51 protein-coding genes (2 of these 51 cut by a window edge) are annotated in these 56186 nt (G+C 72.4%); 26 read left to right on the forward strand and 25 right to left on the reverse strand.

Annotated elements, in window-relative coordinates; translation table 11 throughout:
* From ACIQ6R_RS02055 to ACIQ6R_RS02065, 3 genes are all read left to right on the forward strand, one after another.
* Positions 1 to 535 carry the 3' portion of a hypothetical protein gene (locus tag ACIQ6R_RS02055; RefSeq protein WP_404218114.1) on the forward strand. Its footprint begins 287 nt before the window's first position, so only the last 535 of its 822 coding nucleotides appear in the window; the start codon falls outside the window, past its left edge; the stop codon is at positions 533 to 535.
* 364 nt (positions 536 to 899) lie between these two features.
* The gene (locus tag ACIQ6R_RS02060; protein ID WP_404169384.1) at positions 900 to 1562 is read left to right on the forward strand and encodes an RNA polymerase sigma factor; all 663 of its coding nucleotides are present in this window, start codon (positions 900 to 902) and stop codon (positions 1560 to 1562) included.
* Positions 1562 to 2773 carry a hypothetical protein gene (locus ACIQ6R_RS02065; RefSeq protein WP_404218116.1) on the forward strand — a complete coding sequence of 404 codons (1212 nt, stop codon included), beginning with the start codon at positions 1562 to 1564 and terminating at the stop codon, positions 2771 to 2773. Before ACIQ6R_RS02060 ends, ACIQ6R_RS02065 begins: the two co-directional genes overlap by 1 nt.
* A 160-nt stretch (positions 2774 to 2933) precedes the next feature.
* Here the strand turns inward: ACIQ6R_RS02065 and ACIQ6R_RS02070 are convergent, their stop codons facing one another.
* Positions 2934 to 3815 (reverse strand): L,D-transpeptidase family protein, encoded by an 882-nt coding sequence (locus ACIQ6R_RS02070; protein WP_404218118.1) that lies wholly within the window; start codon positions 3813 to 3815, stop codon positions 2934 to 2936.
* 252 nt (positions 3816 to 4067) lie between these two features.
* Between ACIQ6R_RS02070 and ACIQ6R_RS02075 the strand changes: the two genes are divergently transcribed.
* Positions 4068 to 5648 carry a methylmalonyl-CoA mutase gene (locus tag ACIQ6R_RS02075; protein ID WP_404169393.1) on the forward strand — a complete coding sequence of 527 codons (1581 nt, stop codon included), beginning with the start codon at positions 4068 to 4070 and terminating at the stop codon, positions 5646 to 5648.
* 111 nt (positions 5649 to 5759) lie between these two features.
* Here the strand turns inward: ACIQ6R_RS02075 and ACIQ6R_RS02080 are convergent, their stop codons facing one another.
* Positions 5760 to 6749, reverse strand: a complete 990-nt coding sequence (locus ACIQ6R_RS02080; protein ID WP_404218120.1) for a class I SAM-dependent methyltransferase — start codon at positions 6747 to 6749, stop codon at positions 5760 to 5762.
* Positions 6750 to 7348: 599 nt separating this feature from the next.
* On the opposite strand from ACIQ6R_RS02080, the gene ACIQ6R_RS02085 reads away from it, so the two are divergent.
* Positions 7349 to 8440: an acyltransferase gene (locus tag ACIQ6R_RS02085; protein WP_404218122.1), complete on the forward strand. Its 1092-nt coding sequence runs from the start codon at positions 7349 to 7351 to the stop codon at positions 8438 to 8440.
* A 79-nt stretch (positions 8441 to 8519) separates the two neighbouring features.
* Here the strand turns inward: ACIQ6R_RS02085 and ACIQ6R_RS02090 are convergent, their stop codons facing one another.
* The 6 genes from ACIQ6R_RS02090 to ACIQ6R_RS02115 all read right to left on the reverse strand — a co-directional run bounded on the left by ACIQ6R_RS02090 (position 8520) and on the right by ACIQ6R_RS02115 (position 17003).
* On the reverse strand, positions 8520 to 9875 hold the full coding sequence (locus ACIQ6R_RS02090) for a polysialyltransferase family glycosyltransferase (RefSeq protein WP_404218124.1): 1356 nt from the start codon (positions 9873 to 9875) through the stop codon (positions 8520 to 8522).
* Positions 9876 to 9878: 3 nt separating this feature from the next.
* On the reverse strand, positions 9879 to 10844 hold the full coding sequence (locus ACIQ6R_RS02095; RefSeq protein ID WP_404169405.1) for a glycosyltransferase family 2 protein: 966 nt from the start codon (positions 10842 to 10844) through the stop codon (positions 9879 to 9881).
* Positions 10845 to 11058: 214 nt separating this feature from the next.
* Complete coding sequence (locus tag ACIQ6R_RS02100; protein WP_404218126.1) at positions 11059 to 13290, reverse strand: polysaccharide pyruvyl transferase family protein; 2232 nt, start codon at positions 13288 to 13290, stop codon at positions 11059 to 11061.
* Positions 13287 to 14549 (reverse strand): glycosyltransferase family 29 protein, encoded by a 1263-nt coding sequence (locus tag ACIQ6R_RS02105; protein ID WP_404218128.1) that lies wholly within the window; start codon positions 14547 to 14549, stop codon positions 13287 to 13289. Before ACIQ6R_RS02105 ends, ACIQ6R_RS02100 begins: the two co-directional genes overlap by 4 nt.
* A gap of 124 nt (positions 14550 to 14673) precedes the next feature.
* Positions 14674 to 16008, reverse strand: a complete 1335-nt coding sequence (locus tag ACIQ6R_RS02110; protein WP_404218130.1) for a polysialyltransferase family glycosyltransferase — start codon at positions 16006 to 16008, stop codon at positions 14674 to 14676.
* The gene (locus tag ACIQ6R_RS02115) at positions 16005 to 17003 is read right to left on the reverse strand and encodes a glycosyltransferase family 2 protein (protein WP_404218132.1); all 999 of its coding nucleotides are present in this window, start codon (positions 17001 to 17003) and stop codon (positions 16005 to 16007) included. Before ACIQ6R_RS02115 ends, ACIQ6R_RS02110 begins: the two co-directional genes overlap by 4 nt.
* Positions 17004 to 17201: 198 nt before the next feature.
* Here ACIQ6R_RS02115 and ACIQ6R_RS02120 point away from each other — a divergent pair, with 198 nt between their 5' ends.
* From ACIQ6R_RS02120 to ACIQ6R_RS02180, 13 genes are all read left to right on the forward strand, one after another.
* Positions 17202 to 18548, forward strand: a complete 1347-nt coding sequence (locus ACIQ6R_RS02120) for a DUF6716 putative glycosyltransferase (protein ID WP_404218134.1) — start codon at positions 17202 to 17204, stop codon at positions 18546 to 18548.
* 113 nt (positions 18549 to 18661) lie between these two features.
* A complete protein-coding gene (locus ACIQ6R_RS02125) occupies positions 18662 to 19948 on the forward strand; it encodes a cytidylyltransferase domain-containing protein (RefSeq protein WP_404218136.1) in 1287 nt (428 codons plus the stop codon).
* A 13-nt stretch (positions 19949 to 19961) separates the two neighbouring features.
* Positions 19962 to 20900 (forward strand): N-acetylneuraminate synthase family protein, encoded by a 939-nt coding sequence (locus ACIQ6R_RS02130; protein ID WP_404218138.1) that lies wholly within the window; start codon positions 19962 to 19964, stop codon positions 20898 to 20900.
* Between the two features lie 38 nt (positions 20901 to 20938).
* Positions 20939 to 22000, forward strand: a complete 1062-nt coding sequence (locus ACIQ6R_RS02135) for a hypothetical protein (protein WP_404169429.1) — start codon at positions 20939 to 20941, stop codon at positions 21998 to 22000.
* A gap of 239 nt (positions 22001 to 22239) precedes the next feature.
* Complete coding sequence (locus tag ACIQ6R_RS02140) at positions 22240 to 23475, forward strand: M20 family metallopeptidase (RefSeq protein ID WP_404218655.1); 1236 nt, start codon at positions 22240 to 22242, stop codon at positions 23473 to 23475.
* A 214-nt stretch (positions 23476 to 23689) separates the two neighbouring features.
* Entirely contained in the window at positions 23690 to 24739 is a 1050-nt protein-coding gene (locus ACIQ6R_RS02145) for a BMP family protein (protein WP_404169432.1), read from the forward strand.
* Between the two features lie 275 nt (positions 24740 to 25014).
* A complete protein-coding gene (locus tag ACIQ6R_RS02150) occupies positions 25015 to 26064 on the forward strand; it encodes a BMP family protein (protein ID WP_404169435.1) in 1050 nt (349 codons plus the stop codon).
* A 222-nt stretch (positions 26065 to 26286) separates the two neighbouring features.
* Positions 26287 to 27846, forward strand: a complete 1560-nt coding sequence (locus tag ACIQ6R_RS02155; RefSeq protein ID WP_404169438.1) for an ABC transporter ATP-binding protein — start codon at positions 26287 to 26289, stop codon at positions 27844 to 27846.
* The gene (locus tag ACIQ6R_RS02160; RefSeq protein ID WP_404218140.1) at positions 27846 to 28970 is read left to right on the forward strand and encodes an ABC transporter permease; all 1125 of its coding nucleotides are present in this window, start codon (positions 27846 to 27848) and stop codon (positions 28968 to 28970) included. Before ACIQ6R_RS02155 ends, ACIQ6R_RS02160 begins: the two co-directional genes overlap by 1 nt.
* Entirely contained in the window at positions 28967 to 30241 is a 1275-nt protein-coding gene (locus ACIQ6R_RS02165) for an ABC transporter permease (RefSeq protein ID WP_404169444.1), read from the forward strand. Before ACIQ6R_RS02160 ends, ACIQ6R_RS02165 begins: the two co-directional genes overlap by 4 nt.
* The gene (locus tag ACIQ6R_RS02170; protein ID WP_404169447.1) at positions 30238 to 30630 is read left to right on the forward strand and encodes a cytidine deaminase; all 393 of its coding nucleotides are present in this window, start codon (positions 30238 to 30240) and stop codon (positions 30628 to 30630) included. Before ACIQ6R_RS02165 ends, ACIQ6R_RS02170 begins: the two co-directional genes overlap by 4 nt.
* Before the next feature lie 14 nt (positions 30631 to 30644).
* A complete protein-coding gene (locus tag ACIQ6R_RS02175) occupies positions 30645 to 31928 on the forward strand; it encodes a thymidine phosphorylase (RefSeq protein WP_404169450.1) in 1284 nt (427 codons plus the stop codon).
* A 97-nt stretch (positions 31929 to 32025) separates the two neighbouring features.
* Positions 32026 to 32610, forward strand: a complete 585-nt coding sequence (locus ACIQ6R_RS02180) for a Uma2 family endonuclease (RefSeq protein WP_404169453.1) — start codon at positions 32026 to 32028, stop codon at positions 32608 to 32610.
* A gap of 1 nt (position 32611) precedes the next feature.
* On the opposite strand, the gene ACIQ6R_RS02185 is transcribed toward ACIQ6R_RS02180, so the two are convergent.
* Entirely contained in the window at positions 32612 to 33532 is a 921-nt protein-coding gene (locus ACIQ6R_RS02185) for an AEC family transporter (protein ID WP_404218143.1), read from the reverse strand.
* A 129-nt stretch (positions 33533 to 33661) separates the two neighbouring features.
* Here ACIQ6R_RS02185 and ACIQ6R_RS02190 point away from each other — a divergent pair, with 129 nt between their 5' ends.
* On the forward strand, positions 33662 to 34048 hold the full coding sequence (locus tag ACIQ6R_RS02190; protein ID WP_404218146.1) for an STAS domain-containing protein: 387 nt from the start codon (positions 33662 to 33664) through the stop codon (positions 34046 to 34048).
* Here the strand turns inward: ACIQ6R_RS02190 and ACIQ6R_RS02195 are convergent.
* Both ACIQ6R_RS02195 and ACIQ6R_RS02200 read right to left on the reverse strand, forming a co-directional pair.
* Positions 33941 to 34945 (reverse strand): sigma-70 family RNA polymerase sigma factor, encoded by a 1005-nt coding sequence (locus tag ACIQ6R_RS02195; protein WP_404169462.1) that lies wholly within the window; start codon positions 34943 to 34945, stop codon positions 33941 to 33943. The two genes, ACIQ6R_RS02190 and ACIQ6R_RS02195, sit on opposite strands and share 108 nt — an antisense overlap.
* A 106-nt stretch (positions 34946 to 35051) precedes the next feature.
* Complete coding sequence (locus ACIQ6R_RS02200; RefSeq protein ID WP_404218148.1) at positions 35052 to 36404, reverse strand: MFS transporter; 1353 nt, start codon at positions 36402 to 36404, stop codon at positions 35052 to 35054.
* 63 nt (positions 36405 to 36467) lie between these two features.
* Between ACIQ6R_RS02200 and ACIQ6R_RS02205 the strand changes: the two genes are divergently transcribed.
* A complete protein-coding gene (locus tag ACIQ6R_RS02205; protein ID WP_404169468.1) occupies positions 36468 to 37421 on the forward strand; it encodes a LysR family transcriptional regulator in 954 nt (317 codons plus the stop codon).
* Between the two features lie 25 nt (positions 37422 to 37446).
* Here the strand turns inward: ACIQ6R_RS02205 and ACIQ6R_RS02210 are convergent, their stop codons facing one another.
* A complete protein-coding gene (locus ACIQ6R_RS02210) occupies positions 37447 to 38208 on the reverse strand; it encodes an alpha/beta hydrolase (RefSeq protein ID WP_404218150.1) in 762 nt (253 codons plus the stop codon).
* Between the two features lie 156 nt (positions 38209 to 38364).
* Here ACIQ6R_RS02210 and ACIQ6R_RS02215 point away from each other — a divergent pair, with 156 nt between their 5' ends.
* Positions 38365 to 39534, forward strand: a complete 1170-nt coding sequence (locus ACIQ6R_RS02215) for an adenosine deaminase (RefSeq protein WP_404218152.1) — start codon at positions 38365 to 38367, stop codon at positions 39532 to 39534.
* Between the two features lie 138 nt (positions 39535 to 39672).
* Positions 39673 to 40041, forward strand: a complete 369-nt coding sequence (locus tag ACIQ6R_RS02220) for an ATP-binding protein (RefSeq protein ID WP_310871579.1) — start codon at positions 39673 to 39675, stop codon at positions 40039 to 40041.
* A gap of 147 nt (positions 40042 to 40188) precedes the next feature.
* Here the strand turns inward: ACIQ6R_RS02220 and ACIQ6R_RS02225 are convergent, their stop codons facing one another.
* From ACIQ6R_RS02225 to afsQ1, 5 genes are all read right to left on the reverse strand, one after another.
* Positions 40189 to 40392 (reverse strand): PspC domain-containing protein, encoded by a 204-nt coding sequence (locus ACIQ6R_RS02225; protein ID WP_310871578.1) that lies wholly within the window; start codon positions 40390 to 40392, stop codon positions 40189 to 40191.
* Between the two features lie 94 nt (positions 40393 to 40486).
* Positions 40487 to 41038, reverse strand: coding sequence for a VanZ family protein (locus tag ACIQ6R_RS02230; protein WP_404169479.1), 552 nt, complete (start codon positions 41036 to 41038; stop codon positions 40487 to 40489).
* A gap of 125 nt (positions 41039 to 41163) precedes the next feature.
* Positions 41164 to 41772, reverse strand: a complete 609-nt coding sequence (locus tag ACIQ6R_RS02235) for a hypothetical protein (RefSeq protein WP_404169481.1) — start codon at positions 41770 to 41772, stop codon at positions 41164 to 41166.
* Positions 41772 to 43364: an ATP-binding protein gene (locus tag ACIQ6R_RS02240; protein WP_404169484.1), complete on the reverse strand. Its 1593-nt coding sequence runs from the start codon at positions 43362 to 43364 to the stop codon at positions 41772 to 41774. Before ACIQ6R_RS02240 ends, ACIQ6R_RS02235 begins: the two co-directional genes overlap by 1 nt.
* Positions 43361 to 44038, reverse strand: coding sequence for a two-component system response regulator AfsQ1 (gene afsQ1, locus ACIQ6R_RS02245; RefSeq protein WP_055418182.1), 678 nt, complete (start codon positions 44036 to 44038; stop codon positions 43361 to 43363). Before afsQ1 ends, ACIQ6R_RS02240 begins: the two co-directional genes overlap by 4 nt.
* Positions 44039 to 44301: 263 nt before the next feature.
* On the opposite strand from afsQ1, the gene ACIQ6R_RS02250 reads away from it, so the two are divergent.
* On the forward strand, positions 44302 to 45096 hold the full coding sequence (locus ACIQ6R_RS02250; RefSeq protein WP_404169487.1) for a SigE family RNA polymerase sigma factor: 795 nt from the start codon (positions 44302 to 44304) through the stop codon (positions 45094 to 45096).
* A gap of 279 nt (positions 45097 to 45375) precedes the next feature.
* Here the strand turns inward: ACIQ6R_RS02250 and ACIQ6R_RS02255 are convergent, their stop codons facing one another.
* Positions 45376 to 45978: a uridine kinase gene (locus ACIQ6R_RS02255; RefSeq protein WP_404218657.1), complete on the reverse strand. Its 603-nt coding sequence runs from the start codon at positions 45976 to 45978 to the stop codon at positions 45376 to 45378.
* Between the two features lie 192 nt (positions 45979 to 46170).
* Between ACIQ6R_RS02255 and ACIQ6R_RS02260 the strand changes: the two genes are divergently transcribed.
* On the forward strand, positions 46171 to 46575 hold the full coding sequence (locus ACIQ6R_RS02260; RefSeq protein WP_404218154.1) for a hypothetical protein: 405 nt from the start codon (positions 46171 to 46173) through the stop codon (positions 46573 to 46575).
* 102 nt (positions 46576 to 46677) lie between these two features.
* On the opposite strand, the gene ACIQ6R_RS02265 is transcribed toward ACIQ6R_RS02260, so the two are convergent.
* From ACIQ6R_RS02265 to deoC, 3 genes are read right to left on the reverse strand one after another with little or no spacing between them, the layout of a single operon-like run.
* Entirely contained in the window at positions 46678 to 47571 is an 894-nt protein-coding gene (locus ACIQ6R_RS02265; protein WP_404218156.1) for an aldehyde dehydrogenase family protein, read from the reverse strand.
* Complete coding sequence (locus ACIQ6R_RS02270; protein WP_404218158.1) at positions 47564 to 49030, reverse strand: aldehyde dehydrogenase family protein; 1467 nt, start codon at positions 49028 to 49030, stop codon at positions 47564 to 47566. The genes ACIQ6R_RS02265 and ACIQ6R_RS02270 overlap by 8 nt, the downstream gene beginning before the upstream one ends.
* 5 nt (positions 49031 to 49035) lie before the next feature.
* Entirely contained in the window at positions 49036 to 50001 is a 966-nt protein-coding gene (gene deoC, locus ACIQ6R_RS02275) for a deoxyribose-phosphate aldolase (protein ID WP_404169499.1), read from the reverse strand.
* A 113-nt stretch (positions 50002 to 50114) separates the two neighbouring features.
* Between deoC and ACIQ6R_RS02280 the strand changes: the two genes are divergently transcribed.
* The gene (locus ACIQ6R_RS02280; protein WP_404218160.1) at positions 50115 to 50813 is read left to right on the forward strand and encodes a PH domain-containing protein; all 699 of its coding nucleotides are present in this window, start codon (positions 50115 to 50117) and stop codon (positions 50811 to 50813) included.
* 159 nt (positions 50814 to 50972) lie between these two features.
* Here the strand turns inward: ACIQ6R_RS02280 and ACIQ6R_RS02285 are convergent, their stop codons facing one another.
* From ACIQ6R_RS02285 to ACIQ6R_RS02300, 4 genes are all read right to left on the reverse strand, one after another.
* The gene (locus ACIQ6R_RS02285) at positions 50973 to 52214 is read right to left on the reverse strand and encodes a hypothetical protein (protein ID WP_404169505.1); all 1242 of its coding nucleotides are present in this window, start codon (positions 52212 to 52214) and stop codon (positions 50973 to 50975) included.
* A gap of 253 nt (positions 52215 to 52467) precedes the next feature.
* Positions 52468 to 54111 carry a phospho-sugar mutase gene (locus ACIQ6R_RS02290; protein WP_404218659.1) on the reverse strand — a complete coding sequence of 548 codons (1644 nt, stop codon included), beginning with the start codon at positions 54109 to 54111 and terminating at the stop codon, positions 52468 to 52470.
* 322 nt (positions 54112 to 54433) lie between these two features.
* On the reverse strand, positions 54434 to 55258 hold the full coding sequence (locus ACIQ6R_RS02295) for a purine-nucleoside phosphorylase (protein WP_391969808.1): 825 nt from the start codon (positions 55256 to 55258) through the stop codon (positions 54434 to 54436).
* A 94-nt stretch (positions 55259 to 55352) separates the two neighbouring features.
* Positions 55353 to 55790, reverse strand: coding sequence for a gamma-glutamylcyclotransferase (locus ACIQ6R_RS02300; RefSeq protein WP_121748863.1), 438 nt, complete (start codon positions 55788 to 55790; stop codon positions 55353 to 55355).
* 85 nt (positions 55791 to 55875) lie between these two features.
* Between ACIQ6R_RS02300 and ACIQ6R_RS02305 the strand changes: the two genes are divergently transcribed.
* On the forward strand, positions 55876 to 56186 hold the 5' end (the start) of the coding sequence (locus tag ACIQ6R_RS02305) for an NAD(P)H-quinone dehydrogenase (protein ID WP_404218163.1). The gene runs 1138 nt beyond the window's last position; only the first 311 of its 1449 coding nucleotides appear in the window; its start codon is at positions 55876 to 55878; its stop codon lies beyond the right edge, outside the window.

A 56186-nucleotide genomic window follows, 5' to 3' on the forward strand; every position in this document is an offset into this window, starting at 1 on the left:
CGCGGGGCGCACGCTGAAGACGGCGCTCTCCGTGCTGCTGGCGAGCCTCACCCTGGGCGGCGTCGCCTACGCGACGATCGGCGCGGGCGGTTCCGCCACGGACGCCGCCCGGCCGGAACGTACGCGCCCGCCCGCCGCCACGGACGGCACCGCGGTCCGTCCGCTCCCCGCCCCGGGCCCCACCACCACGTCCCCCGGCGCCTCGGCGCGGCCGGACCGTCCGCCCACCGCCCGGGACACCGAGGCCCACTGCCGCGACTACGAGCGACTGGAGGGCCGCGGCAAGGCGCTGAGCGCCACGGCCTGGCAGCGGCTGGTCGCGGCGGCGGGCGGTGCGGAGAACGTCACGGCCCACTGCGCCGAGCGGCACTCCCGACCGGCCCGGCCGAGCGCCGCGACCGACGCGAACAAGCCGAGCGGGGCGGCCGAGCCGACCCAGCGGAAACGGCCGGACGGCAACGCGAACAGCGGCGGCGGGAGCGGCGAGGGCGGGAACGCGGAGCGCGCGGGCCGGGCTCCCGGCAAGGCCAAGTAGCCTCGCGCCAGGGGAGATCGCGGCGGCCAAGGCAACGGCCGGGGCCGCCACCCCCCACAGGAGAGGCCCCGGCCGTCGCGCGGACGGGCCGCGCGGCGGCCCGTACTCCCTACAGCGCCACGACTGCGTTTTCTGTCACACCTCACCGCGTCACGGCTTAGTTGCATCTTGTACGGCAATGGGACGGGGACATGGACGAGCGGCGGTTTCAAGACGTAACGTGCCATTCGCGCCGACCAGCGGGGGTCTTCCCTCCCGCGACACGTGAGCGGTAGACCACCGTGACCATCGATCGACAGACCACGACGGCGAGTACCGGTCCGCGAGAGCGGCGCCGGCTCAGGCGCAAAGAGAGGCGCGTTCGGTGCTGGGGGACGACGCGGAGCTGACCGCCGCGGTACGTGCGGCACAGGGCGGGGACGAGACCGCGTTCCGGACTGTGTACCGCGCCGTGCATCCGCGGCTGCTCGGATACGTGCGGACACTGGTCGGCGAGCCGGACGCCGAGGACGTGGCGTCCGAGGCCTGGCTGCAGATCGCCCGCGACCTGGAACGGTTCGACGGCGACGCCGACCGGTTCCGCGGCTGGGCCGCCCGCATCGCCCGCAACCGCGCCCTGGACCACATCCGCATGCGCGGTCGCCGGCCCGCGATCGGCGGCGACGAGACGGAGCTGACCGGCAAGCCCGCCGAGTCCGACACCGCGGGCGAGGCCATGGAGTCCCTGGCCACCGACAGCACCCTCTCCCTCATCGCCCGGCTGCCCCAGGACCAGGCCGAGGCCGTCGTCCTGCGCGTGGTGGTGGGCCTGGACGCCAAGAGCGCGGCCGAGACGCTGGGCAAGCGGCCCGGTGCCGTCCGCACGGCGGCGCACCGCGGCCTGAAGCGCCTGGCCGAACTGCTCGGCGGCGATCCGGAATCGGGCGGCGGGCTCGACGCCCTGCCGCCCCAGCGAGAACCGCGCGCCCGCGCGGTGACGTCCGCGAGTGTGACGCATACGCGTGCGCGGACGCAGAAGGACATGTGATGGCCGACGAGCAGGACAGGTGGCTGGACCGCGAAACGGCGGAACTCTTGCTGCGCGGAGAGTCACCGCAGGCTGTCGACCCCGCGGCCCGCGAACGGGCCGAACGACTGGCCGGGGCCCTGGCCGCCCTCTCCGCCCCACCCGTGCCGACCAGCGAGGAACTCCCCGGCGAGGCGGCCGCGCTGGCCGCCTTCCGCAAGGTGCGCGCCGAGCGGGCCGACGCGCCGGAGGGGGCGTCGGCCGCCCTCGGGCAGGGCGCGGCGACGCCGCCCTCCGATGCCGGACTGGTCCGTATCGGCCCGCGCGGCGACGACGCCCGGCGCTTCCGCCGGCGCCGCCCCCTGCGCCTCGGGCTGGCCGCCGCGCTGACCGTCGGCATGATCGGCGGGGCGGCGGTGGCCGCGGGAACCGGAGTCCTGCCGACGCCGTTCGACGGCACCCGGCCGGACCCCGCCGCCACCGTCTCGGCCGCCGCGTCCCCCGACCGGCCGCCCGCCCCGCCCTCGCCGCTGGACGGCGTGCGGGGCGGGTCGGTGCCGGGCGGCCCGACGCCCGGCGCGCCGGACCGGGGCAGCGCGGGGGACGACGCGGACGGCGGTACGGCAGAGGACGGCGACACCGACGCCGACGGCCGGGCATCCGGCGGCGGACGGCCGGGCCTCGTCGCGGCCTGCCGCGACGTACGCGCCGGCAAGGGGCTCGACGGCTCCCGTCGGCGCGCCCTGAAGGAGGCGGCCGGGGGTTCGTCGCGGGTCGGGAAGTACTGCGGGAAGCTCCTCGCCGGGACGGACGGTGGCGCCCAGGACCGCAGCGGTGGCAGGGAAGGCGGCAGGGACTCCGCCGAGTCCGCGGAGGGGAACCCGGAACGGGGGACCGGGAAGGACTCCGGCGCCAAGAACGACAGGAACGACAGGAACGGCAAGAGCGGCAAGAGCGGCAACGGTGGCGAAGGCGGCGGAGGGGGCCAGGACGGCAAGGGCGGTGAAGACGGGAAGAAGAGTGGCGGGGACAAGGGCGGCAAGGGCGACGACGACGGCGACCACATAGCCCCGCCCGCCGGGCAGCACCACGATCCGCACGCCCCCTCGGCCTTCGAGCCCCTGCCGCGGCAGCGGCCGACGTACTCGCCGCACACGTCGGCAACCGCCGGTCACCTCCCCCTTGACCCGCACTTTTCCGCGGTGACGGAAATTTCCTCACCGGGGGTGTGACACTTTCGGCCGCCGTGGCGCAGTAATGAGTGAGCCGACTGGTCATCGGCTTTCGCACCGAGCCGGGGTTCCCCCCGTACCTACGGCTCGTGCACCTCGGCGCGGGCGGGACACGTTCCCCCGGTCCCGCCCGCGCCCCATTCACCGCCCCCGGCGGGCCTCACCGGTACACGACGACCTTGTCGCCGTTCCTCACCTGCGCGTACAGATCCGCGATCGCCGCCTCGTCCCGTACGTTGACGCAGCCGTGCGAGGCGCCCGCGTAGCCGCGGACGGCGAAGTCGTCCGAGTAGTGCACGGCCTGGCCGCCGCTGAAGAACATCGCGTACGGCATGGCCGAGTCGTAGAGCGTCGAGACGTGGTGGCGGGACTTCCAGTAGACCTGGAAGACGCCCTCCCGGGTCGGCGTGTACTGCGAGCCGAAGCGCACCGGCATCGTCGACACGGTCCGTCCGTCGATCATCCAGCGCAGTGTCCGGCTCGACTTGCTGACGCACAGCACCCGGCCGGTCGTGCAGCGCGGGTCGGGCGCGGCGGCCGGCTGCCCGCCCATCAGGTACAGGTCCCACTTGCCCGGTTCCCGCGTCATCCCCAGCAGCCGCTGCCAGGTGACGGTGTCGGTCCGGCCCGTCCTGGGCAGCCCGCGCTTGCCCTGGAAGCCGCTCACCGCACGCTCGGTCAGGTCGTCGTACGTCCCGGTCGGCCCGTCGACGAGCCACTCGACCTGGCGCAGCCGGGCCTGGAGCTCGCGGACGTCCCGGCCGGTGTCGCCCCGCCGCCACAGCACCGGGGGTTCGGTACGGGCGGCCGGCGCACCCGTCGGCCGGTCGTCGGCCGGCGTGTTCCTCGGCTTCCCCGGTCGTGCCGGCTGTCCCGGCTTCGTCGGCTTCGTCGGCGGGGCGCCGGTGACGTCTATGTGCACCGGCGCGCGCCCCGCGCCGTCGGCGCTCGTGCCCTGCACGGTGCAGCCGCCCGCCGCCAGCGCGGCCCCCAGGGCGACGGCGACCGCCCTCCCCATGCTCCCCATGCTCGTCATACGCATCACGGCCCCCCGCCGTCTCACCGTCCCGCACGGACGTCCCCTGAGATGTTCCCCGCGGATGACGCGGCGTGAACGGCGCGGCATCGTTGTGACCGGGACCGCACCGAGGTTGTGAGCAAGGTCCCAGCGTGCGCCCCTGCACCGGGTGGCGCGTGCGCCGATACAGTCCGTCGAAGGGTCGGTCTGTACTGGCGAGTATCTGACGGGTAGTTCGAGCAGTTCGAACATATGCTCAGCGGGAGGCATCACACCATGGCGCGCGAGTCTGAGTCCGGACTGCCCATCGAACCGGTCTACGGGCCCGACGCCCAGGAGGGCTGGGACCCGGCCGAGAAGCTGGGCGAGCCCGGGAAGTACCCCTTCACCCGGGGCGTGTACCCGTCCATGTACACCGGCCGGCCGTGGACGATGCGCCAGTACGCCGGTTTCGGCACGGCGACGGAGTCCAACGCCCGCTACAAACAGCTGATCGCCAACGGCACGATGGGTCTGTCGGTCGCCTTCGACCTGCCCACCCAGATGGGCCACGACTCCGACGCGCCGATCGCGAGCGGTGAGGTCGGCAAGGTCGGCGTGGCGATCGACTCGATCGACGACATGCGGGTGCTGTTCGGCGGGATCCCGCTGGACAAGGTCTCGACGTCGATGACCATCAACGCCCCCGCCTCCCTGCTGCTCCTGCTCTACCAACTCGTCGCCGAGGAGCAGGGCGTCGGCGCCGACCAGCTCACCGGCACGATCCAGAACGACGTGCTGAAGGAGTACATCGCGCGCGGGACGTACATCTTCCCGCCCAAGCCGTCGCTGCGGCTGATCGCGGACATCTTCAAGTACTGCAAGGCCGAGATCCCGAAGTGGAACACCATCTCGATCTCCGGCTACCACATGGCCGAGGCCGGTGCCTCGCCCGCGCAGGAGATCGCGTTCACCCTCGCGGACGGCATCGAGTACGTGCGCACGGCGGTCGCGGCCGGCATGGACGTCGACGACTTCGCGCCCCGTCTCTCCTTCTTCTTCGTGGCCCGTACGACGATCCTGGAGGAGGTCGCCAAGTTCCGCGCGGCCCGCCGGATCTGGGCGCGGGTGATGCGGGAGGAGTTCGGCGCCAAGAACCCCAAGTCACTGATGCTGCGCTTCCACACCCAGACCGCCGGGGTGCAGCTGACCGCGCAGCAGCCCGAGGTCAACCTCGTCCGCGTCGCCGTGCAGGGCCTCGGCGCCGTCCTCGGCGGCACGCAGTCGCTGCACACCAACTCCTTCGACGAGGCCATCGCGCTGCCCACCGACAAGTCCGCCCGCCTCGCCCTGCGCACCCAGCAGGTCCTCGCCTACGAGACGGACGTGACGGCGACCGTCGACCCCTTCGCCGGCTCCTACGTCGTCGAGAAGATGACCGACGACGTCGAGGCGGCGGCGCTGGAGCTGATGCGGAAGGTCGAGGACCTCGGCGGCGCGGTCAACGCCATCGAGCACGGCTTCCAGAAGAGCGAGATCGAGCGCAGCGCCTACCGCATCGCCCAGGAGACCGACTCCGGCGAGCGGGTCGTGGTCGGCGTCAACCGCTTCCAGCTCGACGCGGAGGAGCCCTACGAGCCCCTCCGGGTCGACCCGGCCATCGAGGCCCAGCAGGCCGAGCGCCTCGCCAGGCTCCGCGCGGAGCGCGACCAGCAGGCGGTGGACACCGCCCTCGCCGCCCTGAAGAAGGCCGCCGAGGGCGAGGACAACGTCCTCTACCCGATGAAGGACGCCCTGCGGGCGCGGGCGACGGTGGGCGAGGTGTGCAACGCGCTGCGGGAGGTCTGGGGGACGTATGTGCCCTCGGATGCCTTCTGAGCTGGTCGACTGCCTCCGCTGAGTGATCAAGGGCGGATTCCGCCGTGCCCCCGTCACCACGCCCAACGACCACCGAAGGGCCGGCGCCGTGGTCGCGGGGACCGGGGCGGCCTACCGCCTCGGCTGAGCCGCGCCGCCCGCCTTCGCCCGCCGCGCCGCCCGGTACCGGCGCACCGCACGGGTGACGACCGGCGGCAGCAGGTCCAGCGCGAGCCGGCGGGTGCGGCCGCGCGGGATCGGCTGCCGTGCCGTACGCGCCGCGCGGTCCGCCGCACCCGTCGGGTGGGGTTGCCCCGGCACCGTCCCGGCATCCGGACGCGGCACCGCCGCGGGCGCCGGGTGCCGCGAGGACGGCAGGGACGGCGGCCGCATCCGCTTGCCCTTGGCGCGGGCCCGGACCAGCCGGTGCCCGGCCGCCTGCTCCACGGTCACGGCGACGTCGTCGCGCCCGCGCAGGGCGGCGAGCAGTTCCTCCTGGACCGGCTCGGGATCGCCCCAGGTGCCGTACAGCTTCTGGCTGCTCAGGCAGACGGGGCGCAGCCCGCGGTTGAGCACGGCCTCCCAGGCGGCGACGGCCACCCCGGGGGTGTGCTCGCTGCGGAAGTCGTCGAGGACGACGATGCCGTCCGGCAGCAGCAGGTCCCGGGCCGCGCCGATGTCACCCTGGACGTGCTCGTACAGGTGCGAGGCGTCGATGTGGGCGAAGCGGCAGGTGCCCGGCGCGACCTCGTCGGTGATCGTGGAGCTGACGGCCTGGACGATCTTCGGCAGGGTGTCGTGGAAGGAGAGGTAGTTCCGCTCGAAGGCCTGCTGGGTGAGCGAGGAGTACGACTTCGCCGCCTCCGCCCGGTTGGCCGCGTCCGGCGGCTCGGTCTCGAACAGGTCGCAGACGGTGAGCGTCTCGCCGTCCCGCAGATGGTGCCCCAGCAGGATCGCGCTCTTGCCCAGGTAGGCGCCCAGTTCGAGCAGGTCGCCAGGGGTGCCCCGCCGCTCCTGCCGCTCCAGGAACCAGGAGAACAGCACCTGGTCGAGCGGCCAGAACCAGCCGGGGACGTCGTTCAGCTCACCGGGGTACTTGTGCGTCTCTTGCGCAGTGGCCATGAGGGGAGGATGCCCCCTCGACGCACGAAAAGGAGCCAGCGCGCGCGATACGGTGGCCGGAAAATAGCACGAATCGCTCAACGCGTCCGGGTCGGCACCATCCGCGACCACGGAGACGGCGGCTGTTCGACGTACCGGTGCAGCACCCACCATCAGGGCGGCCGTGCCCGTCGAGGGCGCGCAGCCGACCGGGAGCGCCCTTCACGCGCGGCGCGTGCGCCGGTGCGGCGGTGGTGTCCGTGCCGGCACGCGCCGCTCGCGCGCTCAGGCTGCCCGCAGGACGCCGAGTGGGCCGCCTTGCCCGGGCAGGTGAGGCGGGTGCCGTCCTTCAGGTGGTCGTCCAGGGCTTCCTCGATGCCGGGCCAGCCGGGGTCGCCGTACTCGTCCAGGGCGACGATCGCGCCGGGAACGCCGGATGGCGGAAGGACGGCCGCCCTCTTCGTTCACCGGAAGGTCACGCACACGTGGCCGATGTTCATTCGGGACGGGTTCCCGCCGCTCGTGGCGCTCTCGTAGCCTGCATCGATCCCCGAGCCCTGCCGGACACCGGCGGGCCCGCGCGTCCTACCCGGGAGTGACCACCCATCGCCGCCGAGCCCTTGACCGCCGCCGAGCCCGTGCGCACCCCTGCCCCCGCCGACGCGGGGGCGCCGGCCCCGCGTCCCCGGGGTGAGCACCGGTACGACATCGACCTCGTCCGGGTCCTGGCCTCGATCGGGGTCATCGTCTGCCACGCGGCGGGCGAACTCATGAAGGCCGTGGACCGGGATCCCTCGGGGGGCGGACCCGTGTACTGGGTCGCGCTCGCCGGGGACGCGCTGAGCCGGTGCGCCGTGCCGCTGTTCTTCGCGATCGCCGGCTGGGTCGTGCTGAGCGGGGCGCCGCCCCGGGACGACGGGCAGATCCGCAGGCGGCTGACCCGCATCGTCGTGCCGATGGCCGTGTGGACCGCCGCCTACCTGGTGTGGGACCGGGTACGGGACGCTCACACCGGCCCCACCCGACAGCTCGCGTGGGACGCCGTGTTCGGCTCCGTACGGCCCGCCTTCCACCTCTGGTACCTGTACGCCTACGTCCCGGTGATCCTGCTGCTGTCGGTGGCCGTCCTGGTCCGGGCGGGCAGGCGGCCCTGGGGTGCGGGCGCGGCCCTCCTCGGCCTGGCGCTCGCCCCGACCCTCCTGGGCGACCTCGGGCGGCTGCTCGACGTCCGCGTACCCCCCTTCGCCTGGCAGTTCGGCGTCTACCAGATCGTGTACGCGGTCGCCGGCGCCGTACTGCTGTCGCTGCCGGGCTCCGCGGTCGCGGGCCGGGGGCGGCGCCTGCTCTGGCTGGCCGGCGGGCTGTGCGCGTGGGGGGCGGTGGCCGTCTACGAGCACCGGGTGCACTTCCCGAGCCCCTACGCGTCGGTCGTGGTCGCGCTGCTGGCGGGGGCCCTGCTGATGGCCCTGAACCGGATCAGGGTGCCCGAGAGGATCCGCCCGCTGCTGGGCAGGCTCGCCGGGGCCTCCTTCGGCGCCTACCTGGTCCACCTGCTGTTCCTGGAGGCCGTCGCCCCGCACGTGGTGTCGGCGGACGCGGGCTGGCCGGCCGCCGTGGGCGGGCTCGTGGGCCTGACGGTGGCCACCGTCGTGCTGTCCTTCGCCGCCGCCCTGCTGTGGACGCGGCTGCGGCTGGGCCGCTGGCTGGGCTGAGCCCGGCGGCGCGTGACACGCCGGAGCCCCCTTCAGCCACTCGGCGGAAGGGGGCTCCGGCCCGGTCGAGGCGGCCCGGTCACTTCTTCCCGGCGCCGCGCCGCACCGCCCTGCGCACCACGCGCCGGGCCCGCCGCACCTGGAGCTTGGCGCGCAGCTGCGGGCGGCTGCCGGGCAGGCCCAGCTCGGTCAGCCGCAGCTCGGGGAAGTAGTAGCCGGGGCCGGTGGCCAGGTGGGCGCGCAGCCAGCTCTCCGTCGGCTCGCGCAGCTCCGCGTACGTCTTGGGCTGCATGCAGAAACCGATCGCCCGGACCAGCGGTGACAGCGTCTCGGGGACCGTGTCGACGAGTGCGGGGGCCTGACCGCGCTCCAGGTCGGGCACCAGGTGGTCGACGACGGCCAGGGGCACGCGGTTGCTGTTCGGGTACGGCTTGAGCCGCTCCATCACCAGGGCCGTCCCCACCCGGGCGATGGGCACGTCGTAGTAGGCGGAGGCGGTCACCATCGCCGTGGAGAAGCAGCCGACGACCAGCTCGGGCGCGCAGTGGTGGTACAGCGTCTCGGCCAGCAGGGGCGCGTCCAGCACGGTGAGCCGTACGCCCGCGTCCGCCGCCGCCTTGCTCAGCGCGGCCGTGTAGCCGGCGGGCGCGGTCGGGTGGGGCTTGAAGACGACGGACCGGTGCCCGGCGCGCGCGGCCCCGGTGAGCATGCGGACGTGGAGGTCCTCTTCCTCCTCCGCGCTCAGGATGTTGATCGCCGCGAGGTACTGGCCGAGCAGTACGGCCGTCGGCTTCTCCCGCAGCACGGGCGCCAGCCGGGGGTCGTCCGCCGCGTCCTGGGAGATCTCGTCGAGCACCGCGCGGAACGCCCCGTCCGGGACGACCTCGGGAGGGACGCCGAACTCGGACAGCAGCATCGGCCGCAGACCCGGTATCAGGTCGAGGTGGAGCAGCCGCTGGATGCGGCGCGCGATGGTCAGCGGCAGCTTCTCGCGGGTCGGGCCGTAGCTCATCAGGCCGTCGGCGTACACGTGGACGGCGCTCTCGGAGAAGATCGCGGCCAGCGCGCGGGCCGGGTTGACCTGGATCGACTCGACGGCGAGCTCGATCAGGTCCCGCTCACCGATGCCCCAGGCGAGACGGAACGCCTTCTGCCACAGCGACACGTCGTTCCCGCGCGGGCCCCACGCGCTGGGGTGGTGCGGGCGGATCGCCTCGTTCCAGCCGACCACGGAGTCGAACCGGCCGGTTATTCGCTCGTAGCCGTGCATCTCGTCGAGGCGCAGCGCGGTCTCGGGTATGGCGGCGTTGTTGGAGACCAGCAGGATGCGCCGGGCCCCGTCGCGCGGCCCGAACAGGCCCGCGTCGAGCGCCGCGGCCAGGGTGGCCGCTCCGTACAGGGTGGAGACCTGGAAGATCTGGGTCTTGTGGGGCATGGATCAGGCAGCCTTCCGCCCGTCGCGCAGGCGGCTGAGCAACCTGCTCCGAGTGCTGTCGATGGTCCTGAGGGTCTCCTCCAGCACGTGCTGGGGCATCCGGTGGAGGGCGTCCCTCGCTTCGCGGCGCAGCCGCTGGGCCGCCGAGGCCTCGTACTCGTTCACCTTGCCGATGTGGAAGGCGATCATGGCGCAGTACGTCCGTACGGCCTTGGGGAGGAAGCGCTCGGCCTCCGGGTCCGCCAGCAGGTCCTTCAGGAGCATGTCGTAGGCCGGGATGAAGTCCAGCTGGCGGGAGTCCTTGATCTGGGTGAGCGAGGTGGCGACGCCCCGCCGGTAGAACACCCCGTGCAGGCCGACGGACGCGTACGACGCGGCCTTCAGGTGCAGGCGCCAGATCCACAGCCGGTCCTCGGCGGTGCGGAGTTCGGTCGCGAAGCGCATGCCGCCGTCGTCGAAGAGGTGCCGGCGGTAGATCCCCGCCCAGACGAAGGGGTAGTCGACCATCGTCTCCATGTGGGGCGGCGCTATGCCGTCGCGCGGGTCCATCACGGTGTTGCGCACCGGGGCCGGGGGCCGCCGGATCACCCGCTCGGTGCCGGTGGCCTGGACATGGTCGGTGCGGGCGAAGTCGCAGCCCAACTCCTCGACGTAGGAGACCAGTTCGGCGAGGTAGCCCGGCCCGTACCAGTCGTCGCCGTCGAGGAAGGTGATGAACTCGCCCCGGGCCGCGTCGATCCCGCTGTTGCGGGCCTGGGCGATGCCCATGTTCGTCTCGTGCCGGATCACCCTGGTGTCGGAACGTCCCTCCGCCCAGCGGTCGACCGCCCATGAGGTGGAATCCGTGGAGCAGTCGTCGACGAGCAGGAACTCGAAGTCGGGGTTCGCGTTGCCCGCGAGACTTCTCAGAGTGCTCTCTGCGAAGACTTCCACATTGTGCATGGGGACGACGACGGACAGTTTCGGCACACGGGCCTCTCACGCTCGAAGGTAGGAGATTGGAACAGGCTAGCTACGCTCCCGGATCCGGCGGTGTCGAAGAAGGCACGGAGAAGCGAACTCCATTCGCAGGGGAGGTGAACTCTTGGTGTCTCGGGCCGTCCCGGGCCGTCCCGGTTCTTCTCGGGTCTTCTTGGGCCTTCTTGGGCCTTCTTGGGCCTTCTTGGGTCTTCCTCAGGTTTTCTCAGGCCGATTGGAAGGTATTTCGCAGTTCCTCGATGTTCGCCCGAGTGGTCTTCCACAGGAATTCCTGCGCGGTGTGCACGTCCGCCACCGCCGCCGCGTGGTCGTCGAGGATCGCCGAGGCCCGTTCCACGAGCCGGGGGCCCAGCTCCCGGTCGTGCACGGACAGCCCCCACTCCTCGCGCCCGATGTCGGACAGGAAGTAGGCGAGCTTCGGGTGGGAGACCAGGCTGAGGATCGGCGTCCCGCAGCCGAAGGGGATCATCCCGGCGTGCCCGCGCATCCCGACCACCAGCCGCGCACGGCGGTACAGGTCACGGATCCCGTCGTTCGACAGGTCGTAGAGCTGCTCGACGGGCAGCGTGATGCCGTGCTCCCGGCGCAGGTCGTGCACGAACTTCTCGTCGGCCGGCATGTGGGCCGCGTACCGCACGTCCGCCCGCTCCCGCAGCGTGCGCAGCGCGGTGGCCAGCTGGGCGAGGAAGTGGCCGTAGTCGTGCCCGAACCGCAGGCCCGCGCGGTCGTACGCGCAGTTGACCAGGACGGTGTCGGACCGCTCCGGCGAGGCGGACAGGCCGGGGTCGAGGTGCCGGGCCACCGTGGTCGGGCAGGGCTGGTAGCGCACCCGGTCGCGCAGCCCGGCGGGGAGCAGCTCGCGGACCCGGTCGATCGAGCCGTGGTTGCGCAGCCCGAAGAACGCCGACCGTTCCACCAGGACCCGCAGGCTCTCGGCGAACCGGCCCCGGCGGTAGAGCTGCCCGTCGAACACGTTGTAGCCGACCGCGAACACCGCCAGCGGCGCGGTGATCCGGGCCAGGAGGTCGTCCGGGACGTTCCACTGCCAGTGGCTGTTGCCGTTGGGGGAGGTGTCCGGGAGGAAGAGCCCGCCGCCGCCCACGATCACCCCGCGCCGCGCGTTCAGCTGCTCCAGCGCGGCCTCGTCGACCAGCCGGTGCACGGGTTGCCGGTACCAGCGGCGCGGGCCGGTGTCCGTGTCGAAGCACCTGCGTACGGCCTCGGGCAGGACCTTGTCCCCGGCGTTCTCGTTGCCCTCGGCGAACAGGGCCACGTGCGCCAGCTGGTCCGCGGCGGCGTCGCCCGGCCGCCGCGGCTCCGGGACGTCCGGACGGGTGCGCGCGTACCAGCTGTGGCACCCGGCGTCGGTGGGGTCGGCGTCCAGGCCCTCGCGGGCGTAGGCGTGCGCGTCCTCCTCCCGCCCGCACAGCCAGGACAGGCGGGCGAGCTGTGCGAAGGCGCGCGGGGCGACGTCGGGGGAGGCCGCCGCGAGCAGCAGATGCCCCTCGGCCTCGTCGTAGCGCGAGAGCGCCATCAGGCACAGGCCGAGCGTCTCGTGGCAGCGCGGCGCGTCCAGCCGGTCCGCGACGACCGGGGCGAGGACCTCCACGGCCTCGTCGTAGCGCCCCTGCCCGCGGTACACGTCGGCGACCGTACGGGCGAGGTCCAGCGAGGGACGGGCCGCGAGCAGGGGCGGCGCGCAGTGCGCCAGCAGGTCGGGGTGCTTGCGTCCGGGCAGGGCGCAGTAGGCGGCCCGGAACTCCTCGTCGCTCATCTCGAAGCGGCGGCGCGCCTCGACGGCCGGGCCGTACCCGGGCGCGTCGAACGGGCCGGTGAAGCGCAGGACGGCGACGTCCGGGGGCACCGGCAGGTCGTCGTGGAGGCGGCGGGCGAGGAAGTCGTACCGCGCGTCGAGCGGGGCCAGCACGCCGTCGAGCACCGGACCGAGGTCCTCGGTGACGCGGGAGAGCCGGGCCGCGAGGGCGTCGTCCACGTCGGCGCGCTGGACGACGAGGAGGCCGTCCGGCGGCACCACGCGCCGCTCCCCGCTCTCCCCGGCGCACACCGACCGGGCCACGGCGCCCACCCCGTGGCGCATCCGCAGCAGGGCACCGATGTCGCCCAGGACGACCATGGCCGGATCGAGGGCGACGACGGTGTCGTAGCCCGCCAGCCGGAAGACGTCCCCGCGGTCCTCGGCCCGGCGCGTGACGACGCGCGGGTGCAGTCGGCGCAGTGCGTCGAACGAGGCGTCGGCCAGACCGGGGTGGAGGACCACGAAGTCCTCGCACACGCCCGGGTTGGTCAGCGCCAGGCTGCGTATCAGGGCGGGGAGGCCGGGCAGGGCGTCCTCGTCGGTGTGGACGGCGAAGGCGATCCGGCGTCTGCCGGTGACGGTGCTCCGGTCGTCCGCGCGGGAGGCGGAGGAGTGGGTCATCGCAGGGCGATCCTCATCTTGCTGTCGTCGACGTGCGTCGCGCGGTCCATGATCCACTCGGCCTCCCTGGGCCGCAGCCGGCCGGGCAGGGTGAAGCCGATGAGGTCCAGGCGGGGGTTCGCGTCCAGGAAGTCCAGGAGCCTGAGAACGGTGAAGGCCGTGGTCGCCGCGCCCCAGCCGCCCTCGCCCAGCAGCGCCGGGTCGCCCAGGGGACGGCGCAGCGAGGCGTCCCCGACGTGGTCCTGCGCTCCGGGGACGAGCCGTTCCCGGGTGGCGCGGCGCCAGGCGGCGGCCGGGTCGCCGAACACGAGCCGGACACCGGCCGGCCGCGTCCAGGCGGGCCCCTCCCACGGGGCGTCGCCCCGCAGCGAGACGGCGTGCAGATCGGTGCGCTCGCCGGTGCCCTCGGCCCGGACGCGGAACGCGTCGCAGCGCACCACCAGGTCGTAGCGGTCGATCTCGGCGCCCAGCGTGCTCCCGGCGACGTCACCGGCGTTCGCCACCAGGCACACCGACCGCCCCGCGACCAGGCCCCGCAGTCCGCCCACGCCGATCGGGGTGCTGCCGCCGAGCAACGGGTCGGGCAACCCGGCCCGTTCGACGAGCCGGCGGTAGGTGCCGTACAGCTCCAGCAGGCGCCGTACGCCGGGATCGCCCAGGCCGTGCTCGGCGACCCGCGCCCGTACGTACGCGGCGAATCGCGGCGACACGGCCGCGGTGGTCGCATGCGGCTGTCCGAGCAGGTCGCGCAGTGCGGAACCGGCCTCGGGGAAGAGCGCGACGGCCGCGTCGAGGCAGGCCCGCCGGCGCCGCAGGGTGTCCATCCGGCGGGCGACCTCGGGCGCCGCGTCGCCGTTCGGCAGCAGCGTGACGTACCGCTCGTAGCACTCCAGCGCCTCGTCGGCGCGGCCGAGACCGTCCAGGGCCAGGCCGCGCAGCCGCCACGCCCCCTTGGACCGCTGCCGGATCCGGGCCGACGTCTCGGCGACGCCCAGCGCGAGGCCGAGCCCGTCGTCCCCGCCGGCCTCCAGGGCACGCTCGCCGACCCGGAGCAGGGCGTCGAAGTGGTCGGCCGCGGGGTTGTCGAGGGAGGCCGCCAAGGCGCCGATGGCCTGGGTGAGCCTGGCCTGCGGGGGAGTGGTCCCGGGGCCCCGCGCCGCGAGGTGCTCACCGCACAGGCGCATGCCCCGGGCGTACAGCGCCGGCCTGGCGGCCTCTTTCCGCCGTGCCGTGAAGAATCCCGCCAGGGACTTCGTCATGCGTTCCACCGTTCTCCGATCGGAGGCCGAATGTGCCCCAGCGCGACGGGTCGCGGGTGGCTTCGCGGCGGACGGTGGGTGAACACTCTCCCTCCGGCGGGCGGCCGGCGCCCGCCGCCCGGCCTCACCGCCGCATCGTGCGCCGGATGGCCCGCGCCCGGCGTACCACCTTCCGTGCCGTGGAGTTGTGCGGCAGGAACCCCAGCCGCGCCGGAATGCCGCCCGGCAGCCCCAGGGAGGTGAGCCGGCGCTTCTTGAAGTACCGCCAGGTGCGCGCGTCCAGGTGCTCGCGCAGGTACTTCTCGGCCGCCGGCCGCAGCTCCGGCAGTACCTTCGGCTGCATCGCGAACCCCACGGTCCGCACCAGCGCGGCGAGCGCGTCGGTGTCCGTGACCTGTCGCCCCTCGGCGACGGCGGCGGCGTCGGCCAGGTCCGGAAGGAGCGCGTCCACGATGGTGGCCGGGACGCGGTTGCTGTTCTCGTACGGCGTCAGCCGGTCCAGCAGGGTCTCGGTACCGACGCGGGCGACCGGCAGGCCGTACAGCGCGGACGCGGTGAGCAGGGCCGTGGAGAAGCAGCCGACGACCAGCGCCGGACGCGTCCGCTGGAACAGCACCTCGGCGAGGACCGGTGTCTCCACCACGGTGAGGTCGACGCCGAGCTTCTCGGCCTCCTGCTCCAGGGTGCGGGTGTAGCGGGCCGGAGCCGTGGGGTGCGCCTTGAACACCGCGCTCGTGTGCCCGAGTCCGGCGGCGCCGGTCAGCATCCGCACGTGCAGGTCCTCCTCCTCCTCGGCGGAGAGGATGCCCAGCGCCGACAGGTACTGGCCGAGCAGCACCGCGGGCCGCTCCACGTCCGGCAGACCCGCGCCGGTGTCCGCCAGTTCGGCCAGCACCTTGGTGAACGCCGGGGTCGGCACGATCTCCGGCTCGACGCCGAACTCCGTCAGCAGCAGCGGCGCGAGCCCCGGCACCAGGTCCAGGTGGAGCAGCCGCTCCACGCGCGTGCCGACCAGCGGGGCGAGCTTCGTGCGGGTGGGCCCGTAGCTCATCAGGCCGTCCGCGTAGACGGTCAGCGGCGCGTCGGTGAAGATCTGCGCCACACCGAGCGCCGGATGCACCTGGACCGACTCCACGGCCAGCGCCACGTCGTCGTCGCCGAGCCCCCAGGCCAGCCGCAGATGCCGCTCCCACAGGGGCACGTCCTCCAGCCGCGGCGACCAGCCGCCGGGATGGAAGGGGAAGATCGCCTCGTTCCACGACACCACGTCGTCGAACCGGCCGCGCAACTGCTCGAAACCGGGCATCGCGTCCACGGACGGGGTCGTCTCGGGCGTCGCCGCGTTGTTGGAGACCAGCAGGATCCGCCGGTCGGCCGCGTCGAAGCAGCCGCTGTCCAGGGCCGCGGCCAGCGTGGCCGTGCCGTACAACGTCGACGCCAGGAAGATCTGTGTGGTCACGCCGCCGCCCCCTCTTCCAGCTGACCCGCGGCCGCGCGTCGGCGCAGCCGGCGCAGCCGGCGCAGCCGCGTGGCGCGCTCGGCGTCCATCGAGCCGAGCACCTCGTCGAGCGCGTCCTGCGGCATCCGCCGCAGCGCCGCCGCGCTCCTCGCCTTCAGTATCCGGGCCACGGCGGGCTCGAACCGCTCGATGGAACCGAGATGGTGGGAGATGATCGCGCAGTACGTGCGCACCGCCTTCGGCACCAGCCGCGCGGCGTCCGCGTCCCCGGCCGCCCCGGCGAGCACCTCGTCGAACGCGCGGATGAAGTCGAGCTGGCGGACGTCACCGATCTGGGTGAGCGAGGACGCCACCCCGCGCCGGTAGAAGACACCGAGCAGCCCGGTCACCGCGAAGGACTCCGCCTCCCGGTGCAGCTTCCAGATCCACGGCCGGTCCTCGGCCGTGCGCAGTCCGTCGGTGAAGCGCAGCAGCCCGCGCTCGGCCAGCCGGCGGTGGTAGACGCCCGCCCACGCGTAGGCGTAGTCGACGGAGGTGGTCCGGTGGGCGGGCAGGATCGCGTCGCGCGGACGCAGCGCCACGTTGCGGCGGCCGTGCGGCACCCGGTGCAGCGTGCGGTTCCGTCCCGTGCACTGCACGTGGTCGGTGCGCACGAAGTCCACGCCCAGCCGCTCGATCACATCCACCAGCCGGGCGCAGTGGCCGGGCGCCAGCCAGTCGTCGCCGTCCAGGAAGGTGACGTACTCGCCGCGCGCCCGGTCGATGCCGGTGTTGCGGGCGGTCGCCAGGCCACCGTTCCGCTCGTGTATGACCAGCACCGCCCCCGGCAGCTCGCGCTCGGCGCGGGCGAGCAGGTCCACGGTCCCGTCGGTCGAGCAGTCGTCGACGAGAATGAACTCGAAGTCGTCCCGCGCGTTGGCGCGGAGACTCCGCAGGGTGTCTGGTGTGTATTGCCGCACGTTGTAGAACGGCACGATGACGGAGAGCTTGGGCACGAGAACGACGTTATGCGGCGGCCCGGCATTCGGCTTTACCTGCACCTTGATACTGGGTGAACGCGGCGTGGCGAAGCAGTGAAGCGAACATTTTCACGGACGCCGGACGGCCCGATTCCCCATTCGGCGATGTGCTGTTCACCGTTTGTTGGATTCCGGTTGGGCCGTTCCTAGAAATGGCTTCCTAGCGTCTACGACGTGCCAGCAAGTGCGACGAAGGCCCTGCGAGTAGCCGTCCTGGCGGACTCCGACACCCGGTGGAAATGGGGCGCGCTCACCGCGACCCGCGTCTCCCCCGGAACCCCGGAGAACACCGACATCCACCTGGACGGCTACCTCCTGCGCGGCCGAGCCACCCCCACCGCCCGCCAGCTGCGGGAAGTCGGCGTCACCGCGGACTCGCTCCGCGAGGTGACCGCCGTCGAGTTCCTGCGCGCCATGGGCGACGCGACGGGCGAGGAGTCCTACGATGTCCTCGTCCTCGCCCTGGTCGGCGGCGGCGTCCAGGCGATGCTGCACGGCCTGGGGCGGGTCTGGGAGGACCGCGCCGACCGGCCCGTGGTCGTCACCGGCTACGTCGGCGTCGTCTACGAGAAGCTCGCCGACGGCCTGCTGCTGCGCCACGGCGCCGACCTCGTCCTCGCCAACTCCCGCCAGGACGCGGACCGTTTCCGTGCCGTCTACGAGGGGGTCGGCGCCGACGCCGCCGCGGTGACCGAGGTCGCCCTGCCCTTCCTGGGCGGAGCCGCCTACGCGGGCGAGCCCGACGGGCGGGAGCGCCCCTACACGGTCGTCTTCGCCGCCCAGCCCTCCGTGCCGGACAACCGCGGGGACCGTGCGTACCTCCTCGAACGGCTGATCCGGCACGCCCGCCGGCACCCCGAGCGCGAGGTGCTGCTCAAGCTGCGCTCCAAGCCCGGCGAGCACACCACGCACATCGAGGAGCTGCCCTACCAGAAGCTGGTGCAGCGGGCCGACCCGCCGCCCAACTTCCGCCTGGTCTACGGGCACATGGGCGAGGTACTCGACCGCACCGACCTGCTGGTCACCATCAGCTCCACGGCGGCCCTGGAATCCCTGCACCGCCGCATCCCCACGGTCGTCCTGTCCGACCTGGGCGTGCGTGAGGCGCTCGGCAACCACCACTTCGTCGGCTCCGGCTGCCTGGCCTCCTGGGACCAGCTCGACGAGGGCCACCGCCCGGCACCCGACCCCGAGTGGATCGCCCGGCAGGGCGTGGTGGCGGACGGCGGTTACGAGACCGCCTTCGACGAGGCCCGGAAGCGCATCACGGAGCTGCTCGGCCGGCCCGGCGGCCTGCCCCCGCTCGCCCCGTACTACACACCGGTCACCGCCCCCGGCTACCTGCCCGGCATCCTCGCCCGCCACCACCTCGGCCCCGACGGCACACCGCTGCCCGGCGCGCCGGCCGCGGACAAGGCACCCGGCCCGGTCCGGCAGGTCGTACGCCGGGCCGCCCGCGGCGCCTACCGGCACGGCGTCCAGCGGGTCGCTCCGGTCATCCGGCGGATGGGGGAGCTGTGAGCGCACCGGCACCCGACACCCGCGCACCGGCACCCGACACCCGCGCACCGGCACCCGACACCCGCGCACCGATACCCGAGACCCCCGCCTCCCCGGCGCAAGGAGCAGAACCCATGTCCAACCCGCAAGCGGGCCAGGGCGCTTCGGTGCGCCGGGTGCTCGCGGTGATCCCCGCGCGCGGCGGCTCCAAGGGAGTGCCCGCGAAGAACCTCGCCCCCGTCGGCGGCGTGCCCCTGGTGGCCCGCGCGGTGCGCGAGTGCCGGGCCACCCGGCTGGTGACGGACGTCGTGGTCTCCACCGACGACCAGACCATCGCCACCGCGGCCCGCGAGGCCGGCGCCGAGGTAGTCCTGCGGCCCGCCGCCATCGCCGGGGACACGGCCACCTCCGAGGCCGCCGTACTGCACGCGATGGACGCCCACGAGGCCCTGCACGGCGCGGCCGTCGACGTGGTGCTGCTCGTGCAGTGCACCAGCCCCTTCATCGTCCGCGAGGACATCGACGGGGTGGCCGGCGCGGTCGCCGAGGGCGGCGCCGACACCGCCGTGACCGTGGCACCGTTCCACGGCTTCGTGTGGCGGGACGGCACCGACGAGGGCCACGGAGAGGAGGGCGGCCGCGGCGTCAACCACGACAAGTCCTACCGCCCCCGCCGCCAGGACCGGCCCCAGGACCTCCTGGAGACCGGCGCCGCCTACGCCATGGCCGCGCCCGGCTTCCGCAAGCACCAGCACCGCTTCTTCGGCCGCACCGAACTGGTCCGCACCGACCCGGCCCGCGTCCTGGAGATCGACGACCCGCACGACCTGGCGCGGGCCCGCGCCCTGGCGCCCTTCTTCGACGCCGCCCGGCCCGGCGCCCTCCCGACCGCGGCCGACATCGACGCGGTCGTCCTCGACTTCGACGGCACCCAGACCGACGACCGGGTGCTGATCGACTCCGACGGACGGGAATTCGTCTCCGTCCACCGCGGCGACGGACTCGGCATCGCCGCCCTGCGCCGCAGCGGCCTGACGATGCTGATCCTGTCCACGGAGGTGAACCCGGTCGTCGCCGCCCGCGCCCGGAAGCTCAAGCTCCCGGTGCTGCACGGCATCGACCGCAAGGACCTCGCGCTCAAGCAGTGGTGCGAGGAGCAGGGCATCGCGCCCGAGCGCGTGCTCTACGTCGGCAACGACGTCAACGACCTCCCGTGCTTCGCCCTCGTCGGCTGGCCCGTGGCGGTCGCGAGCGCCCACGACGCCGTACGCGGCGCGGCCCGCGCGGTCACCACCGTCCCCGGCGGTGACGGCGCCATCCGGGAGATCGCGAGCTGGATCCTCGGCCCCTCACTCGACGTGCCCGACGCCCTCGGCGTACCCGACTCCCTCGAATCCCCCACGATCACCCAGCCCAAGTAAGGAACCCCCTGCCATGAGCACCAACTCCCGCATCCGCGCCTTCGGTTCCCGCGAGGCCGGCTCCGGCCGCCCCGTCTACATCACCGGCGAGATCGGCATCAACCACAACGGTGAGCTGGAGAACGCGTTCAAGCTGATCGACGCCGCCGCCGAGGCCGGCTGCGACGCGGTCAAGTTCCAGAAGCGCACCCCCGAGATCTGCACCCCGCGCGACCAGTGGGACATCGAGCGCGACACCCCCTGGGGCCGGATGACGTACATCGACTACCGCCACCGCGTGGAGTTCGGCGAGGACGAGTACCGCCAGATCGACGAGTACTGCAAGACCAGGAACATCGACTGGTTCGCCTCCCCGTGGGACACCGAGGCCGTCGCCTTCCTGGAGAAGTTCGACGTCCCCGCCCACAAGGTCGCCTCCGCCTCCCTGACCGACGACGAGCTGCTGCGCGCCCTGCGCGCGACGGGCCGCACGGTCATCCTCTCCACCGGCATGTCGACCCCGAAGCAGATCCGCCACGCGGTCGAGGTCCTGGGCAGCGACAACATCCTCATGTGCCACGCCACGTCGACGTACCCGGCGCAGGCCGAGGAGCTGAACCTCCGCGTCATCAACACCCTCCAGCAGGAGTTCCCGAACGTCCCGATCGGCTACTCCGGCCACGAGACCGGCCTGCAGACCACGCTCGCCGCCGTCGCCCTCGGCGCCACCTTCGTCGAGCGCCACATCACCCTCGACCGCGCCATGTGGGGCTCCGACCAGGCCGCCTCCGTCGAGCCGCAGGGCCTGACCCGCCTGGTGCGCGACATCCGCACCATCGAGGCCTCCCTCGGCGACGGCGTCAAGAAGGTCTACGACTCGGAGCTCGGCCCGATGAAGAAGCTGCGCCGCGTCCCCGGTGTCGTCGCCGAGGCGGAGATCGCCACCGCCGCGGGCGAGCCCGTCACCGTCTGACACCCCACCACGCCCTCACCACGGGACGGTCGTAGCCGATGAGCCCCCGCGCCGGGAATGCCGGCCCCCACACCCTCGCCTTCGTCGAGAGCCCGGTACAACTGCTGAACGTGCTGGAGTGGGCACACACGTGCGCACCCGGCGCGGAGCTCACCCTCGTGGTCCTCTCACCCGTGGACCCGATGACCCGCGGCCAGCTGCGCCGCATGGCGGAACTGGCCCGCAAGGAGGGCCACGAGATCCGCTGGGAGGAGGCGCGCGGCGGCGCCACGGCCCCCTTCCGCACGGTGGGCGGACTGACGACCGCCCTGCGCCACGCGGACCGGGTCGTCATGGGCGACCCCTTCTCCCGCTACGTACAACTGCTCCTCACCATCACCCGCGCCCACGACCTGGTCGTCGTCGACGACGGCACGGCCACGATGGAGTTCGTCACCCAACTGGCCCACGGCGAACGCCTGGTGCGCTGGCACCGCAAGGGCAGCCGCCCCGGCCCCCGCGACCTGCTCTTCGCCCCCGTCTCCAGATCCGCCCGGCACCGACTGACGCCGACCCCGGACCGCCAGGTCTCGGTCTTCTCCTCCATGCCCATCGAGGACACCCCGGACGGCGTGACCGTCACCGCGAACGACTTCGCCTGGACCCGCTCCCGCTTCGGCCCGCCCCGCATCACCAAGGGAGCCGACATGGTCGGTACGTCCCTGGTGGAGACCGGCGTCGTGGACGCCGACCGCTACGTGGACGCCGTACGCGGCCTGGCGAGGACCCACGGCGCGGCCCGCTACTTCGCGCACCGCCGCGAGAGCGCCGAGAAGCTCCACCGGCTGGCCGTGGAGACGGGCCTGGAGATCGTCCGCCCCGACCTCCCCCTGGAGCTGATCGCCCGGCGGGGCCCGATCGGCCGCACCGTCCTCAGCTTCCCGTCCACCGTCGTCCACACCCTCCCGCTGGCCCTGGCCGGCACCGAGGTCCGCGTCTCCGTCTGCGACATCGACCCCGCCTGGCTCACCCAGCACGCCTCGCCCCGCGCCCGGGGTTTCCTGAGCGGCGTGACCGGCTCGGCACGGGACGTGCACCGGCTGTCGGCGGTCGCCGGGTAGGTGCTCCCGGGCGCGTCCGGGGGACGCCCCCGGCGTGGCTCGGCCGTACCGTGGTATCCGTGAGGGGAGCAAGGAAAACGGAGTCGGGTGCCGAGGCCAAAAAGGGGTGAGTGTACCCATCCCCGTTGAGAGCCATGCGCCGTGCGGCCAACTTTTCTTCCCCTAAGGGGCTGAACTTTTGTTGATCGTGGGACAGTTGACCGCCCCGGCGTCCTACCCTTCAGAGGGTGAAGCAACTGATGTCCCGAGAGACCGAGGCCGATCCGTCAGGGGAAGCGCTGCTCCCCGGTAGCTTGCCGGAGGCGCTCCGCGCGGAGCTCGTAGCCTTCCGCCGCGACCTGCACATGCACCCCGAGCTGGGCAACCAGGAGTTCCGCACCACCGCCGCGATCAAGGAACGGCTGGAGCGGGCCGGCCTCAAGCCGCGGGTGCTTCCCGTCGGAACCGGGCTCGTCTGCGACATCGGGACCGACACGGACTCGGGACAGTGGGCGGGCGGGCCGCGCATGCTCGCCCTGCGGGCCGACATCGACGCGCTGCCCATCCCGGACACCAAGAGCGACTGCCCGTACCACTCCCGCGTGCCCGACCGCGCGCACGCCTGCGGGCACGACGTGCACACCACCGTCGTCCTCGGCACCGGGCTCGTGCTCGCCGCCCTGCACGGGCAGGGCCTGCTGCCCCGGCCCGTGCGGCTGGTCTTCCAGCCGGCGGAGGAGGTGCTGCCCGGCGGCGCCGCCGACGCCATCGAGGGCGGCGCGCTCGACGGGGTGCGCCGCATTCTCGCCGTGCACTGCGATCCCCGGGTGGACGCCGGGCGGATCGGACTGCGGGTGGGGCCCATCACCTCCGCCTGCGACCGGCTGGAGATCGCCCTGAACGGCCCCGGCGGGCACACCGCCCGCCCGCACCTGACCACCGACCTGGTCACCGCTGCCGCCCGCGTGGTCACCGACGTGCCCTCGCTCGTCGCCCGGCGCGTGGACAGCCGCAGCGGGCTCGCCCTGACCTGGGGGCGGATCGAGTCCGGGCACGCCCCGAACGTCATCCCGCAGCACGCCGAACTCGCGGGGACCGTGCGCTGCCTCGACCTCGACGCCTGGCGGCAGGCCCCCGACCTCGTGGTCGGCGCCATCGACGAGATCGCCAACCTGTACCGCGCCAAGTCCGAGATCACCTACGTCCGCGGGGTGCCCCCGGTCGTCAACGAGGTCACCAGCACCGAGCTGCTCCAGGCCGCCATGGTCGCCCGGCGCGGCACGGACTCCGTCGAGACCACCGAGCAGAGCCTCGGCGGCGAGGACTTCTCCTGGTACCTGGAGCACGTGCCCGGCGCCATGGCCCGCCTCGGCGTCCGCCCGCCCGGCGAGCGCACGGTCCGCGACCTGCACCAGGGCGACTTCGACGTGGACGAGCACGCCATCACCGTCGGCGTGGAGATGTTCACCGCGGCGGCGCTGATCGACGCGGTGTAGCGCGGGGCGGGCCCGGCCCCGCCGCGGTTGCGGCCGCGGCGGGCCGGGGGCAGCCTGGTGCACAAGCGCACGAGGCCGCGCGGCATGCCCCGGACACCCCGCGGCACGAATGGGTAACGGCCCCCCGGAACCCCGTTCCCAGGAGTTTCTACGCGCGTTACTGTGCGCCGAACCGAGCGCCCGCTGAGGGGCTTTGGAGAATGGGGAACTTCAGATGCGTCGGATATCCAGACTGACCCGTGCCGCGGTGGGGGTCGCGTCGCTCGCACTCGCCGCCACGGCCTGCGGCGGCACCAGCGGCGAGAGCGACAGCGGCGACGAGGGCAAGGACGACAAGGGCCTCGCCATCGCCTACGACATCGGTGGCAAGGGCGACCAGTCCTTCAACGACGCCGCGTACGCCGGGCTGGAGCGGGCCCAGAAGGAGTTCGGCTACAAGACGGCCGACATCGAGCCCACCGAGGGCGAGACCGACGCCGACAAGGAACAGCGCCTCGCCTCGCTGGCCAAGCAGGGCTACAACCCGGTCATCGGTGTCGGCTTCGCCTACGGCCCGGCGATGAAGGCCATCGCCTCGAAGTACCCGGACACCACCTTCGGCATCGTGGACTCCGTGGTCGAGGGCGAGAACGTCGCGTCCCTCGTCTTCGCCGAGAACGAGGCCTCCTACCTCGCCGGCGTCGCCGCGGCCAAGGCCACCAAGACCGGCACGGTCGGCTTCGTGGGCGGCGTGGACGTACCGCTGATCCACAAGTTCGAGGCCGGCTACGAGCAGGGCGTCAAGGACACCGACCCCAAGGTCAAGGTCATCTCGCAGTACCTGACGCAGACCGCGGAGGAGGGCGGCTTCTCCAGCCCGGACAAGGGCCGCGCCGCCGCCGAGGGCCAGATCGAGAAGAAGGCCGACGTCGTCTACCAGGCGGCCGGTCTCTCCGGCCAGGGCGTGATCGAGGCCGCCGCGAAGGCGAAGGTCTGGGCGATCGGCGTCGACTCCGACCAGTACAAGCAGGAAGCGCTCGCGGCGTACAAGGACTACATCCTGACCTCCGCCCTCAAGGACATCGACGGCGCGGTGTTCGCCCTGGCCAAGTCGGTCGAGGACGGCAAGCCGCTGACCGGCACCCAGACCTTCGACCTCGAGTCCGACGGCGTGGGCCTGTCCGACGCCAACCCGAAGTACGCCGAGGTCCCGGGCCTGACGGACGCGGTGGCCAAGGCCAAGGAGGGCATCATCTCCGGCGCCATCGAGGTCAGGACGGAGTAGTCCGGCGGCACCGCACAGAACCGGATGAAGCGGGCGGGCGCCCGGAGGTGCCCGCCCGCTTCGGCGTGTCCGCGACCGGCCGCCACGGCGTCACCCTCCGCCACCCTCCGTTCGCGTCCGGCAAGCCTCGGGCACTCGCGCACCGCGCCTTGTTCACGGGCGGATAACAAGAAGGACAGAAGGGGTTTTCAGGCAGGTCTACGCGCGTTAATCTGCGGCGAAGCCAGCGCCGTACTCGAACCGTCCCCGGCGCTTGTACGACAGGAGCACCAGACATGCGCCGGATTTCCCGGATCACGGTCGCAGGCGCAGCGACCGCCTCCCTGGCCCTCGCCCTCTCCGCCTGCGGTGGTACCTCGACCTCCTCCGGGTCGTCGGAGTCCAAGGGGGACAAGGGCCTCGCCATCGCGTACGACGTCGGCGGCAAGGGCGACCAGTCCTTCAACGACGCCGCGTACGCGGGCCTGGAGCAGGCGAAGAAGGAGTTCGGCTACGAGACGGCCGACATCGAGCCCACCGACGGCGAGACCAACGCCGACAAGGAGCAGCGCCTGGTCTCGCTGGCCAAGCAGGGCTACAACCCGGTCGTCGGCGTCGGCTACGCGTACGCCGCCGCGCTGAAGAGCGCCGCCGAGAAGTACCCGGACACCACCTTCGGCATCGTGGACGACGCCACGATCGAGGCGAAGAACGTGGCCGACCTGGTCTTCAACGAGGAGCAGGCGTCCTACCTCGCCGGTGTCGCCGCCGCCAAGAGCACCAAGACCAACACGGTCGGCTTCGTGGGCGGCGTGGACATCCCGCTGATCCACAAGTTCCAGGCCGGCTACGAGCAGGGCGTCAAGGACACCGACCCGAAGATCAAGGTCATCTCGCAGTACCTGACGCAGACCGCGGAGGAGGGCGGCTTCTCCAGCCCCGACAAGGGCAAGACCGCCGCCGAGGGCCAGATCGAGAAGAAGGCCGACGTCGTCTACGCGGCGGCCGGTCTCTCGGGTCAGGGTGTCATCGAGGCCGCCGCCGCCAACAAGGTGTGGGCGATCGGCGTCGACTCCGACCAGTACAAGCAGGAAGCCCTCGCGAAGTACAAGGACTCCATCCTGACCTCGGCCACGAAGGACGTCGCCAAGGCGGTGTACAACCTCGCGAAGTCGGTCGAGGACGGCAAGCCGGAGACCGGTATCGTCAGGGGCGATCTGAAGTCCGGTGAGGTCGGCCTTTCGGACTCCAACCCGAAGTTCGCGGACGACGCCGAGCTCCAGGCAGCCATCAAGACGGCCAAGGAGAAGATCATCAGCGGCGAGATCAAGGTCAAGAGCAGCTGAGCCGAGCAACACCTCGAACAGCGTGTAACCGCGGTGGTCGCACCGCTCGACGGGGTACGGGGAGGACGCCTCCGAGTCCTCCTCGTACCCCGTCGTGTCGATGTGCCGCCGCCGCTTTAGATGCCGTAGGGGCGCTACGCGCGTAGACGGCCCCCGTCCCCAGGAGAGTGCGTCATCAACGCGTCCAGCAGCCCTCCGGCCGGAGCGGCGGTCAACGAATCGGTGACCGCCGTCGAACTCGCCGGGATCACCAAGCGATTCCCGGGTGTCGTGGCCAACCACGACATCCACCTGACCGTCCGCAAGGGCACCGTCCACGCCCTCGTCGGCGAGAACGGCGCCGGCAAGTCGACGCTGATGAAGATCCTCTACGGCATGCAGAAGCCGGACGAGGGCACCATCGCGATCGACGGCGAGCAGGTGGCCTTCTCCTCGCCCGCCGACGCCATCGCCCGCGGCATCGGCATGGTCCACCAGCACTTCATGCTCGCCGACAACCTCACGGTCCTCGAGAACGTGGTGCTCGGCAGCGAGAAGCTGTACGGCATCGGCGCCAAGGCCCGCCGGAAGATCAAGGAGATCTCCGAGCGGTACGGCCTCGGCGTGCGCCCCGACGTCCTGGTCGAGGAGCTCGGCGTCGCCGCCCGCCAGCGCGTGGAGATCCTCAAGGTCCTCTACCGAGGCGCCCGCACGCTGATCCTGGACGAGCCGACCGCCGTCCTGGTGCCGCAGGAGGTCGACGCCCTCTTCGACAACCTGCGCGAGCTGAAGGCCGAGGGCCTCTCCGTCATCTTCATCTCCCACAAGCTGGGCGAGGTGCTCTCCGTCGCCGACGAGATCACCGTCATCCGCCGCGGCACGACGGTCGGTACGGCCGTCCCCGCCGAGACGACGCCGCGTCAGCTCGCCGAGCTGATGGTCGGCAGCGAGCTGCCCACCCCGGAGACCGCCGAGTCCACGGTCACCGACCGCCCGGTCATCACCGTCGACACGCTGCGCCTCGCGGCCCCGGGCGGCAAGGCCCTGCTCGACGACATCTCCTTCACCATCCACGCCGGTGAGGTGCTGGGCATCGCCGGTGTGGAGGGCAACGGCCAGACCGAGCTGGTCGACGCGCTCATCGGCCTGCGGCACGCCGACTCCGGCACCATCCGCTTCCTCGACGAGGACATCACCGCGCTGCCCACCCGCAAGCGCCGCGAGCAGGGCGTCGGCTACATCCCCGAGGACCGCCACCGCCACGGCCTGCTCCTGGAGTCCCCCCTCTGGGAGAACCGCATCCTCGGCCACGTCACCGAGAAGCCCAACAGCAAGGGCGTCTGGCTGAACCCGAAGGGCTCCCAGGAGGACACCCGGCGCATCGTCGAGACGTACGACGTCCGCACCCCCGGCATCGACGTCACAGCCGCGTCCCTGTCCGGCGGCAACCAGCAGAAGCTGATCGTCGGCCGCGAGATGAGCCACAAGCCGCGCTTCCTGATCGCCGCCCACCCCACCCGCGGTGTGGACGTCGGCGCGCAGGCCGCGATCTGGGACCACATCCGCGAGGCGCGCCGCGAGGGACTCGCCGTCCTGCTGATCTCCGCCGACCTGGACGAGCTGATCGGCCTGTCCGACACCCTCCGGGTGATCTACGACGGCAGGCTGGTCGCCGACGCCGACCCGGCCACCATCACCCCCGAGGAGCTGGGCTCGGCGATGACCGGCGCCGCCTCCGGACACCTCGAACACGAAGAGACCCCGGCCGACGGCGGCCAGGGTGCGGAAGACGAGGCCCGCTGATGAAGAAGTTCGACAAGGAGCGCGTGCTCCTCGCGGTGGCCGGTCCGGTCATCGCGCTCGCCGTGGCCTTCGCGCTGAGCGCGATCGTCCTGATCGCCTCGGGCAAGAACCCGGTCGAACCGTTCGCCCTGATGTTCGAGCAGGCCGGATTCTCCGACATCCAGGTCCTGATCATCAACCAGGCGTCGATGTACTACATCGCGGCCCTGGCGGTGGCCATCGGCTTCCGGATGAACCTGTTCAACATCGGCGTCGACGGCCAGTACCAGCTCGCCGCCATGATGGCCGCGATCGTCGGCGCCCACGCCAGCCTCCCGGCCGCCCTCCAGATCCCGCTGCTCCTCCTCACCGCCGTCCTCACCGGCGCCTTCTGGTCCGGCATCGCCGGTGTCCTCAAGGTGACCCGAGGCGTCAGCGAGGTCGTCGCGACGATCATGCTGAACGCCATCGCCACCTCCGTCATCGGCTACCTGTGGCTGCCGGACGTCTTCGGCGTCAAGATCGGCAACAACAACACCACCGGCGAGATGCACGAGTCCGGCTGGGTCCCCGGCATCGACATGGGCGCGGCCGGCGAGATCTACGGCCTGGTCGTCCTCGCCGTGCTGCTCGGCATCGGCTACTGGATCGTCCTCAACCGCACCCGCTTCGGCTTCGACCTGCGCGCCTCCGGCGCCTCCGAGTCCGCCGCCGCGGCCAGCGGCGTCAACCCCAAGCGCATGGTGCTCACCGCGATGCTCCTCTCCGGCGGCCTCGCCGGACTCGCGGGCCTGCCCATCCTGCTCGGCGACACCCACACCTACAGCCTCAACTTCCCCACCGGCATCGGCTTCCTCGGCATCGGCATCGCCCTCCTCGGCCGCAACAGCCCGGTCGGCATCGCCTTCGCCGCCCTTCTGTGGGCCTGGCTCGACAAGGCCTCGCCCGAGCTGGACTTCCACGGCTACGACAAGGAGATCGCGGTCATCATGCAGGGCCTGATCGTCCTCTCCGTCGTCGTCTCCTACGAGGCCGTCCGCGAGTGGGGCCTGCGCCGCCAGCAGCGCCGCGTCGGCGCGGAGCTGGCCGCCGGTCACGTCCTCGGCGCCACCGACAACACCAAGAAGGAGGTGGCTGGCCGATGACCGCCCCGACCTCAGCGACCGATGTCAACCAGCCCTCGCTGCAACACGCGGGGCCGACCGGCCGCCGGATCTCGCTGCCCGTCCTGCTGCTGATCATCGCCGGTGCCCTGGCACTGACCTCCATCGTCCGCCTGATCACCGGCGCCAACGGCATCACCAACGTCAGCCAGATGTCCACCGCCCTCCAGCTCGCCGTGCCGATCGGCCTCGCCGGTCTCGGCGGCCTGTGGGCGGAGCGCGCGGGCGTCATCAACATCGGCCTTGAGGGCATGCTGATCCTCGGCACCTGGTTCGGGGCCTGGGCCGGCTTCCAGTGGGGCCCGTGGACCGGTGTCCTGATGGGCATCGTCGGCGGCGCGCTCGGCGGCCTGCTGCACGCGATCGTGACGATCACCTTCAACGTCAACCACATCGTCTCCGGCGTGGCCATCAACATCCTCGCCCTCGGCGCCACCCGCTACCTCGCCCCGCTCGCCTTCGAGGGCCACCAGGGCGGCTCCGCCAAGCAGTCCCCGCCGGTCGACTCACTGGGCCACTTCTCGGTGCCGGGGCTCTCCGACGCCCTGGAGAGCCTCAACGACCGGCACTGGTTCTTCGTCTCGGACATCGCCGGCCTGCTCGGCGGCCTGGTCACCGACGTCTCCTGGCTCACCCTGATCGCCGTCGCCCTCATCCCCGCCAGCTGGTACATCCTGTGGCGCACCCCGTTCGGCCTCCGCCTGCGCTCCTGCGGCGAGAACCCGATCGCGGCCGAGTCCCTCGGCGTCAACGTCTACAAGTACAAGTACCTCGCCGTGATCATCTCCGGCGGCCTGGCCGGCCTCGGCGGCGTCTTCCTCTCCATCGTGGCCAACCCCTTCTACCTGGAGGGCCAGACCAGTGGCCGCGGCTACATCGGCCTCGCCGCGATGATCTTCGGCAACTGGATGCCGGGCGGCCTCGCCATCGGCGCCGGCCTCTTCGGCTACACCGACAGCCTCAACCTGCGCGGCGGCTCCGCCAACGTGCACGCCCTGCTGCTGCTCGGCGCGCTGCTGCTGGTCGCCGGCGCCATCTGGCTGGCGATCCGCAAGAAGTACGTCAAGGCCGCGATCACCGTGGTGATCGGCGCTCTGGTCTTCGCCTGGTACGCCACCACCGACGACGTCCCCAACCAGGTCGTCTCCGCCACGCCGTACGTCATCACCCTCGTCGTCCTCGCACTGTCCGCGCAGCGGCTGCGGATGCCGAAGGCGAACGGCATGCAGTACCGGAAGGGACAGGGCAAATGACCGACGTCGACTGGGGCGCGCTGCGCACGGCGGCCCGCGAGGCGATGGGCCGCGCCTACGCCCCGTACTCCGGGTACGCCGTCGGCGCCGCCGCCCTGGTCGACGACGGCCGCACCGTCGCCGGCTGCAACGTGGAGAACGCCAGCTACGGCATCGGCCTGTGCGCCGAGTGCGGGCTCGTCTCCCAGCTCCAGCTCACCGGCGGCGGCCGGCTGACGCACTTCGTCTGCGTCGACGGCCACGGCGAGATCCTCGTGCCGTGCGGCCGCTGCCGGCAGCTGCTGTACGAGTTCGGCGGCCCGGAGCTGCTGCTGGAGACCCCGGCGGGGATCGTCCCCCTCTCGGAGATGCTCCCGCAGGCCTTCGGCCCCGACCACCTCACCACGTAAGGAAGCGAGCCTTCATGGCCATGGACGTCATCTCCGTCATCCGCACCAAGCGGGACCGCGGCGAACTCAGTGCCGAGCAGATCGACTGGGTCATCGACGCGTACACGCGCGGCGAGGTGGCCGACGAGCAGATGTCCTCGCTCGCGATGGCGATCCTGCTCAACGGCATGAACCGCGGCGAGATCGCCCGCTGGACGGCCGCGATGATCGCCTCCGGCGAGCGCATGGACTTCTCGTCCCTGTCCCGCCCGACCGCCGACAAGCACTCCACGGGCGGCGTCGGCGACAAGATCACCCTGCCGCTGGCGCCCCTGGTGGCGGCCTGCGGCGCGGCCGTCCCGCAGCTCTCCGGCCGCGGCCTCGGCCACACCGGCGGCACCCTGGACAAGCTGGAGTCCATCCCCGGCTGGCGCGCCCTCCTCTCCAACGAGGAGATGCTGAGCGTCCTGGACGGCACCGGCGCGGTGATCTGCGCGGCGGGCGACGGCCTCGCCCCGGCCGACAAGAAGCTGTACGCCCTCCGGGACGTCACCGGCACGGTCGAGGCGATCCCGCTCATCGCCTCCTCCATCATGTCCAAGAAGATCGCGGAGGGCACCGGCTCCCTGGTCCTGGACGTGAAGGTGGGCTCGGGCGCCTTCATGAAGACGCTGGACGACGCCCGCGAACTGGCGTCCACGATGGTCGGCCTCGGCACCGACCACGGCGTCAGGACGGTCGCCCTGCTCACGGACATGGCCACCCCGCTCGGCCGCACCGCGGGCAACGCCCTGGAGGTCCGCGAGTCGGTCGAGGTACTGGCGGGCGGCGGCCCGTCCGACGTGGTCGAGCTGACCCTCGCCCTGGCCCGCGAAATGCTCGACGCGGCGGGCCTGAAGGACGCCGACCCGGCGAAGGCCCTCGCCGACGGCTCCGCGATGGACGTCTGGCGCCGCATGATCGCGGCCCAGGGCGGCGACCCGGACGCGGCCCTGCCCACGTCGAAGGAGCAGCACGTGGTGAAGGCGGGCGCCTCCGGCGTCCTCACCCGCCTCGACGCCTACGACATCGGCGTCGCCGCCTGGCGCCTGGGCGCGGGCCGCGCCCGCAAGGAGGACCCGGTGCAGGCGGGTGCGGGCGTCGAGCTGCACGCCAGGCCCGGCGACACGGTCACCGAGGGCCAGCCCCTCCTGACCCTGCACACGGACACCCCGGACCGCTTCGAGTACGCCCTCGCGGCGGTGGAGGGTTCCTACGACGTCGCCCCGGCGGGCACGGCCTTCACGGCGTCGCCGGTGGTGCTGGAGCGTATCGCCTGATCAGAGAGTTCCTCGATCGGGTGAACGGGACCGGTGGACCTCCACCGGTCCCGTTCGGCATGCTGGGGATCGGTGACGCACCGATAGGAGAACCGCCATGAGCGCACTCACCGTGAGCCAGGAGCCCGACCAGAACTGGGACGACCTCGTCCGGTTCTGGGAGGAGATGGAATGGCCCGAGGGCAGCAAGGTGGAGATCATCGAGGGGATCATCACCGTGTCACCTGCTCCGGGGCTGCCTCACAACGTCATCGCCGCGCGCATCCACCGTCGCTTGTACTCGGTGATTCCCGAGGACTGGGAAGTCTTCCAGACACTGGCGATCGCCGTTCCGTCCCGCCTTGGAATGCTCATCCCGGACCTTGTGGTAGCACAGTTGCCGGACCACACCGAGTCCGACACCCACATCCCCGCCGCCCTCGCGGAACTCGTCGTCGAGGTCACCTCCAAGTCCAACGCTCGCCACGACCGCATCAGCAAGCCCGCCGCCTACGCCACGGCCGGTATCCCGCTCTACCTCCTCGTCGACCGCTGGGCCCCCGGCGGGCCCACCGCGACGCTCTACGGTGAACCGAAGGGCGACGTCTACCGGGTGCTGAGCGCCGCCAAGTTCGGCGATCCCCTCTCACTCCCTGCCCCCTTCGACCTGACCATCGACACCGGCGAGTTCCCCGAGACCTGACTCACCCCAACACCGCCGCCACCCCCACCAGCACCGGCACCGAAACCACCGTCGACACGAGAATCGCGTCCCGCGCCAGCCGCTCGCCCACCCCGTAGGTCGACGCGTACGTGTACAGGTTCTGTGCCGCGGGCAGCGCCGACGTCACCACCACGTCGAGCAGTTGCGCGCCGCGCAGGCCGAACACCCCGGAAGCCAGCGCCCAGGCGACCGCCGGCTGCCCCACCGCCTTCAACGCCACGGCGAGCAGCACCGGCTGCCGCTCCGCACCCCGCAGGGGCATCGTGGAGCCGCACAGGGAGATGCCGAAGGCCAGCAGGACCGCCGGGACGGACATGTTGCCGATCAGGGTCACCGGGTCCATGACCGGGTCCGGCACCCGAACGCCACTCGCGGCGACCGCGACCCCGGCGAGCGAGCCCAGCGCTATCGGATTGCGCAGCGGCGTCAGCGGCACCCGCCACAGGGGAACCCTCCCGTCCCCGCCCGACAGGTCCAGGATCGTCACCGCCACCGGCGTCACCAGCACCAGCTGGAACAGCAGCACCGGCGCCACCAGCGAGGCGTCGCCCAGGACGTACACGGCGATCGGGATGCCGAGGTTGCCGGCGTTCACGTAGCCGGAGCACAGCGCGCCGATCGTCGTGCGGCCCACGCCCCAGCCCCGTACGACACCCACCGTGACGAAGACCCCCGCCACCGCCACCGTCGACAGCGCCGTGACCAGCAGCCGGCTGGAGAAGACCACCGACAGGTCGGCCGTCGCGAGGGTCGTGAACAGCAGGGCCGGGGACGCGACGTGAAAGGCGAGCTTGGTCAGTACCTCGCGGCCCTGTGGGCCGAGATGGCCCCGCAGCCCCAGCACATAGCCCACGCCGATGACGACCGCGATGACCGCGAAGCCGGTCAGCACCCCCTGCACGGCGACGTCCCCTCGGCCCGGAGCGGGAGATCGGACGGCACGACGGCGGGGGGAGATATGTGGGGCACACGGCACACCCTCCGGGGGAGGGTGTGCGCACGTCAATGTGATCTCTGATCGCGGGCACCGATGAGTTCCCGGCCCGCCCCCGGTCTACCGCACGTGGACGCCGTGACACCCGCCGTACTCGTGCTGCCGGGGCCTGTCTCCCGAGGGGAGGTACCCCGGCTCTGCGACGAGGTGCGCGCGCTGATGGAAAGCACCCGGGCCGGGGTGGTCGTCTGCGACGTCGGCGGGCTGGGACCGCCGGGGCTCGCCGTCGTCGACCTGCTGGCCCGCCTGGAGCTCACCGCCCGGCGGGCCGGGGGCCGGATCCGGCTGCGCGACCCCGACCCCGCCCTGCGCGGACTACTGGACCTCGTCGGTCTCCGCTTCGAGACGGAGCGGCAGGTCGAACAGCGGGAACCACCGCTTGGTGTCCAGGAAACAGTGGAACCCGGTGATGCGGCCGTCTGAGATCTCCAGCACCTGGACCGCCCACGGTGCGAAGCCGCCCGCCTCCTCGTCCGGCTTGTAGTGCGCGAAGGCCGGCAGCCCGTTGGCCTCGACCGGCACCAGCCGCGAGTTCGCGCACGCGGCGCCGAGGGTCGTCATGAAGCCGGTGATGTCCGCCGAACCCGACAGCCACAGGTCGAACGGCGGCATCGTCATGACGGCGTCCTCGTGCAGCAGCGCCGTCAGCGCCGTCATGTCGTAGCCCTCGAAGGCCGCGACATAGCGGTCCAGGAGCTTCTGCTGCTCCTCGTCCAGGGGGTCGGACACCGCCGCGCCGTCCCCCTGGTCCGCCCGCTCGGCGAGGGTCGCGCGGGCGCGCTGCAGGGCGCTGTTGACGGAGGCGACCGAGGTGCCGAGCAGCTCGGCGACCTCGCTCGCCTTCCAGGCCAGCACCTCGCGCAGGATCAGCACCGCCCGCTGCTTGGGCGGCAGCTGCTGGAGGGCGGCCATGAAGGCGAGCCGCACGGACTCCTTGGCGACCGCGGCCTCGGCCGGGTCGGCGGTCGAGGGCAGTACGCGGGCGTCCGGCATCGGTTCCAGCCAGGTGTGGTCCGGGCGGGGGGACAGGGCGGCCTGGGCGAGCGGTGTCGAGTCCGTCAGGTCCATCGGGCGGGCCCGCTTGTTGCCCGCGGTCAGCATGTCCAGGCAGACGTTGGTCGCGATGCGGTAGAGCCAGGAACGGAGGCTGGAGCGCCCCTCGAACTTGTCGTAGCTCCGCCAGGCGCGGACCAGGGTGTCCTGGACCGCGTCCTCGGCCTCGAAGGAGGAGCCGAGCATCCGGTAGCAGTACCCCGTCAGCTCGACCCGGTGCTTGTCCAGCGCGGAGTCCAGCTCCGTCGTCACGGTGCCGTTGGTCATCGTCCACCCACCCCTGTGGCGTCCTTCGTGCGCGTCTTCGCGCCTCGCACTTCGGAAGCTACCGCAGGGGACTGACAATGGCCTGTGCAGTCGAGAAAGGCGCAGGTCAGCGGAGTGCGCTCAAGGCCCGCACCGGAGCGGCCGAGGCCTGTCGGCGCGCCGCGAGGGAACCGAGCGCCGTGATCGCCACGACGCCCAGCACCGCCAGCAGCCCGACGCCGACCGTTCCCGCCCAGCCGCCGGAGTGGAAGGCCACCGCGCCGACCGTGCTGCCCGCGCTGGAGCCGACGTAGTAGGCGGACTGGTACAGCGCCGAGGCCTGGGCGCGGCCGTGCGTGGCCGTCTTGCCGACCGCCGACGACGCCACGGCGTGCCCGGCGAAGAAGCCCGCCGTGATCAGCACCAGGCCCAGCAGGACCAGGGGCAGGGAGGGGGCGAGGGACAACAGCAGGCCCGCCGCCGTCGTACCGCCGCCCAGGTAGAGCGCCCCGCGGCGGCCCAGGCGGCCCACCAGGCGGCCGGCCGTCGACGCCGAGACCGTGCCGACCAGGTAGACCAGGAAGATCGAGCCGATGAGACCCTGCGGCAGGGAGAACGGCGCCTCCGCCAGGCGGTAGCCGATCACCGTGTAGACGCCGCCGAACACCGTCATGAACAGCGCGCCGATCGCGTACAGGCGGCGCAGCAGCGGGTCGGCGAGGTGGTCGCGGACCGTGCGGACAAGGACGCGCGGGCGCAGGGAGCCCGGCGTGAAGTGCTTCGGCGCCGGCAGCAGCAGCCGGAAGGCGACCGCGCACGCCACCGCCACGGCACCGATCACGCCGACGGCGATCCGCCAGCCCCACTCCTGGGCCACCCAGCCGGTGATCACCCGGCCGCTCATCCCGCCCACGCTGTTGCCCGCGACGAACAGGCCGATCGCGGTGACCAGCGCACGCGGGGTGACCTCCTCCGCCAGGTACGCCGTCGCCGAGGCCGGCAGTCCGGCCAGTGCCGCGCCCTGCACCGCGCGCAGCGCGACGAGCGCCGGCAGCGACGGGGCGAAGGGGACCAGCAGGCCGACGGTGACCGCGACCGCCAGCGACGCCGTCATGACCGTACGCCGTCCGAAGCGCTCCGACAGCGCGCTCATCGGCAGCACGAACACCGCGAGGCCACCGGTCGCGGCGGCCACCGTCCAGCTCGCGTCGCTCGCGGTGACGCCCATGTCGCCCGAGATGAGCGGCAGCAGGGCCTGGGTGGAGTACAGGAGCGCGAAGGTCGCGACGCCCGCGAGGAAGAGGGCGAGACTCATCCGGCGGTAGCCGGGACCGCCCGGGGTCATGCGCGAGTCGGAGGTACCGGTCGTGTCGGCGGTGCCGCTCGTGTCGGCGGTGCCGGTCGCGGCGGGGGCGTCGGGGGCGGAGACGGATGCAGCGGCGCCCACGGTGGTGGACGCCCCGGTATCGGCGGGAGTCATGCTGCGACGGTACGAAGAGCGTCACTCATCCGTCCAATGCATGGAATGGCCATAATCGTTCCCATGGTGCATCAGCAAAGCTCACAGGCCCGTCTGTCACCGTCCGGTGACACAGAAGACATCGTCGCGCTGCTCGCGCCCCGCCTCGCGCACTTCGCCGGGGTCGCCCGCACCGAGCACGTCACCCGGGCCGCCCAGGAGATGAACGTCCCCCAGTCGACCCTCTCCCGCGCCCTCGTCCGCCTCGAGGAGGACCTGGGTGTCGACCTGTTCGTCCGCCGCGGCCGTACGCTCGCGCTGACCGTCGCCGGACGCACCTTCCTCGGCTCCGTCGAGCGCGCCCTCGCCGAGGTCGAGCGCGCCGCCGACGAGGTCCGCGCGGACGCCGACCCGGCCACCGGCAAGGTCGCCTTCGGGTTCCTGCACACCATGGGCGCCGAGACCGTCCCGGGGCTGCTGCACGCCTTCCGCGCCGATCACCCCCGCGTCCGCTTCAGCCTCGTCCAGAACTACGGCGAGGCCATGCTGGAGCGCCTGCGCGCCGGCGAGCTGGACCTCTGCCTGACCTCCCCGGTCCCGGACGCCCCCGACCTGGTCGCCCGCCGCCTCGACGAGCAGAAGCTGCGCCTGGTCGTGCCGGCCGACCACTCCCTGGCCGGCCGCCGGCGCATCCGCCTCGCCGAGGCCGCCGACGAGGTCTTCGTGACCCTGGAGCCCGGCTACGGCCTGCGCCGCATCACCGACGCCCTGTGCAAGGAGGCCGGCTTCCGGCCCAAGGTGGCCTTCGAGGGGGAGGAGGCGGAGACGCTGCGCGGCCTGGTCGCGGCGGGCCTGGGCGTCGCCCTGCTGCCGCCGCCCGCCGTGCCCCGCCCCGGCGTGGTCGAACTGACGGTGACGGCCCCGCGCGCGGCCCGCGAGATCGGCGTGGCCTGGCTGGCGGGGCGTACGGACACGCCCCCGGTGGCCGCGTTCAAGAAGTTCCTGCTGTCGAGGCGGGGCCACCTGCTCCCGTCCTGACCCCGGCCGCCCGCAAACGCCGCGCCTACCGCCGCAACGACTTCCCGAACCCCACCGCCAACGGCATCCGCAGCCCCAGTGGCGGGGGAGCGGCCAGCGCGTCCTCGACCGGCCGCGAGAACGCGTGCCCGAACAGCGCGCCCATCACGAAGTCCTCGGTGAGCGCGGCGACTTCCTCCCGGTAGTGCCGCAAGCCGTGGCCGTCGGAGTGCACTTCGAACCGGCACACCGCACGGTTCGCCTTCTTCGCCCGGGAGGCCAGCCGGAACGACAGCTCGGGGTCGCTGCGCTCGTCGTTCGTGCCGTGCACGATCAGTACCCGGCGCCCGGCGAGCTGCTTCACCGGTTCGGGCGGGGCGGCCATGTCCTCGTCGGGCAGCCAAGGGGCGATCGCCAGCGCCGAGTTGACGGCCTCGTGTCCGGCGGCGCGCAGTGCGGCCCGCCCGCCCATGCCGATGCCGACCAGGCAGACGGGTACGTCGCCGTAGAGCCGTACGGCCTCGTCGGCGGCCCAGTCGGCGTCCCGGGCGAGATGGGCCTCGGCGCCGTTCCAGCCCCGGTAGCGGTAGTGCACGACGTGCGTGGCCAGGCCCTCGTCCCGTCCCGCGCGCGCGAGCCGACGCCCCAACGCGCGTACGGACGCGGCCGCCAGCAGCGGAGACGGCTTGCGGCTGGACACCTCGTCGCCGCCGGGGAGCAGCAGCACCACTCCGCTCACCGCCGTCCCCTCCGGACCGAGCGTTCGCCCCAGCCGGGCCTGGCGGGCCGGCGTCGCTTGCTGTGCCATGGCAGAACATTCTCAGAAGACCGGGTGTACGCCACCCGTCATCGCAGTCACCGTTACATATCGACGAGTACGTACACCGCGGCCTCGTACGGTGTCCGCATTCCGTGTCCGTGCGTTCACCCCACGTTCTACGCGCGTAGGAGTTAGAGTGCGGAAATGACGAGCCAGAGCACCGCGAAGACCACCGCGAAGACTCCGACGCCGGACCAGATCCGCCGGGCGCCGAAGGTTCTGCTGCACGACCATCTCGACGGCGGGCTGCGCCCCGGCACGGTCGTCGAACTCGCCCGTGCGACCGGCTACTCGGAACTCCCCGAGACGGATGCCGACCGGCTCGGCGCCTGGTTCCGCCAGGCCGCCGACTCCGGGTCGCTGGAGCGGTACCTGGAGACCTTCTCGCACACCGTCGGCGTCATGCAGACCCGCGACGCCCTGGTCCGGGTCGCCGCCGAGTGCGCCGAGGACCTCGCCGAGGACGGCGTCGTCTACGCCGAGGTGCGGTACGCCCCCGAGCAGCACCTGGAGGGCGGGCTCAGCCTCGAAGAGGTCGTCGAGGCCGTCAACGAGGGCTTCCGGGAGGGCGAGCGGCGCGCGCGGGCGGGCGGTCACCGCATCCGCGTCGGCGCCCTGCTCACCGCCATGCGGCACGCCGCCCGCGCCCTGGAGATCGCCGAGCTGGCCAACCGCTACCGCGACCTCGGCGTCGTCGGCTTCGACATCGCGGGCGCCGAGGCCGGGTTCCCGCCCACCCGGCACCTGGACGCCTTCGAGTACCTCAAGCGCGAGAACAACCACTTCACCATCCACGCCGGCGAGGCCTTCGGGCTGCCGTCCATCTGGCAGGCCCTGCAGTGGTGCGGCGCCGACCGGCTCGGGCACGGCGTGCGCATCATCGACGACATCCAGGTCCACGAGGACGGCACGGTCAAGCTCGGGCGGCTCGCCTCGTACGTCCGGGACAAGCGCATCCCGCTGGAGCTGTGCCCCAGCTCCAACCTCCAGACCGGGGCCGCGGACTCGTATGCCGAGCACCCGATCGGGCTGCTGCGCCGGCTGCACTTCCGGGCCACCGTCAACACGGACAACCGGCTCATGTCCCACACCGGCATGAGCCGGGAATTCGAGCACCTTGTCGACGCGTTCGGTTACACGCTCGACGACATGCAGTGGTTCTCCGTCAATGCGATGAAATCAGCGTTCATTCCTTTCGATGAACGACTGGCCATGATCAATGACGTGATCAAGCCCGGATACGCGGAGCTGAAATCCGAATGGCTGTTCCAGCAGACGGCCTCCACCAGCGGTTCTTCCCAGGTCGAGGGCTGAGCGGCAGTCGACGGTAATACGGAAATGCGGACGGGCTTTCACAATCCGTCCGCATTTCGATGTTTGCCGCGAGGGGTGGCGCGTGTTTACGTTCAAGGACCGCTCACATCCCTGTCATCCCATTCGAGGACGCATTTCATGAAGCAGTCTGCTGCCAAGACCCTCGGTGTCGCCGCTCTCGGTGCCGCCTTCGCCGCCGCCGGCGCGGGCGCGGCCACCGCGGCCCCGGAGCTGCCGGACACCGCCCAGACGGTGGACTCGGTCGCCCGCACGCTCCCCGCGGAGACCGTCTCCCAGGTGGTGCCCGGCGCGGGCAACATCCTGGAGCAGGGCCGCCACGTCTCCGGCGTGGGTCTGACCGCCGCGCAGCCGGTCGTCGAGCAGGTGGTCGAGCAGCAGCTCTCCGAGGGCCCGACCAAGCCGGTCGCCGGCCTGCTCGGCGGCCTGCCGGCCAAGGGCCTGCCCACCCAGGGCCTGCCGGTCAACGGCCTCCCGATCGGCGGCTGATCCCCGCCTCTCCGCCTCTCCGCACGCGCCGACGGGGCGCACCCGGTGTTCCGGGTGCGCCCCATCGGTGTACCTGAGGGGAGGTACGTCCATGTACCAGAGGGGAGGTACGTCCATCGGGCCGCCGTCACGGCCCGTACGAGCCCGTCACCAAGCCGTACGGGCGGCCTTCTCCTCGGACGGCAGCAGGAGCCACAGGGCGAGGTAGAGCAGGAACTGCGGGCCGGGCAGCAGGCAGGAGACCACGAAGATCACCCGCATCGTGGTAGTGGAGGTGCCGAAGCGCCGGGCCAGCGCGGCGCACACTCCGCCGATCATGCGGCCGTTGGTGGGGCGGGCGAGGCGGGACATCGCGGCTCCTTCGTGAGCGTGTGGTGGGGCTGCCGAACGGCTTCCCCTTCATCTGCCTTCCACGCTACGGAGACGAACGGAACAAAGCGTCGCTCTACGGGGCGATACCGACCCTGGGAATCGTCGGGGTCCGACCCTGAGTGGGCTCATCCCGGGGAACGTCCTGCCGCCGCCCCCGCTCGGACCTGCGACGGAGCCGGGCCCGGCCCGCGGGGACGAGGGCGAGGTGCGCGAGGGCCACGCCCGCGGTGTTCAGCAGCAGCGAGTCGACGTCGACGACCTGACCGGGCACCCCGGTCTGCAACAGTTCGATGCCCAGTGACAGCAGGGCCGCCGCCGCCATGGTCCGCAGCAGGGAGGCCAGCGGCGAGACGGTCAGCCTGCCGCCCGCCATCGGCAGCAGGACGCCCAGCGGCGCCAGCAGGGCGAGCGACCCGCCGATGGCCCGGACCGCCGCGGGCCAGCCGAGCGCCAGGTCCGCGCGGACCCCGTCGAGCGGCCGCAGGTTGGGAGGCAGTACCCAGGGGACGTCCAGTGGCCGCAGCGTGTACCAGGCGACGAACGCGAGATGCGCGACCAGGAGGACACCTCCTGTCACCCGGATGCGGAGCGCGGCGCTGCCGCCGAGGAACCCATGACGCTGCACGTCCCCCTAGACGCGGCCGCCGCCGCACTCGGTTCCGGCCTCTCCCCCGCGAGGGTGAGGCTTGCGCCACATGGCCCCCGGGACCGTCTTCGCGCCGTCCCGCCCCTGCCGCGCGTCCCGGGCCGTCAGCCGTCCGTGACCTCGCCGGCCGGCGGTTCGTTGCTCCCCGGCCGGGCCCGGACCTCGTCCGTGCAGACGTAGCGGCGTGCGGACCGGTCGCCGGGGCCGGCGAGGACGACGGAGCCGTCGCCCTCGCCCGCGGCCGAGTCGGAGAGGGTGCAGACGACCTGCGCGAGGGCGTACGAGGTGAGGTCGTCGGGGGCGGTGCCGAGCCGCAGCGTGTCCTCGGGGTCGCCGGGGCGCGGGCCGGTCACGGTGACCCCGCGGCGTACGTCCGTGGTGTACCCGGCCTCCTTCTCCGCGGCCGACGGCGACGCCGCTAGCTCGTTCAGCAGCCCCTGGGCCACCAGGACCCGCCGCCCGGAGTCCACGCCGTCCGGCACCCGTACCGTCCGGTCCACGGCCACCAGCGACGAGCCGCACAGCAGGAAGACCTGCACCGGCACGCCGGGCGCGGCCTGCGTCGACACGTCCGGCTCGGCGAGCGAGCAGCGCACCCGCGAGGGCGCGGGACCGTAGTCCGTGGGCACCTCCGTGGCCCGGATGCCGCACCCGGCGAGCAGCGCGGCCAGCACGGCCAGCCCGGGGAGTGCCGACAGGCGGCGTACGGTCATCAGACCTGTCCCTTCGCGTCCTTGCCCGTGCTCCCGTCACCCGAGGTGTCCCCGGCGTCCTCGGCGTCCTCGTCCGCCGGCGGGTCCTGCGGCAGCCGCAGCGTGAACACCGCACCGCCCTCGGGGGAGTTCTGGGCGGTGATCCCACCGCCGTGGATGTGCGCGTTCTCCAGGGCGATGGACAGGCCGAGCCCGCTGCCCTCGGAGCGCGGCCGGGAGGCGCTCGCCTTGTAGAAGCGGTCGAAGACGTGCGGCAGGACGTCCTCGGGGATGCCGGGCCCGTGGTCCCGCACCCGGATGACCACCTCGTCGTCCGCCCGCGCCACCGACACCCGCACCGGCGACCCGCCGTGCTTGAGCGCGTTGCCGATCAGGTTGGCCAGGATCACGTCCAGGCGGCGCGGGTCGAGACGGGCGTGGATGCCGCGCTCGGCGTCCAGGTCGACGGCGTCCAGCCAGGCGCGGGCGTCGATGCAGGCGGTGATCTGGTCGGCGACGTCGACGTCGTCCAGGACCAGCCGGGCGGTGCCCGCGTCGAAGCGGGTGACCTCCATCAGGTTCTCCACCAGGTCGTTCAGTCGCCGCGTCTCGCTGACCACCAGCCGCACGGCGGGCTCGATCATCGGGTCGAAGCCGCCGCCCTCGAACTCCAGCTCCTCCTCCAGCACCTCCGTGACGGCGGTGATCGCCGTCAACGGGGTGCGCAGCTCATGGCTCATGTCCGCCACGAAGCGTCGCGAGGCCTGCTCCCGGCCGGCCATGTCCGCGACCCGCTTCTCCAGCGCCTCGGCGGCGCTGTTGAACGTCCGGGACAGATCGGCCAGTTCGTCGGTGCCGGACACCCGCAGCCGGGTGTCCAGCCTGCCCTCGCCGAGGCGGCGCGCCGCGACCCCGAGCCGGTGCACCGGCTTCAGCACGGTCGTCGCCAGCGCCTGCGCGAGCAGCGCGGAGCCGAGCAGGGCGAGCGCGGTGGCGATCCCCAGCGACCAGGCCAGCGAGTTCAGGTCCTTGGCCTCCGGTTCCAGCGACTTGAGCATGTAGCCGGTGGCCCCGCCGCCGATCACCTTCGTGCCGGCCACCAGGTAGGGGGTGTCGTCCTCGGTGATCCGCTGCCAGTACAGGTGGTACGGGTGCTTGTTGGCGGAGGTGACCTTCTGCTCCTTGTTCACCGCCGTGCGCAGCGACTCGGGCACGGCGGAGAGCGCGAAGCCGCCCAGGCCGCCGGAACTGCCGTACACGGTCTCGCCGGCGGCGTTCTCGGCGACCAGCAGCACGCTGAACCGCTGGCTGCTGTTGGCCATCTGCCCCGCGGTGTGCTGCAACTCGTCCTGGCTGGGGCGCTCGGGCAGCGCGCCCGCCCGGTTCTGCATCTCCCGCTCGAAGTCGCGCAGCACGGCGTCCTGGGCGCGGGTGAGCACCGCCTCCCGGTTCAGCCAGTAGGCGATGCCGGACGCGGACACGGCGGCGGTGAGCGCGACGAGGCCGAAGACGAGGACCAGCCGCAGGCGCAGGCTGGTGAAGCGCAGCCAGGACCAGACTCCCTTGCGAGCCGCGACCCAGCCGCGTGACCCCCCCTGGTGTTCCCGTGTCACTGAGGCGGATCCAGCCGGTAGCCGACACCCCGCACGGTACGGATCAGGGTCGGGGACGACGGCACGTCCTCGACCTTGGCGCGCAGCCGCTGCACGCAGGCGTCCACCAGCCGGGAGTCGCCGAGGTAGTCGTGCTCCCACACCAGCCGCAGCAACTGCTGCCGGGACAGCGCCTGCCCCGGCCGCCGGCTCAGTTCGAGCAGCAGCCGCAGCTCGGTCGGCGTGAGCTGGAGATCCTCGCCGTTCTTCGTCACGGTCATCGCCGACCGGTCGATGACCAGGCCGCCGAAGCTCGCCGAGTCGGTCGACTCCCGCTCCCCGCGCCGCAGTACGGCCCGGATACGCGCGTCCAGCACCCGGCCCTGGACGGGTTTGACGACGTAGTCGTCGGCACCCGACTCGAGACCGACGACCACGTCGATGTCGTCGTTGCGCGCGGTCAGCAGGATGATCGGCAGCTGGTCGGTGCGCCGGATGCGACGGCACACCTCGAAACCGTCGATGCCGGGCAGCATCACGTCCAGCACGATCAGGTCCGGCCGCTGCTCGCGCAACAGCTTCAGACCGTCCTCACCGCTGGCAGCGGTGGCCACCCGGTGGCCCTGGCGGGTCAGGGAGAGCTCTAGGGCCGTACGGATGGCGTCGTCGTCCTCGATCAGCAACAGGGAAGGCACGGGCTCATTCTGGCCCATGGAGGGGGTGCGGTTCGACCTGTGGGTCCGGATGGGAGCCCGCCACGCCGCCGGACCCTGTGAAGGAACGGTGATCCAGCCGTGACGGACCCCTGTGACAGGTCTGTGACAGTCGGCGGACACGGCCATGAAGTCGCCGCGGCAAGCTTTTCGTCACAGGCAACACGGCGAGCCGCGGTACAGGCAGTGCGGCAAGTCGCAGCACAGCGGACCGAACACCGGAAGTCCACGACGGGGGGCGCGAGATGAACACGCTGAAGGGCACCAGCACCAGCGCAGTGGTCACGCGTCTGCACGACGTGCACACGCACCGGGGTTCCGAGAAGTCCGGTGCCGATGGGGGTCCCTCCCGCGCGAGCGTGTTCGAGCGTGGGGGAGGGCGGGGGTGCGCTCGCGGCACCGGGCGTCAGCACACCGCGTACATCGCGGTGGTCGACACGCGTCAGGGGGAGACGCGCGGGGGGCCGGCGCACGGGGGAACGACGTACGGGGAGGGCTCGGGGGAGCGCGCTTCGCTGTCGGAGGCGGAGTTCATCGCCTACGTCCAGGAGCGCCGCGCCTCCCTGTACGCCACCGCCTACCACCTCACCGGCGACCGCTTCGAGGCCGAGGACCTGCTGCAGAGCGCGCTGTTCTCGACGTACCGGGCGTGGGACCGGATCAGTGACAAGGCGGCGGTCGGCGGATACCTCCGCCGCACCATGACCAACCTGCACATCAGCGCCTGGCGGCGCCGCAAGCTCAACGAGTACCCGACCGAGGAACTGCCGGAGACGGTCGGCGACACGGACGCGATGCGCGGCACCGAGCTGCGCACGGTCCTGTGGCAGGCGCTGGCCCGGCTGCCCGAACTCCAGCGCACCATGCTGGTCCTCCGCTACTACGAGGGCCGTACGGACCCGGAGATCGCGGACATCCTCGACATCAGTGTCGGCACGGTGAAGTCCAGCATCTGGCGGTCGCTCCGCCGGCTGCGCGAGGACGAGGTCCTCAGCTTCGGCCGTGACCGGGAGGACGCCTTCGGCGAGTTGGTCGCCTGAAGGACGGCGGGCCGGGGGGCCCGCGGAAAAAAGTAGGAGCCGGGGTGTATCAGGGGGAGGATGCCGGGCTCTTACTCACGGGGAAGCACCACGGGGGACCCAACGGGGGACACGGGGGAACAACGGGGGGGAAGCACGGGGGAGCACAAGGAGAGCGGGGCTGTAGGGCCGGGGGGTCCGTCCAGTCCCGCTTCTTCGTGTGCGGGCTTCTCTGCGAGTACGGGCTTCTCTGTCCGCGGGCTTGTGCGGGTGCGGGCGGTCTTCGCGTGCGGGCGCGTGTCACACGCCCGTACGCGCCGTGGCGCACCGGCCCGCCGCCGCGGCGGCCAGGCGGTCCATCGCCTCGTCCCGGTCGCAGACGTGGGCGCCCAGGGCCGTCTGACGGGCGATGACCGACCGTTCCTGCCGCATCAGCCGCCAGCCGCGGCGCACCAGGAACGGCACGGACTTGCGGCCCTCCCGCAGGTCCCGCAGGAAGCGGCGCCGGAAGGTCGTCAGCGGGCCGCGGCTCAGGCACAGCGCGTCGGCGAGCACACCCGCCTCCCGGCAGCGAGCCACGATCTCGGCGGCGAAGACGCCCTCCGCCAGGAACAGCGGGGTCTGCCCGATGTCGACCGCCTCCTCACCCGTACGGGCGCTGAGCGCGAGGTCGTAGGCGGGTACGCGCGTACGGCCCGTGCGGCACAGCTCCGCGATGGCGGCGACGGCCGTGTCCGCGTCCCACGAGCCGGGGTGGTCCCAGTCGATGTCGGAACTCCGGGGCACCAGCGGCAGCGTCGGGTCGGTGCCCTCCTTGTAGAAGTCGTCGAGCCGCAGCACCGGAAGGCCGGAGCGGGCGGCGAGGAGGGACTTGCCGGAGCCGGAAGGGCCGCAGAGCAGCACGACTCGCGTCGGTATGGGCGGATGGGAGCTCACGGGACACCAGTCTGAGGCATCGAACGGCCGCCGTACGACCCCGCGGGGGGACTTTGCAGCACGCGTCACACCCGGGTCACCGTACGCGGTGACCTGATCACGTTCCGTACTGTTAGCACGGTAGTCCGTAGCAACCCACACCAAGAGGTGGCAGCAGCGATGGCCCGACACGCGTCCCCCCGCACCCCGCACGCACAGCGCGCCCTGGTCGCCCTCGCGACCACCGGAGCCGCCCTGGCGGCAGGAGCGGGAACGGCCTCCGCGGACGGCGGCGAGACGATCGCCGGCCTGGCACACACCCGGCCCACCTCGGTGGGCAACATCGACCCGCAGGCCGGCCTGCAGGCCGTGACCGGCATGGTCGGCTACGTCACCGGCCCGGTCGCCGACCTCAAGCCCAATCCGCTGGCCGGCACCGGCGTCGACCCGCTGGACAACGGCGTCGGCACGAAGGTCGCCGACTTCCAGCCGCTGGCGTCCACCGCCCTGACCGGACCGGTGGCCCAGGCGCGGTCCCTGGGTGCCGTGCCGGTGGTGGGGCAGGTGACCGAGCTGGTGCGCTGACGGTCCGGCGACCGCATGCCGAGAGCCGCGCCTTCCCCGGACGGAGGGAAGACACGGCTCGTCCCGTGGGCGCGGCGCGGGTGCGCCCGAACCCGTGGCGGCTCAGTACGACGAGCCGGACGCGCCCAGCGCGCCCGTCGGGTGCCAGACCGTCTTCGTCTCCAGGAACGCCGTCATGCGGTCGATGCCCGGCGTGGCCGACCAGTCGGCGTCGTCCACAGGCTGTGGACGCAGGACGCGCTTGAGGTTGTCGGCCGCCGCGATCTCCAGCTCCTTCGCCAGCGTCTCGTCGGCGCCCGCGAGGTCGATCGCGTTGACGTCCTGGTGGGAGGCGAGGGGGGTGGCGATCTCGGCCGTACGGCCGGACAGGACGTTCACCACGCCGCCGGGGAGGTCGGAGGTGGCCAGCACCTCGCCGAGCGACAGGGCCGGCAGCGGGGACTTCTCGCTCGCGATCACGACCGCCGCGTTGCCGGTGGCGATGACCGGGGCGACGACCGAGACCAGGCCCAGGAGGGAAGACTCCTGCGGGGCGAGGACGGCGACCACGCCCGTCGGCTCAGGGGAGGACAGGTTGAAGAAGGGGCCCGCGACCGGGTTGCCGCCGCCGACCACCTGGGCGATCTTGTCGGTCCAGCCCGCGTACCAGACCCAGCGGTCGATCGCGGCGTCGACCTGCGCCGCCGCCTTCGACTTCGACAGGCCCTCGGCGTCGGCGACCTCCGCGACGTACTGGTCGCGGCGGCCCTCCAGCATCTCGGCGATGCGGTAGAGGATCTGGCCGCGGTTGTACGCCGTCGCGCCGGACCAGCCGCCGAACGCCTTGCGCGCGGCGACCACCGCGTCACGGGCGTCCTTGCGGGAGGAGAGCGGGGCGTTCGCCAGCCACTTGCCCTTTGCGTCGGTCACCTCGTACACCCGGCCGCTCTCGGAACGCGGGAACTTCCCGCCGACGTACAGCTTGTAGGTCTTCAGCACGCTGAGTCGGTCAGACATCGAGGTACGCCTCCAGGCCGTGGCGGCCGCCCTCGCGGCCGAAGCCCGACTCCTTGTACCCGCCGAACGGCGAGGTCGGATCGAACTTGTTGAACGTGTTGGACCAGATCACACCCGCGCGGAGCTTGTTCGCGACCGCCAGGATGCGCGAGCCCTTCTCCGTCCAGATGCCCGCGGAGAGGCCGTACGGCGTGTTGTTCGCCTTGGCGACCGCCTCGTCGGGCGTACGGAAGGTGAGGACGGACAGGACGGGGCCGAAGATCTCGTCGCGGGCCACCGTGTGCGCCTGGGTGACGTTCGTGAAGAGCGTCGGGGCGAACCAGTAGCCGCTGTCCGGGATGTCGCAGGACGGGGACCAGCGCTCGGCGCCCTCCGCCTCGCCCTGGTCGGCCAGCGCGGTGATCCGGGCCAGCTGCTCGGCGGAGTTGATCGCGCCGATGTCGGTGTTCTTGTCCAGCGGGTCGCCCAGGCGGAGGGTGGAGAGCCTGCGCTTGAGGGAGTCCAGCAGCTCGTCGTGGATCGACTCCTGGACCAGCAGGCGGGAGCCCGCGCAGCAGACCTGGCCCTGGTTGAAGAAGATGCCGTTGACGATGCCCTCGACGGCCTGGTCGATCGGGGCGTCGTCGAAGACGATGTTGGCGCCCTTGCCGCCCAGTTCGAGCGTCAGCTTCTTGCGGGTGCCCGCGACCGTGCGGGCGATCTGCTTGCCGACGGCCGTGGAGCCGGTGAAGGCGACCTTGTTCACGTCGGGGTGGGCGACCAGCGCGGCGCCCGCGCGGCCGTCGCCGGTGACGATGTTGACGACGCCCCTGGGCAGGCCCGCCTGACGGCAGATGTCCGCGAAGAACAGGGCGGACAGGGGGGTCGTCTCGGCGGGCTTGAGGACGACCGTGTTGCCGGTCGCCAGCGCCGGGGCGATCTTCCACGCCAGCATCAGGAGGGGGAAGTTCCAGGGGATGACCTGGCCGGCGACGCCCAGTGCCTTCGGGTTCGCGCCGTAGCCGGCGTGGTCGAGCTTGTCGGCCCAGCCCGCGTAGTAGAAGAAGTGCGCGGCGACCAGGGGGAGGTCCGCGTCGCGGGTCTCCCTGATCGGCTTGCCGTTGTCGAGGGTCTCGAGGACGGCCAGCTCGCGGCTGCGTTCCTGGATGACGCGGGCGATGCGGAAGAGGTATTTCGCGCGCTCGGAGCCGGGGAGCGCCGACCACTTCTCGAACGCCTTGCGGGCGGCCTTCACCGCGCGGTCGACGTCCGCCTCACCGGCCTCGGCGACCTCGGCGAGGACCTCCTCGGTGGACGGGGATACCGTCTTGAAGACCTTGCCGTCGGCGGCCTCCGTGAACTCGCCGTCGATGAACAGGCCGTAGGACGCGGCGATGTCGACGACGGCGCGGGACTCGGGCGCCGGTGCGTACTCGAACGCGGATCCGGGTGCGGATGCGGATACGGATGCAGATGCCATGGTGATCAGTCCACCGTCACGTAGTCGGGGCCGCTGTAACGGCCCGTGGCCAGCTTCTGACGCTGCATCAGCAGGTCGTTCAGGAGCGAGGAGGCGCCGAAGCGGAACCAGTGGTTGTCCAGCCAGTCCCCGCCCGCGGTCTCGTTGACCAGGACGAGGAACTTGATCGCGTCCTTGGTGGTGCGGATGCCGCCGGCCGGCTTCACGCCGACCTGGACGCCGGTCTGCGCGCGGAAGTCGCGGACCGCCTCCAGCATGAGGAGGGTGTTGGCGGGCGTGGCGTTGACCGCGACCTTGCCGGTGGAGGTCTTGATGAAGTCGGCCCCGGCCAGCATGCCGAGCCAGCTCGCGCGGCGGATGTTGTCGTACGTCGACAGCTCGCCGGTCTCGAAGATGACCTTCAGGCGGGCGGACGTTCCGCAGGCTTCGCGCACGGCGACGATCTCGTCGTACACCTTCATGTAGTGCCCCGCGAGGAACGCCCCGCGGTCGATGACCATGTCCACCTCGTCCGCGCCCGCCGTCACGGCCTCGCGCACGTCGGCCAGCTTGACGGCGAGCGAGGCGCGGCCCGCCGGGAACGCGGTGGCCACCGAGGCGACCTTCACGCCCGAGCCGGCGACGGCCTCCTTGGCGGCGGGCACCATGTCGGGGTAGACGCAGACGGCCGCCGTGGCGGGGGTCGTGCGGTCCGTCGGGTCGGGGCGGACCGCCTTCGCGCCGAGCGCCCGGACCTTGCCCGGGGTGTCCGCGCCTTCCAGCGTCGTCAGGTCGACCATCGAGATGGCGAGGTCGATGGCGTACGCCTTCGCGGTGGTCTTGATGGAACGGGTGCCGAGAGAGGCGGCGCGCGCCTCCAGGCCGACCGTGTCGACGCCGGGCAGCCCGTGGAGGAAGCGGCGCAGCGTGCTGTCGGACGCGGTGACGTCGGCGAGTCCGTGTGCGGGAACAGCGGATGCAGTGGTGGGCATGGTCACCAGGCGAGCATATCTACGCGCGTAGCGGCTGTACAGCCCCATGCGCTCATTCTGCGGACCGGCACCGCCTATGAGCGTCCCCGGGGCCGTCGGGCACAATCGGCACCATGACGACCCCGGAGCCCCAGTCACCCTCGCCGCAGCCGTCGGTACCCGTGTCCAAGGACCGGGTCTACCGCTCGCCCGCGGGCCTCGCCGGCGGCGTTCTGCTGCTCGCGCTCGCCCTGTGGCTCGGCATCGACGCCCTGGTCGCGGGCGAGGGCCGCACTCCCTGGATGGCGCTCGCGGCGCTGCTGTTCCTGGTGCCGCTCATCGCCGCCTACACCGTGCGGCCCGCCGTCTTCGCGAACGACGACCGGCTGAGGGTGCGCAATCCCTTCCGCGTGATCGTGCTGCCCTGGGGGCAGGTCGCCTCGTTCCGGTCCGGGTACTCCAACGAGGTCTTCACGGAGTCCGGCGACAAGTACCAGCTGTGGTCCATCCCCGTCTCGCTGCGTGGCCGCAAGAAGGCCGCCCGGCAGGAGGCGCGGCGGGCCTCCGGGGGCGGCCGGGGGCGCGGTGGAGTGCTCGGAGGCCTCGGCGGGGGCGGTGCTCGGGTCGGCGCCGGTGGCGCCGGGGCCGCCGCGGCGGACGGGCCGGTGCGGGCGGAGACCGACAAGGTCATGGACGAACTGCGCGAGATGCGGGAGGCGCGGGGACCCGCCGACACGTCGCAGGGCGAGGTGACGGTGCGCTGGGCGTACGAGGTCGTCGCGCCGGTGGTGGCGGGGGCGGTGCTGCTCGCGGTGCTGTTGGGGATGGGCTGACGGTCCGGCCCGGCCCGGCCCGGCCCGGCCCGGCCCGGTCTGGTCTGTTCTGGTTCGGGCGGGCCGGTCTGGTCCGGTCCGGGCGGGCCGGTCTGTTCTGGTTCGGGCGGGCCGGTCTGGTCTGTTCCGGTCCGTGTGGGGGGCCGGACGCCGGGTGGGTCAGGGCGCGGCCGACCAGATCAGGAGCATGTACGCCCCGCAGTACGTGGAGCCCAGTACCGCCGCCGTCAGCACCAGTGCGCGATGGCGCCGGGAGGCGCGGGACAGGTGCAGGGCCAGCGGCAGGAGCAGGGGGAAGGCCGGGAGCAGGAAGCGGGCCCGGGAGAAGTACACGCCGCCGCTGCCCAGGACGATCGCCAGCATGACGCCCGTGAAGACGAGCAGAGCGACGGGCTGGCGGTCCCCCACCGACAGGCCGAAGAGCACCACCGACGCGATCAGCGTGAGCGTCACCATCACCAGGAACAGCTGTGGTGTCGGGTCGCGCCACAGCAGCCACCGGATCTGGTGCAGCGTCCGCAGGCCGCCGTCCAGCTCGTTGTACCAGAGCCGCTGTACGGCGAAATAGCCGTCCCAGCGGCCGAGGCGCAGGCCCACCCAGCCGAGGTACGCACACCAGCCGAGCGGCGCCAGGAACGCGGCCGCGAGGACCCGCGGGACGAGGGCGCGGTGGCGGACGAGGTGCAGCAGCGCCGTCAGGGTGACCGCCGCCGCCACCGCGACGCCGGTCGGGCGGGTCAGGCCGGCGAGCGTGGCGAAGGCCGCCGCCCACAGCCAGCGGCCGGTGAGCACCGCGTAGAGCGACCATGCCGCGCACGCCGTGAACAGCGACTCCGTGTAGCCCATCCACTGCACCGCGCCGACCGGGAACGCCGCCCACAGCGTGGCGAGGAGCACGCCGGTGCGGCGGTCGTGCAGGTGGTCGCCCACCGCGAAGATGCCCCACGCCGCGATGAGTGAGGCGACGACCGCGAGGCCGAGGCCCGTGGACGCGCGCGTGCCCGGGGTGAGCACCGCCACCGCCTTCACCAGCACCGGATAGAGCGGGAAGAAGGCCAGGTTGTTGGTGTTGTACGCGGTGCCGAGCTCGTCGTCGTAGCCGTGGTCGGCGATGGCGAGGTACCAGTCGGAGTCCCACTGGGCGGCGAGGTTCACCCAGAGGTCCTGGTGCCGGCGGGGGGCCCAGATCACGAGCGCGAGCAGGCCGGTGAGGCGTACGGCGAGATAGGCGCCGAGGGCGGGGGCGGCGTGGCGTGCGGCGCGGCGTGCGGCGCGCAGGACGCGCTGGGCGTGGGCGCGGGCGTTGCTCTGCGGGGGTGGGGTGGTGGCCGCGGGGGGCCGGGGGCGCCGGGTGCCGGGGATGTGTCCGCTGGGGGTGGTCTTGGGGGCGGTCGAGGACACGGCGGCGGCTCCCTGGTGGCTCGGCGGTGCGCGTACCGACGGTGGGTGCGTGTACCGGCGGTGCGTTTTCCGGTCCACCGTTGCCCGGGGGGCCGCTCCGGGAGGGGACGGCGGGTCAACGAGCAGGGGGAAATCACCCGATGGGGTGCCTCCGGGTGGGGGCACCCCATCGGGTTCGGGTGGTCAGCGTCGGGTTCGGTCGGCCTCGGGTTCGGGTGGTCGGCCTTCGGGCCCGGGTGGTCGGCTCGCCTTGTCAGATGCCCGCTGCCGTCGACAGGTCCCGCTTGAGGGCCGTCAGCAGGTCCGTGGCCCTCGTGCGGGCTTCGGGGAGGTCGGCGTGTGCCGTGACCGGGACGACCACCTCCAGGTAGCACTTCAGCTTGGGCTCCGTACCGCTCGGGCGGACGATCACCCGGGCGCCGTCGAGGGTGTAGCGCAGGCCGTCCGTGGGCGGCAGCGACTCCGTGCCCCGGGTGAGGTCCTCGGCCTTCGTGACGGCGAGGCCCGCGAGGCGGGTGGGGGGCTGTTCGCGCAGGCGGTGCATCGCGGCGGCGATGAGGGAGAGGTCCTCCACGCGGACCGAGAGCTGGTCGGTGGCGTGCAGGCCGTGCTCGACCGCGATGTCGTCGAGGAGATCGAGGAGGGTGCGGCCCTCCTCCTTGAGGGTCGAGGCCAGTTCCGTGATCAGGAGGGCCGCGGTGATGCCGTCCTTGTCGCGTACGCCCTCGGGGTCGACGCAGTAGCCGAGGGCCTCCTCGTAGCCGTAGCGCAGGCCCTCGACGCGGGCGATCCACTTGAAGCCGGTGAGGGTCTCCTCGTACGGGAGGTTCGCCTTCTCGGCGATGCGGCCGAGGAGGGAGGAGGAGACGATCGACTCCGCGAACGTGCCGTGCGCTCCGCGGGTGACCAGGTGGGCGGCGAGGAGAGCGCCGACCTCGTCGCCGCGGAGCATGCGCCAGTCGGTGCCGTCCTGGACGGCGACGGCGAGGCGGTCGGCGTCCGGGTCGTTGGCGATGATCAGGTCGGGGCCGGTCTCGCGGGCCTTCGCGAAGGCGAGGTCCATCGCGCCGGGCTCTTCCGGATTGGGGAAGGCGACGGTGGGGAAGTCCGGGTCGGGGTCGGCCTGCTCGGTGACGAGGGCGGGTTCCGGGAAGCCGGCGCGGGCGAAGGCCGCGAGGAGGGTGTCCTTGCCGACGCCGTGCATCGCCGTGTAGACGGTGCGGGCCGTGCGGGGGGAGTCGGCGGAGAGGACCGCGTCCGTGCGGGCGAGGTAGGCGTCGAGGACGGAGTCGTCGAGGGTCTGCCAGCCGGCTCCGGGGCGGGGGACGTCGTCCAGGGAGCGTACGGCGTCGATCTCCGCGGCGATCTCGGCGTCGGCGGGGGGCACGATCTGGGAGCCGTCGCCGAGGTAGACCTTGTAGCCGTTGTCGCGGGGCGGGTTGTGGCTCGCGGTGACCTCCACGCCGGCGACGGCGCCGAGGTGCCGTATGGCGAAGGCGAGGACGGGGGTGGGGAGGGGGCGGGGGAGAACGGCCGCGCGCAGGCCGGCCCCGGTCATGACGGCGGCGGTGTCGCGGGCGAAGTCCTCGGACTTGTGGCGGGCGTCGTAGCCGATGACGACGAGGCCGTCGGTGTGGCCCTGCTTCTTCAGGTACCCGGCGAGGCCGGCGGCGGCGCGGATGACGACGGCGCGGTTCATGCGCATGGGACCGGCGCCGAGTTCGCCGCGCAGGCCGGCGGTGCCGAACTGGAGGGTGCCGGAGAAGCGCGCGGTGAGTTCGGCGCGGTCCTCGGTGTCGATGAGCGTGGCCAGCTCGGCGCGGGTGTCCGCGTCGGGGTCCTCGGCCAGCCATGCCTCGGCCCGTGCGAGGAGGTCGTCGTCGTGCACGTCGGTCAGCCTCTCGTGTGTGTGGTGGTGCGGGGTGCCCGCGGCGGCCTGTGCGGGTTCGGTGGGGGTGCGTGTGGCGTGGTCTGTCGCGTGGTGGCTCGGGCCGCGCCGGGGGGTGTCCGTCCTCGGAACGGCGCGGAATCGGTCGGCCGCAGAAGCAACGGCGCGGACGCGCCAACCGCTGCGGGCGGACACCCCCCGACACGTCCCTTCTCGCCGTACGCGGCTCTCCGCCCGCGGCGCCGCCGCCCCCAGCCGCGGGCGGTCACCGCCGCTGCGCGCCCAGCCGCGGGCAGTCGTGCCTGCCCCAGTGGCGTCGGGGGACCTGCGGCTACAGCCGTCCCAGCACCTGCGTCAGCAGCGAACCCATCCGCGTGGCGGAGTCGCGGCCCGCCTGGAGGACCTCCTCGTGGTTGAGGGGCTCGCCCGTCATACCGGCCGCGAGGTTGGTCACCAGGGAGATGCCCAGGACCTCCGCGCCGGCCTCGCGGGCGGCGATCGCCTCAAGGACCGTCGACATGCCCACCAGGTCGGCCCCGATGACGCGGGCCATGCGGATCTCGGCCGGCGTCTCGTAGTGCGGGCCGGGGAACTGGGCGTAGACGCCCTCCTCCAGCGTGGGGTCGACCTCCTTGCACAGGGCGCGCAGGCGGGGGGAGTAGAGGTCGGTGAGGTCGACGAAGTTGGCGCCGACGATGGGGGAGGTGGCGGTGAGGTTGATGTGGTCGCTGATCAGAACCGGCTGGCCGGGGCGCATGCCCTCGCGCAGGCCACCGCAGCCGTTGGTCAGGATGATCGTCTTGGCGCCGGCGGCGACGGCCGTGCGGACGCCGTGGGAGACGGCGGCCACGCCGTGGCCCTCGTAGTAGTGGGTGCGGCCCAGGAAGACCAGCGCGCGCTTGTCGCCGATGGAGTACGAGCGGACCTTGCCACCGTGTCCCTCCACTGCGGGCTTGGGGAAGCCCGGCAGGTCGGTGACCTGGAGATCGGTCTCGGGGGCGCCCAGGGCGTCCACGGCCGGTGCCCACCCGGAGCCCATCACGAGCGCGACGTCGTGGGTCTCGGCGCCGGTGAGTTCACGCAGGCGGGCCGCGGCGGCGTCGGCGGCGGCGTAGGGGTCGCCCTGGATGTCGTCCGGAAGAAGAGATGCGTTCACGCGGAAGAGGGTAGCCGGTTTACGCCTACGCGCGTAGATGACAGAGCTCACGGGATTGCGATTGTTGTTTTGTTGTTTTTGACGAGGGCCGGGCTCAGCAGGGGCGCTTGCGGAGTTCCATCACGTAGTCGTGCGGCGCGCCGGCCGATTCCGCGGCGTCCGCCACCTCGCCCAGGTAGCGGGCGGAGGGCAGGCCGCCCTCGTAGGCGTTCAGGACGTACGTCCAGGCGTTCTCCTCGCCCTCCAGGGTGTGGACGCGGACGCGGGTGCGGCGGTATATGTCCAGCCCCACGCCCTCCCAGCGGTCCATCGAGTCCTCGTCCATCGGCGCGATGTCGTAGAGGGCCACGAAGACCTGGGAGATCGGGTCCTCGACGAGGGTCGCGAGCGCGCCCTCCCAGCCCATGTGCTCGCCCCCGAAGGTCAGCCGCCACCCGTTCAGCCAGCCGGTGGCGCGCAGCGGCGAGTGCGGGGCGCGGCGAGTCATCAACCGCGCGTCGAGGTTGCCGGCGTAAGCGGCGTAGAGCGACATGGGGGAGAGGGTACGGCAGGCCTCTGAGCGCCGCTCTTGTAACAGACGTGCCCCCGGGCGGCCCCACATTGAAGGGTGCGGGACAATGGAGTACGTGACTCGGATCGTGATCATTGGCGGCGGACCCGGCGGATACGAAGCGGCGCTGGTGGCCGCGCAGCTCGGCGCGGAGGTGACCGTCGTCGACTGCGACGGTCTGGGCGGGGCGTCGGTGCTGACCGACTGCGTGCCGTCCAAGACCCTCATCGCCACGGCCGAGGTGATGACCACCTTCGATTCGTCGTACGAGGAACTGGGGATCATCGTCGCCGACGACACCCCGCCCCTGGAGCAGGCCGCCCGGGTGGTGGGCGTGGATCTGGGCAAGGTCAATCGGCGTGTGAAGCGGCTGGCTCT

It is taken from the genome of Streptomyces sp. NPDC096048, from assembly GCF_044763415.1.
GTDB lineage: Bacteria > Actinomycetota > Actinomycetes > Streptomycetales > Streptomycetaceae > Streptomyces.

Bases quoted from the DNA above. Each gene is read 5' to 3' on its own strand.
- ACIQ6R_RS02260 (WP_404218154.1), top strand. From the start codon at position 46,171: ATGGCCCGACACGCGTCCCCCCGCACCCCGCACGCACAGCGCGCCCTG.
- ACIQ6R_RS02250 (WP_404169487.1), top strand. From the start codon at position 44,302: ATGAACACGCTGAAGGGCACCAGCACCAGCGCAGTGGTCACGCGTCTG.
- ACIQ6R_RS02125 (WP_404218136.1), top strand. From the start codon at position 18,662: ATGTCCAACCCGCAAGCGGGCCAGGGCGCTTCGGTGCGCCGGGTGCTC.
- ACIQ6R_RS02160 (WP_404218140.1), top strand. From the start codon at position 27,846: ATGAAGAAGTTCGACAAGGAGCGCGTGCTCCTCGCGGTGGCCGGTCCG.
- ACIQ6R_RS02235 (WP_404169481.1), bottom strand. From the start codon at position 41,772: ATGACCGTACGCCGCCTGTCGGCACTCCCCGGGCTGGCCGTGCTGGCC.
- ACIQ6R_RS02280 (WP_404218160.1), top strand. From the start codon at position 50,115: ATGACGACCCCGGAGCCCCAGTCACCCTCGCCGCAGCCGTCGGTACCC.
- ACIQ6R_RS02270 (WP_404218158.1), bottom strand. From the start codon at position 49,030: ATGGCATCTGCATCCGTATCCGCATCCGCACCCGGATCCGCGTTCGAG.
- ACIQ6R_RS02080 (WP_404218120.1), bottom strand. From the start codon at position 6,749: ATGGCCACTGCGCAAGAGACGCACAAGTACCCCGGTGAGCTGAACGAC.
- ACIQ6R_RS02150 (WP_404169435.1), top strand. From the start codon at position 25,015: ATGCGCCGGATTTCCCGGATCACGGTCGCAGGCGCAGCGACCGCCTCC.
- ACIQ6R_RS02090 (WP_404218124.1), bottom strand. From the start codon at position 9,875: ATGCCCCACAAGACCCAGATCTTCCAGGTCTCCACCCTGTACGGAGCG.
- ACIQ6R_RS02300 (WP_121748863.1), bottom strand. From the start codon at position 55,790: ATGTCGCTCTACGCCGCTTACGCCGGCAACCTCGACGCGCGGTTGATG.
- ACIQ6R_RS02190 (WP_404218146.1), top strand. From the start codon at position 33,662: ATGAGTTCCCGGCCCGCCCCCGGTCTACCGCACGTGGACGCCGTGACA.
- ACIQ6R_RS02145 (WP_404169432.1), top strand. From the start codon at position 23,690: ATGCGTCGGATATCCAGACTGACCCGTGCCGCGGTGGGGGTCGCGTCG.
- ACIQ6R_RS02065 (WP_404218116.1), top strand. From the start codon at position 1,562: ATGGCCGACGAGCAGGACAGGTGGCTGGACCGCGAAACGGCGGAACTC.
- ACIQ6R_RS02225 (WP_310871578.1), bottom strand. From the start codon at position 40,392: ATGTCCCGCCTCGCCCGCCCCACCAACGGCCGCATGATCGGCGGAGTG.
- ACIQ6R_RS02105 (WP_404218128.1), bottom strand. From the start codon at position 14,549: ATGACGAAGTCCCTGGCGGGATTCTTCACGGCACGGCGGAAAGAGGCC.
- ACIQ6R_RS02220 (WP_310871579.1), top strand. From the start codon at position 39,673: ATGAAGCAGTCTGCTGCCAAGACCCTCGGTGTCGCCGCTCTCGGTGCC.
- ACIQ6R_RS02175 (WP_404169450.1), top strand. From the start codon at position 30,645: ATGGCCATGGACGTCATCTCCGTCATCCGCACCAAGCGGGACCGCGGC.
- ACIQ6R_RS02075 (WP_404169393.1), top strand. From the start codon at position 4,068: ATGGCGCGCGAGTCTGAGTCCGGACTGCCCATCGAACCGGTCTACGGG.
- ACIQ6R_RS02070 (WP_404218118.1), bottom strand. From the start codon at position 3,815: ATGCGTATGACGAGCATGGGGAGCATGGGGAGGGCGGTCGCCGTCGCC.
- ACIQ6R_RS02165 (WP_404169444.1), top strand. From the start codon at position 28,967: ATGACCGCCCCGACCTCAGCGACCGATGTCAACCAGCCCTCGCTGCAA.
- ACIQ6R_RS02135 (WP_404169429.1), top strand. From the start codon at position 20,939: ATGAGCCCCCGCGCCGGGAATGCCGGCCCCCACACCCTCGCCTTCGTC.
- ACIQ6R_RS02170 (WP_404169447.1), top strand. From the start codon at position 30,238: ATGACCGACGTCGACTGGGGCGCGCTGCGCACGGCGGCCCGCGAGGCG.
- ACIQ6R_RS02215 (WP_404218152.1), top strand. From the start codon at position 38,365: ATGACGAGCCAGAGCACCGCGAAGACCACCGCGAAGACTCCGACGCCG.
- ACIQ6R_RS02100 (WP_404218126.1), bottom strand. From the start codon at position 13,290: ATGACCCACTCCTCCGCCTCCCGCGCGGACGACCGGAGCACCGTCACC.
- ACIQ6R_RS02180 (WP_404169453.1), top strand. From the start codon at position 32,026: ATGAGCGCACTCACCGTGAGCCAGGAGCCCGACCAGAACTGGGACGAC.
- ACIQ6R_RS02140 (WP_404218655.1), top strand. From the start codon at position 22,240: ATGTCCCGAGAGACCGAGGCCGATCCGTCAGGGGAAGCGCTGCTCCCC.
- deoC (WP_404169499.1), bottom strand. From the start codon at position 50,001: ATGCCCACCACTGCATCCGCTGTTCCCGCACACGGACTCGCCGACGTC.
- ACIQ6R_RS02265 (WP_404218156.1), bottom strand. From the start codon at position 47,571: ATGTCTGACCGACTCAGCGTGCTGAAGACCTACAAGCTGTACGTCGGC.
- ACIQ6R_RS02210 (WP_404218150.1), bottom strand. From the start codon at position 38,208: ATGGCACAGCAAGCGACGCCGGCCCGCCAGGCCCGGCTGGGGCGAACG.
- ACIQ6R_RS02200 (WP_404218148.1), bottom strand. From the start codon at position 36,404: ATGACTCCCGCCGATACCGGGGCGTCCACCACCGTGGGCGCCGCTGCA.
- ACIQ6R_RS02205 (WP_404169468.1), top strand. From the start codon at position 36,468: ATGGTGCATCAGCAAAGCTCACAGGCCCGTCTGTCACCGTCCGGTGAC.
- ACIQ6R_RS02195 (WP_404169462.1), bottom strand. From the start codon at position 34,945: ATGACCAACGGCACCGTGACGACGGAGCTGGACTCCGCGCTGGACAAG.
- ACIQ6R_RS02130 (WP_404218138.1), top strand. From the start codon at position 19,962: ATGAGCACCAACTCCCGCATCCGCGCCTTCGGTTCCCGCGAGGCCGGC.